32 protein-coding genes, 1 rRNA gene and 2 pseudogenes are annotated in these 40,727 nt (G+C 39.6%); 23 read left to right on the top strand and 12 right to left on the bottom strand.

Annotation, left to right across the window (positions count from 1 at the left end; all coding sequences use genetic code 11):
* Nucleotides 1-376: 376 nt before the first annotated feature.
* Both fadA and fadB read right to left on the bottom strand, forming a co-directional pair.
* Complete coding sequence (gene fadA, locus Q0791_RS13390) at nucleotides 377-1,540, bottom strand: acetyl-CoA C-acyltransferase FadA (RefSeq protein WP_299007139.1); 1,164 nt, start codon at nucleotides 1,538-1,540, stop codon at nucleotides 377-379.
* 21 nt (nucleotides 1,541-1,561) lie between these two features.
* Nucleotides 1,562-3,712 carry a fatty acid oxidation complex subunit alpha FadB gene (gene fadB / locus Q0791_RS13385; protein ID WP_299007136.1) on the bottom strand — a complete coding sequence of 717 codons (2,151 nt, stop codon included), beginning with the start codon at nucleotides 3,710-3,712 and terminating at the stop codon, nucleotides 1,562-1,564.
* Between the two features lie 346 nt (nucleotides 3,713-4,058).
* On the opposite strand from fadB, the gene pepQ reads away from it, so the two are divergent.
* The 12 genes from pepQ (at nucleotide 4,059) to Q0791_RS13325 (ending at nucleotide 20,001) form a co-directional block, all read left to right on the top strand.
* A complete protein-coding gene (gene pepQ, locus Q0791_RS13380) occupies nucleotides 4,059-5,378 on the top strand; it encodes a Xaa-Pro dipeptidase (protein ID WP_299007133.1) in 1,320 nt (439 codons plus the stop codon).
* 351 nt (nucleotides 5,379-5,729) lie between these two features.
* Nucleotides 5,730-6,356, top strand: a complete 627-nt coding sequence (locus Q0791_RS13375) for a YigZ family protein (RefSeq protein WP_299007130.1) — start codon at nucleotides 5,730-5,732, stop codon at nucleotides 6,354-6,356.
* Nucleotides 6,357-6,361: 5 nt separating this feature from the next.
* On the top strand, nucleotides 6,362-7,819 hold the full coding sequence (locus tag Q0791_RS13370; protein ID WP_299007128.1) for a TrkH family potassium uptake protein: 1,458 nt from the start codon (nucleotides 6,362-6,364) through the stop codon (nucleotides 7,817-7,819).
* A gap of 12 nt (nucleotides 7,820-7,831) precedes the next feature.
* A complete protein-coding gene (gene hemG / locus Q0791_RS13365; RefSeq protein WP_299007125.1) occupies nucleotides 7,832-8,362 on the top strand; it encodes a menaquinone-dependent protoporphyrinogen IX dehydrogenase in 531 nt (176 codons plus the stop codon).
* Between the two features lie 274 nt (nucleotides 8,363-8,636).
* On the top strand, nucleotides 8,637-9,944 hold the full coding sequence (locus tag Q0791_RS13360; RefSeq protein ID WP_299007123.1) for a short-chain fatty acid transporter: 1,308 nt from the start codon (nucleotides 8,637-8,639) through the stop codon (nucleotides 9,942-9,944).
* A gap of 380 nt (nucleotides 9,945-10,324) precedes the next feature.
* Nucleotides 10,325-12,415 carry an urea transporter gene (locus Q0791_RS13355; RefSeq protein WP_299007120.1) on the top strand — a complete coding sequence of 697 codons (2,091 nt, stop codon included), beginning with the start codon at nucleotides 10,325-10,327 and terminating at the stop codon, nucleotides 12,413-12,415.
* A 24-nt stretch (nucleotides 12,416-12,439) separates the two neighbouring features.
* Nucleotides 12,440-13,078: a tetratricopeptide repeat protein gene (locus Q0791_RS13350; protein ID WP_299007116.1), complete on the top strand. Its 639-nt coding sequence runs from the start codon at nucleotides 12,440-12,442 to the stop codon at nucleotides 13,076-13,078.
* A gap of 6 nt (nucleotides 13,079-13,084) precedes the next feature.
* Nucleotides 13,085-15,823: a hypothetical protein gene (locus Q0791_RS13345; protein WP_299007113.1), complete on the top strand. Its 2,739-nt coding sequence runs from the start codon at nucleotides 13,085-13,087 to the stop codon at nucleotides 15,821-15,823.
* 23 nt (nucleotides 15,824-15,846) lie between these two features.
* On the top strand, nucleotides 15,847-17,436 hold the full coding sequence (locus tag Q0791_RS13340; protein ID WP_299007110.1) for a hypothetical protein: 1,590 nt from the start codon (nucleotides 15,847-15,849) through the stop codon (nucleotides 17,434-17,436).
* The gene (locus Q0791_RS13335) at nucleotides 17,433-18,413 is read left to right on the top strand and encodes a C45 family peptidase (RefSeq protein WP_299007107.1); all 981 of its coding nucleotides are present in this window, start codon (nucleotides 17,433-17,435) and stop codon (nucleotides 18,411-18,413) included. Before Q0791_RS13340 ends, Q0791_RS13335 begins: the two co-directional genes overlap by 4 nt.
* The gene (locus Q0791_RS13330) at nucleotides 18,398-19,288 is read left to right on the top strand and encodes a hypothetical protein (protein WP_299007104.1); all 891 of its coding nucleotides are present in this window, start codon (nucleotides 18,398-18,400) and stop codon (nucleotides 19,286-19,288) included. Before Q0791_RS13335 ends, Q0791_RS13330 begins: the two co-directional genes overlap by 16 nt.
* Before the next feature lie 14 nt (nucleotides 19,289-19,302).
* Nucleotides 19,303-20,001 (top strand): tetratricopeptide repeat protein, encoded by a 699-nt coding sequence (locus Q0791_RS13325; RefSeq protein ID WP_299007101.1) that lies wholly within the window; start codon nucleotides 19,303-19,305, stop codon nucleotides 19,999-20,001.
* A gap of 149 nt (nucleotides 20,002-20,150) precedes the next feature.
* On the opposite strand, the gene Q0791_RS13320 is transcribed toward Q0791_RS13325, so the two are convergent.
* From Q0791_RS13320 to Q0791_RS13290, 7 genes are all read right to left on the bottom strand, one after another.
* A complete protein-coding gene (locus Q0791_RS13320) occupies nucleotides 20,151-21,785 on the bottom strand; it encodes an endonuclease (protein WP_299007098.1) in 1,635 nt (544 codons plus the stop codon).
* Nucleotides 21,786-22,459: 674 nt separating this feature from the next.
* Nucleotides 22,460-23,902, bottom strand: a complete 1,443-nt coding sequence (locus Q0791_RS13315) for a TrkH family potassium uptake protein (protein WP_299007095.1) — start codon at nucleotides 23,900-23,902, stop codon at nucleotides 22,460-22,462.
* 13 nt (nucleotides 23,903-23,915) lie between these two features.
* Nucleotides 23,916-25,325, bottom strand: a complete 1,410-nt coding sequence (trkA, locus tag Q0791_RS13310; protein ID WP_299007091.1) for a Trk system potassium transporter TrkA — start codon at nucleotides 25,323-25,325, stop codon at nucleotides 23,916-23,918.
* Nucleotides 25,326-25,330: 5 nt separating this feature from the next.
* On the bottom strand, nucleotides 25,331-26,611 hold the full coding sequence (gene rsmB / locus Q0791_RS13305) for a 16S rRNA (cytosine(967)-C(5))-methyltransferase RsmB (RefSeq protein ID WP_299007088.1): 1,281 nt from the start codon (nucleotides 26,609-26,611) through the stop codon (nucleotides 25,331-25,333).
* Between the two features lie 4 nt (nucleotides 26,612-26,615).
* Nucleotides 26,616-27,593 carry a methionyl-tRNA formyltransferase gene (gene fmt, locus Q0791_RS13300; protein ID WP_299007085.1) on the bottom strand — a complete coding sequence of 326 codons (978 nt, stop codon included), beginning with the start codon at nucleotides 27,591-27,593 and terminating at the stop codon, nucleotides 26,616-26,618.
* Nucleotides 27,594-27,600: 7 nt separating this feature from the next.
* Nucleotides 27,601-28,113 (bottom strand): peptide deformylase, encoded by a 513-nt coding sequence (gene def, locus Q0791_RS13295; RefSeq protein ID WP_299007083.1) that lies wholly within the window; start codon nucleotides 28,111-28,113, stop codon nucleotides 27,601-27,603.
* A gap of 204 nt (nucleotides 28,114-28,317) precedes the next feature.
* A complete protein-coding gene (locus Q0791_RS13290; protein ID WP_299007081.1) occupies nucleotides 28,318-29,160 on the bottom strand; it encodes an alpha/beta fold hydrolase in 843 nt (280 codons plus the stop codon).
* A 159-nt stretch (nucleotides 29,161-29,319) separates the two neighbouring features.
* On the opposite strand from Q0791_RS13290, the gene Q0791_RS13285 reads away from it, so the two are divergent.
* The 6 genes from Q0791_RS13285 (at nucleotide 29,320) to hemF (ending at nucleotide 34,259) form a co-directional block, all read left to right on the top strand.
* Nucleotides 29,320-30,177 (top strand): hypothetical protein, encoded by an 858-nt coding sequence (locus tag Q0791_RS13285; protein ID WP_299007080.1) that lies wholly within the window; start codon nucleotides 29,320-29,322, stop codon nucleotides 30,175-30,177.
* Between the two features lie 363 nt (nucleotides 30,178-30,540).
* Nucleotides 30,541-31,560 carry a DNA-processing protein DprA gene (gene dprA / locus Q0791_RS13280; protein ID WP_299007142.1) on the top strand — a complete coding sequence of 340 codons (1,020 nt, stop codon included), beginning with the start codon at nucleotides 30,541-30,543 and terminating at the stop codon, nucleotides 31,558-31,560.
* A gap of 2 nt (nucleotides 31,561-31,562) precedes the next feature.
* Nucleotides 31,563-32,036, top strand: coding sequence for a DUF494 family protein (locus Q0791_RS13275; RefSeq protein WP_299007077.1), 474 nt, complete (start codon nucleotides 31,563-31,565; stop codon nucleotides 32,034-32,036).
* A 136-nt stretch (nucleotides 32,037-32,172) separates the two neighbouring features.
* The gene (locus Q0791_RS13270; protein ID WP_299007076.1) at nucleotides 32,173-32,727 is read left to right on the top strand and encodes a topoisomerase DNA-binding C4 zinc finger domain-containing protein; all 555 of its coding nucleotides are present in this window, start codon (nucleotides 32,173-32,175) and stop codon (nucleotides 32,725-32,727) included.
* A gap of 38 nt (nucleotides 32,728-32,765) precedes the next feature.
* On the top strand, nucleotides 32,766-33,329 hold the full coding sequence (locus tag Q0791_RS13265) for an L-threonylcarbamoyladenylate synthase (RefSeq protein WP_299007074.1): 564 nt from the start codon (nucleotides 32,766-32,768) through the stop codon (nucleotides 33,327-33,329).
* A 9-nt stretch (nucleotides 33,330-33,338) separates the two neighbouring features.
* Nucleotides 33,339-34,259 carry an oxygen-dependent coproporphyrinogen oxidase gene (gene hemF, locus Q0791_RS13260; protein WP_299007073.1) on the top strand — a complete coding sequence of 307 codons (921 nt, stop codon included), beginning with the start codon at nucleotides 33,339-33,341 and terminating at the stop codon, nucleotides 34,257-34,259.
* A gap of 148 nt (nucleotides 34,260-34,407) precedes the next feature.
* Here hemF and Q0791_RS13255 read toward each other — a convergent pair.
* Together Q0791_RS13255 and Q0791_RS13250 are read right to left on the bottom strand one after the other, a co-directional pair.
* Nucleotides 34,408-34,614 (bottom strand): annotated as a pseudogene (locus Q0791_RS13255) (globin); the annotation flags it as partial.
* A 264-nt stretch (nucleotides 34,615-34,878) separates the two neighbouring features.
* A pseudogene (locus tag Q0791_RS13250) lies at nucleotides 34,879-35,121 on the bottom strand (globin); the annotation flags it as partial.
* A 466-nt stretch (nucleotides 35,122-35,587) separates the two neighbouring features.
* Between Q0791_RS13250 and Q0791_RS13245 the strand changes: the two are divergent.
* The 4 genes from Q0791_RS13245 (at nucleotide 35,588) to Q0791_RS13230 (ending at nucleotide 39,483) form a co-directional block, all read left to right on the top strand.
* Nucleotides 35,588-36,985: an amidohydrolase gene (locus Q0791_RS13245; RefSeq protein WP_299007069.1), complete on the top strand. Its 1,398-nt coding sequence runs from the start codon at nucleotides 35,588-35,590 to the stop codon at nucleotides 36,983-36,985.
* A gap of 11 nt (nucleotides 36,986-36,996) precedes the next feature.
* A complete protein-coding gene (locus tag Q0791_RS13240) occupies nucleotides 36,997-38,250 on the top strand; it encodes an amidohydrolase family protein (protein ID WP_299007067.1) in 1,254 nt (417 codons plus the stop codon).
* A gap of 134 nt (nucleotides 38,251-38,384) precedes the next feature.
* Complete coding sequence (aroE, locus tag Q0791_RS13235) at nucleotides 38,385-39,197, top strand: shikimate dehydrogenase (RefSeq protein ID WP_299007065.1); 813 nt, start codon at nucleotides 38,385-38,387, stop codon at nucleotides 39,195-39,197.
* A 10-nt stretch (nucleotides 39,198-39,207) separates the two neighbouring features.
* Nucleotides 39,208-39,483 carry a DUF1488 domain-containing protein gene (locus Q0791_RS13230; RefSeq protein ID WP_299007063.1) on the top strand — a complete coding sequence of 92 codons (276 nt, stop codon included), beginning with the start codon at nucleotides 39,208-39,210 and terminating at the stop codon, nucleotides 39,481-39,483.
* Nucleotides 39,484-39,498: 15 nt separating this feature from the next.
* Here the strand turns inward: Q0791_RS13230 and Q0791_RS13225 are convergent, their stop codons facing one another.
* Complete coding sequence (locus Q0791_RS13225) at nucleotides 39,499-40,050, bottom strand: gamma carbonic anhydrase family protein (protein WP_299007061.1); 552 nt, start codon at nucleotides 40,048-40,050, stop codon at nucleotides 39,499-39,501.
* Between the two features lie 610 nt (nucleotides 40,051-40,660).
* On the opposite strand from Q0791_RS13225, the gene Q0791_RS13220 reads away from it, so the two are divergent.
* Nucleotides 40,661-40,727 (top strand): 16S ribosomal RNA (locus Q0791_RS13220); the annotation flags it as partial.

Genomic DNA, 40,727 nt, shown 5'->3' with positions numbered 1-40,727 from the left:
AACTTGGCTCACTTCACAATCAGTATTCATTGTTTATGAGCCAGAAAAGTGGGGATCCCTCAGTACCCGTGATACTTCAAAATGCATGTTTTCAGAGTGCGTAAAAGTGCCTAATTCAAGGCGTATTATTGCTGAAATGCTTATTGCCTTTTAAGATAATACAACGTAGAAGTCGGTGCTTTTACACACTCCCAAAGGGCAGGTTTAAAAGCCTTTTATACTGTGTTATTAAACACCGACTTAGAATAACTAGGCTCGATGTTCAATGCCTTGTCTAAAAGGCTTTTAATTCCAGCTGAATCCTGCAGCTTGAAGCATCACGGGTATAAAAGCTGATCTTATCGATCAGCTTTGATTTTTTCTAAATTTGGTAGGATCAGACTCTTTCAAATACAGTGGCAATACCTTGACCTAAACCAATACACATAGTGGCAAGGCCTAGTGTGGCATCTTTGTTTTCCATGAGATTAATCAAGGTGGTTGAGATCCTCGCGCCAGAGCAGCCTAATGGATGACCTAGAGCGATTGCGCCGCCGTTAAGGTTTATTTTATCATCGACTATATCCATTAGACCGAGATCTTTGACGCAAGGTAATGACTGTGCGGCAAAGGCTTCGTTGAGCTCAATGACATCCAAATCATCAATAGCGATACCTGCGCGAGCTAAGGCTTTTTGTGTGGCAGGAACAGGACCATAACCCATAATAGCAGCATCACATCCTGCTACCGCCATAGAGCGGATCCGTGCTCTTATGGGTAACCCAAGTGCAAGAGCTTTTGACTCTTCCATGACTAACATAGCTGAGGCGCCATCAGATAAGGCCGAAGAACTACCTGCGGTAACAGTCCCGTTAACGGGATCAAAGGCTGGGCGTAAACCTGATAATGATTCCAATGATGTTTCGGGGCGGATCACCTCATCATGCTGCACTTTTATGAGTGCACCTGTTGCATCATGGCCTTCGATGGCATGGATTTCATTTGCAAAGCGACCTTCAACGGTTGCCGCATGAGCACGTTGGTGTGAACGTACGGCGAATTCGTCTTGCATTTGGCGGCTAATACCGTGCATTTTACCTAGCATTTCAGCGGTTAAGCCCATCATGCCTGAGGCTTTTGCCACGTTATTGGCAAGACCTGGATGGAAATCAACGCCATGAGTCATAGGTACATGACCCATATGCTCAACACCACCAATAATAAAGGTGTCACCCATGCCTGTCATAATCGCGCGTGCGGCTTGATGCATGGCTTCCATGGACGAACCACAAAGACGGTTAACGGTGACCGCTCCCGCTTGCTTTGGGATCCCAGCTAATAACGAGGCGTTGCGAGCAATGTTAAAACCTTGCTCTAATGTTTGCTGCACACAACCCCAGATCACATCTTCAATGGTATTGGGATCCAGCTGTGGATTACGGATCAGTAGAGCTTTCATTAATTCTGCAGATAAGGTTTCTGCGCGTACATTTCTAAATACTCCCGCCTTTGAGCGGCCCATAGGAGTACGAATGCAATCTACGATAACGGCTTGTTTCATTATTTTGTTCCTTCCCACTGATTAGGCTTGGTAATAGCTACCGTTATTGGCTGCCAATTCACGCATAGCGTCTGTTACCTGATAAAGGCCACCTAAGTGAGCATATTTGTCTGCGAGTGCGACAAAATTAGCGACACCCATAGTATCAAGGTAACGGAATACTCCTCCTCTAAATGGAGGGAAGCCAATACCATAAACGAGGCCCATATCTGCTTCAGCGGGTGAAGCTATGATACCTTCTTCTAAACAACGTACGGTTTCAATGATCATTGGGATCATAGTGCGGGCAATAATTTCATCGCTTTCAAAGGCTTTTGTATCGCCAAAAGCAGTGTTGAGTAATTCATAACTGCTTGGGTCGATATCTTTCTTGGGTTTTCCGCGACGATCCAGTGAATAGGCATAAAAACCTTTAGTGTTTTTCTGGCCTAATCGATCGTTATTGAATAAGACATCAACGGCATCTTTACTGGGTTTGGCCATGCGATCAGGGAAACCTTCAGCCATCACGGCTTGAGCATGATGTGCCGTGTCTAAGCCGACCACATCCAGTAGATATGCAGGGCCCATTGGCCAACCAAATTGTTTTTCCATGACTTTGTCGATAGCGCTAAAGTCGGCGCCGTCAACTAACAGACCATTAAATCCAGCAAAGTAAGGGAAAAGCACACGATTAACGAAAAAGCCTGGGCAATCATTGACCACGATTGGGGTTTTACCTATTTTACTGGCATAGGCAACAACTGAAGCCACGGTTTCTTCGGATGTCTTTTCACCTCGAATGACTTCAACCAAAGGCATTTTATGCACTGGGTTGAAAAAATGCATGCCACAGAAGCGTTCAGGTTTTTTAAGGCTTTTAGCCAGTAAATTGATTGAAATGGTTGATGTATTAGAAGTGAGGATAGTTTCATCACCGACTTCTTGTTCCACCTCGCTCAGTACTGTGGCTTTGACTTTTGGATGCTCAACAACGGCTTCAACAATCACATCCACATTTTTTATGGCGGCATAATCTAAAGTTGGAGTAATATTATTGAGTACCTTAGCCATTTTTTCAGGTGTACTGCGGCCGCGTTTAATTTGACTTGTGAGCAATTTAGAAGCTTCATTTAAGCCTAAATCTAATGCGGGCTGCGCAATATCTTTCATGATGATAGGCGTGCCTTTACTGGCACTTTGATAAGCAATGCCGCCTCCCATGATGCCTGCACCTAATACGGCGGCTTGGTTAATTGTCGATGCTTGTTTACTGGCTTTTTTGGCTTTGCCTTTGACAACTTGGTCATTTAAGAAAATACCAATAAGTGCTTTGGCAACATCACTTTTCGCCAGTGATAAGAAGGCCTTGTGTTCCACTTTTAAGGCGTCTGCTCGAGTGCTTTGTGCGGCTTGCTCTACCACATTCACTGCTGCCATCGGGGCTGGATAATGTTTACCTGCCACTTTAAATACCATGCCTTTGGCTGTGGTAAATGACATGATGGCTTCTAATTTTGGCAGATTGAGTGGCGCTTGTTTTTTCGCACGACGGTTTTGCCAGTCAAGCTTTTCGGCTAAGGCATCTTGCAGCATTTGTAATGCTGCTGCTTTTAATTGTTCTGGCTCGACGACGGCATCAACCACTCCTACTTTTAACGCTGCGTCTGGGCGATGTTCTTTACCTGTTGTGATCCATTCTAACGCATTATCTGCGCCAATGACGCGAGGAAGTCGCACTGTGCCGCCAAATCCTGGAATGAGTCCGAGTTTGGTTTCCGGTAAACCAATTTTGGCATTGGTATCAGCGATACGAAAATCAGTGGCTAAAATGGTTTCACATCCTCCGCCTAATGCAAAGCCATTAATCGCAGAAATTGTTGGAAAGGGGAGATCTTCCAATTTATTAAAAATCGCATTGGTCTTTTCGAGCCAAGCCATAATTTGGGCATCATCTTGGGCGAATAAGCCGAGAAACTCTGTGATATCCGCACCGACGATAAAAGTTTGTTTACCAGAACTTAAATACAATGCTTGAATGTTTGAATTTGACATGATGCTATCGAGTGCAGCATCAAATGATTCGAGGGTTTCTTTGTCGAACTTGTTTACCGAGCCTGGTGCATCAAAGCACAGGTGTGCGATATTACCCTCAAGTAACTCAACTTGAATTGTAGGACTTTGGTAGATCATTGCTTGCTTCCTTTTTGCTTTAGAGCCACTCCCGCATATTAGATTCATTTAAAACTGGGAATGATCTTCTATCTCACAGCAGCTTCGGCCATCATTTGACCACTTCCTTCCAGTGTGCTTAAAAAAAGAAAAAAATACAACACCCAATTTAAACGTATGTTTGATTTTTAGCAGTGTAAAGTGCATTTTTCTAGGGATCTCATTAGGCCATTATTTTTGAGTTTGTAAGTAATTGTCGAGTGACGTGTTAAACTGATGAAAAAATATTTATTCATTAGTCACGGGTCTAACTAAATACCTCACTGGATCGAATGAAGTGTGTATTAATAAAAATAGGATAACAATTATGAATGTATTCGCTCAGCATTACCCTGAACATATAAAAATATTGAATCAAAGAGTCGCAGAGATTGTTTCAAGAGAGGGACTGGCTGGGTTGATTATTCATTCTGGTCGCCCGCAGCGTCAATTTTTAGATGATATGGATTATCCCTTTAAGGTGAATCCACACTTTAAGGCCTGGTTGCCTATTATTGATAACCCTCATTGTTGGCTGTTGGTGAATGGTACTGATAAGCCGACATTATTATTTTATCGTCCGGTAGATTTTTGGCACAAAGTGGCTGAGTTACCCGATGCATTTTGGTGTGAACATTTTGATATTCATGTGCTGACAAGTACAGATGCGGTTAAGGCGTTTTTGCCGAAAGAGCTTGGTACTTGGAGCTATATTGGCGAACATCATGAATATGCATTAGAGGTGGGGTTGACATCATGTAACCCCAGCGCTGTTATGAATTATTTGCATTTTCATCGTACCATAAAAACCGAATATGAACTTGAATGCATGCGTGAAGCTAATCGTATTGCTGTGACAGGGCATTTAGCGGCAAAAAATGCGTTTTATCACGGTGCTTGTGAATTTGATATTCAGCAAGCTTATTTATCAGCCGTAGGGCAGACTGAAAATGAAATGCCTTATGGTAATATTATTGCGTTAAATGAAAATGCGGCGATTTTGCATTATACAGGGCTTGCTCGCCAAAATCCGCAGCACCGACACTCTTTTCTTATTGATGCAGGCGCTCAATTTCACGGTTATGCATCAGATATTACTCGAACTTATTCCTTTGAAAAGAATCAATTTGATGAACTTGTGATGCAGATGGATATTCTACAACGCGCTATTATTGATATGATGGCGCCTAATGTCAGTTATGTGGATTTGCATTTAGCGTGTCATGAGCAGATTGCACAATTGTTATTGGACTTTAAATTGGTTTCTGGTGATAAACAAGGCCTGATTGAGCAGGGGATCACGGGAGCCTTTTTCCCTCATGGTCTCGGTCATATGTTAGGGCTTCAAGTGCATGATATGGGTGGTTTTTTAAGTGATGAGAATGGCAGGTATCTTGCGTCACCTGAAGCACATCCTTTTTTGCGTTGTACGCGGACGTTAGCGGCTAATCAAGTACTGACTATTGAACCGGGTTTGTATATCATTGACTCTTTGTTATCTGAGTTGAGAAATGATCATCGTCAGCAGCAAATTAACTGGGATGCTGTGGCGCTATTGCGCAATTTTGGTGGTATACGTATAGAAGATAATATCATTGTTCATGATGAACATAATGAAAATATGACCCGACAGGCGGGGCTGAATTAACATGATTGTTAAACGGTAAATACAAGGGGCTGTTGATCTTTGGTGATGATTTCTGCAGCAGTTTGTGGGGGTTTTATACAAGGCAGAGCTTATGGGGTGTAGTTATTCTACATGAATAAGCGATAACGCTGTAGAAAGGCGCCACAAACGCTGTCCGTAGGATCCAGCTAAACGTGTTTTACTCTTTGTTGTAGCCCTCCTTATTAAAGAAAGGGACTTAGAAGACTAGGCAGCACTCACTACGCAGTGATTAAAACACGTTTATCTCGGACATAATTTAACCACGAAAGAACAACAGCCCCTAACCATTTTAGCTGAAAAGTGAAAATGGCTTTTTAGTAAGGTATTAATGTGAGTGAGTGTTATTTAATTCCTGCGAGTGAATGTGTCGTAGAAGAAGAAATCAAGCATAGTCGATTTATCTCTATTTTGTTTCATTGTTCAGATCCACAAGTGATGAAAATACAATTAGAAAGGGTTAAACATCGCTACCCTAATGCAAGCCACTATTGCTATGCTTTTGTGTGTGGCCAACCAACATCAAGTTTATCCATAGGTTTTAGTGATGATGGGGAACCTTCTGGTAGCGCAGGAAGGCCTATGCTTGCTCATTTACAAGGTTGTGACATTGGCGAAATTGGCGTGATTGTTGTGCGTTATTTTGGTGGAACCAAATTAGGTGTAGGGGGACTTGTTAGAGCTTATAGTTCAGGTATTAAACAAGGGTTAAAAATACTTGAAACTAAGCTTAAGCAGTTACGTTATCCTGGTTTTTTAGAGTGTGAATATGCGCAACTAACGGATGTTGAGTATTATTTAGTTCAATATGATGCGGTTATTGAAGATAGGGTATTTACTGATAAAGTAAAAGTGTCTTTTTCCATTGGAAAAGGACAGGAAGAAGCGTTAAATCGTGATCTGGCTTTGATGAGTCAAGGTCATTTGATTGCCACATTTACCTCTAATACAAAAAAGTAAAATGAATGCAATATAGAACAATTATAAGAATTACGGGCTTGCTTATTGGACTTTTTTCTCTGTCTTTACTGCCTTCAGCTTGTATCGCTCTGATATATAAAGATGGTGGAGGCATGGCCTTTATTAAAGCCTTTATGTTAAGTCTTATTTGTGGCTTTGTGCTCTGGTATCCCAATCGTCATTTTAAAAAAGAATTAAAGACCCGCGAGGGGTTTTTATTGGTTGTTTTGTTTTGGGTAGTACTGGGCTCTATAGGGGCTGTGCCTTTTATTTTTACCAGTCAGCCTAATTTAAGTTTTACTGATAGTTTTTTTGAATCCTTTTCAGCATTAACGACCACAGGAGCAACTGTGATTGTTGGGCTCGATGTGCTCCCTAAAGCCATTTTATTTTATCGGCACTTATTACAATGGTTAGGGGGGATGGGAATTATTGTATTGGCTGTGGCCATTTTACCTGTATTAGGGGTGGGGGGAATGCAGCTGTATCGAGCCGAGATGCCAGGTCCAGTGAAGGACACCAAAATGACTCCAAGGATTGCTGAAACAGCTAAAGCACTTTGGTATATTTATGTGTCTTTAACTATTGCCTGCGCCTTATGCTATCGTTTGGCTGGTATGGATATGTTTGATGCTATTTGCCATTCATTTTCAACCATTGCTATTGGCGGATTTTCTACTCATGATGCCAGTATCGGCTATTTCAATAGTACAGCGGTAAACATGACCTGCGTAGTGTTTTTATTGATTGCGGCCTTAAATTTCAGCTTACACTTTGCCGCTTTTTCACGTCGAGGCATGGATCTAAGGGTTTATTTTAAAGATGCGGAATTTAAAGCGCTGATTTTAATCCAATGCTTTCTTGTGGCGATTAGTTTTATCACCTTATTAAAAAGTGGTCTTTATGATTCTAAGGAGCAGACACTGGATTATGCAATATTTCAGGCTGTGTCTATTTCAACCACTGCAGGTTTTAGTATAGAAAGTTTTCATGTTTGGCCGCTTTTTTTACCCATATTGCTTATTTTTTCAAGCTTTATTGGTGGCAGTGGCGGATCCACTGCGGGGGGCATAAAAGTGATCCGTATTGTTTTACTTTTGCTGCAAGGATCGCGAGAGCTAAAACGTTTAGTGCACCCAAGAGGACTGTTTTCCATTAAATTGAGTGGTAAAGCATTACCAGATAGAGTGATTGATGCCATTTGGGGGTTCTTTTCAGCTTATGCGTTGGTATTTGTGGTTTGTATGCTTATTTTGATGGGCTTTGGTTTGGACAATGTGACCGCTTTTAGTGCGACTGCAGCATGTTTAAATAATTTAGGGCCTGGACTGGGCGAGGTGGCCAGTAATTATGCCAGTATTAATGATGGTTCAAAATGGGTTTTAATTCTTGCCATGTTATTTGGGCGTCTAGAAATTTTTACTTTATTAGTATTATTTACGCCAACATTTTGGCGAAATTAAACAGGTTGATTTATGAGTCAAACGCTTATTATTTACTCTAGTGTCGATGGGCAAACTCAGGCTATTTGCCAGAGAATAAAAGAGATTAATATGCATATGGGGGATGAGGTGATTCTACTCTCTCTTGCTGAAGCCACAACAGCATCATTGGATGATTATGATAAAATTTTGATTGGTGCCAGTATTCGTTATGGAAAACACAGAGCAGAACTTTATCAATTTATTCATGATAATAATGCACTGTTATCGAGCAAAATCAACGGTTTTTTTAGTGTGAATGTTGTGGCGAGAAAACCAGAGAAAAATAGCCCAACAACGAATCCCTATATGTTGAAGTTTTTGACCTTGTCTTCTTGGAAGCCTCAAGTATTAGGAGTGTTTGCGGGAAAGATAGATTATCCTAAATATGGTTTTTTTGATCGTTTTATGATTCGGCTTATTATGAAAATGACAAAAGGACCGACTGACATTAAAGGTACTTTTGAGTTTACTGATTGGGATCAAGTAACAAAGTTTGCTGAGCATTTTGCGAAACAAAAATAAGTTTTATACCTAAGTGGCTAGTCATTGACTCATAGGGCGCCATCGAGCGCCTTTTTTAAATTCTCGGTTTCATTTTGTCTATTAAGCGGATTCTTTTGACTTGTGTATAAGTCTTTTTAGTTAATTATTACTAATACTTCATTGAGTGGAAGTATATATTTCATAATTCAGTATTTCATTGTTTTTTACTGTTTTTAATACCAGTATTGAGTAAAAATGATATTGTCTTTATTGTAAATCAGTCAATATTGCTTATTTTTTACTGGGGATAACTATGTTAACTAAAGCGGCTAAGCCACTGGTCAAACTCGTGGATCGATATTTGCCAGATCCTTATATTTTTGTTCTTGTCCTTAGCTTGATTGTGATGGTTTCAGCAGTTTTTTTTGAGCAAAAGTCGCCTTTTGAGGTGATTGAATATTGGGGACAAGGTTTTTGGGGATTACTGACGTTTTCGATGCAGATGTTGTTTGTGCTCATTGTAGGCTTTATTTTGGCAAGCAGTCCACAGATTAAAAAAGGACTCAATTATATTGCGGCTTTGGCCAATAGTCCCTCTAACGCCATTTTGTTAGTGACTTTTGTTTCATTACTGGCGAGTTGGATTAATTGGGGGTTTGGGCTTGTTGTTGGAGCTTTATTGGCTAAAGCCATAGCTCGAAAGGTGGAAGTTGATTATCGATTATTGATCGCCAGTGTGTATTCGGGCTTTTTGGTTTGGCATGGTGGATTATCCGGATCGATCCCCTTAACGATTGCCACTCCTGGCAATTTCTCTGAATCTTCTATTGGCTTGATAAGCACTAGTGAGACCATTTTTTCGACTTTCAATTTGGCCTTAGTTGGGGTTTTATTTATTGTTATTCCCCTTGTCAATCGTTGGATGCTTCCTAAAGCTGAGGACTGCTTTTATATTGATGAGAGTAAACTCTTAGAAGATGAAAATGAAACATTTGATGCCACTGGGCCTGCTGAGCGTTTAGAAAACAGCCGAGTACTGGCTCATTTAATGGGTTTTTGCGGATTAATGTATTTGGGGTATTATTTTTTTAATGGGGGAAGTATTAACTTAAATATTATCAATTTCTTGTTTCTTATTTTTGCCATTATTTTACATAAAACACCAAGAAGCTTTCTTAATAGTCTAAATGAAGCCGTTAAAAGTGGTGGTGGGATCATTATACAGTTTCCTTTTTATGCGGGGATTATGGCAATAATGACTCAATCAGGATTAGCTGTGAGTATTTCGCAGGGATTTGTGGCGATTGCTAATGCGGAAACTTTGCCTTTTTGGAGTTTTTTAAGCGCGGGAGTTGTCAACATGTTCGTTCCTTCAGGTGGGGGTCAGTGGGCTGTACAGGCACCTGTTGTATTACCTGCTGCTGAATTGTTAAATGCAGATGTTGCGCGAGTGGCCATGGGGGTTGCTTGGGGGGATGCTTGGACCAATATGATCCAACCTTTTTGGGCGTTACCTATTTTGGCGATAGCGGGATTGAAGGCTAAAGATATTATGGGTTTTTGTTTGATGCAGTTGATCATCTCAGGCGTGATAATCAGCATTGCACTGACTTGGTTTTAATACTCTCTTTTTTGGCTGATAATTAACCAGTTATGTAAATAAGTTAAATGACGAACAATAGCTCGACTCTTTAGACTTTAGTCTATTATTTTCATATAGATAGTAAGAAAAGAGCCGTTATTGAATTGAGTGTTGATTGTGTTAATTATTAAGCCAAAAAGTATGAGAATTAATATAAAATCAAACTAAACAACCTAGTTGTTATTCAATAAAAACAATAATTTAAAATATAGCTTAAGCTCTGACACTTCTTGACAATAGTTTGAATCTGTTTACTTTGTTGATATTGAGAATTATTATCATTGGTAATACTCTGTTCATAGAAAATTAATCTTAATTTTAGAGATTAAGACAAGACTTCTTAGAATGATGAACACATTATGACAATGATTGATGTTAGAAAATGGCGTTTACCGACTCATATAAATTCTATCTTAAGTAGTTATTCTGATGTGTTTTTTATACAGGGAAAAATATCAGGTGCGCTGCTTTTTATTGTTGGTTTGATAAACTATAACACGGCATTATCCGGTTTATTTTCGATTATCATAGCTTATGCATTTGCTCACTTTATCGGTTTCAGTAAAGAATATTTGAAGTCAGGTTTTTATACTTATAATCCTTTATTGTCTGGATTAGCTATAGGTTATCTTTACGAAATTAATATACTGACCTTAAGCATTATCGCGTTAGCAAGTGTGTTATCATTTCTATTGACTGTTTTTCTTTCGAATATTTTTCATCATTTTTTAGGGCTACAAGTTCTCAGTATTCCTTTTGTTATTATTAGTAGTCTGGTTTACTTAGCCAGTGGACGTTTAAGTAATTTATATGTAAATAGCTTGTATACAAATACACTTTATAATGATTTTAGTTTCTTTCCTCATTTTATTAATGCTTTTTTCAAGTCTATGGGCTCAATTGTATTCATGCCTAATGTTATATCAGGAGCTTTGATTTCAGGGTTGATATTTTTTAAATCCAGACTTATTTTAGTTATTGCTATTTCTGGATTTATATTAGGATGTGGTATTAACTCTCTATTTAATGGCTCTTGGGAGCAATCATTAAATAATATGAATAACTTTAACTATATTCTTATCGCTATTTCCATTGGATGTGTGTTTAATATTCCATCACCTAAGAGTCTTATTTTAGCGGGAATTGGTGTTGCATTATCCACATTATTAATAAATGCTGTTAATGTCTTTTGGGCTCAATATGGCATCCCCGTATTTACTTTACCTTTTACTTTGATCACTTTGTCTTTTGTGTATGTACTTGGTGTGGTGGGATACCCGCTAAGGCCAACAGTATTTCGCTCGAGTCCTGAAGAAACATTAGATCATTATTTGACGGCAAAAGATCGTTTTGCAAATACCTTTATCACTTTGGCTTTACCTTTTTCTGGTTCATGGACGGTTTGGCAAGGGTTTAATGGTCAATGGACTCATCAAGGTTTTTGGCGTTATGCCTATGATTTTGTGATAACGGATGATTCAAATAATACTTATAAAAATGAAGGTACTCGATTAGAAGACTATTATGCTTTTGGCCAAGCGGTTTTATCGCCTGTTCGTGGCAGAGTCATTAAAGTGGTTTCTTATTTAATGGATAACCCTATTGGCACAGTTGACACTATTAATAATTGGGGAAATTTAGTGATCATTTATGATGAACGAGGTTATTTTGTCGAGATATCACATTTTGCAAAAGAGAGTATTGTTGTCTATGAAGGGCAATGGGTTGAACCCGGAGCGCATTTGGGATTATGTGGCAATTCAGGTTATTCCCCACAGCCTCATATACATCTGCAAGTACAAGCAACAGCTTTTATGGGCTCAGAAACACTGCCTTTCACTTTTGTCCATTATTGTGAAAACAATAAATATTTTTCTCATGGTTTGCCCAATGAAATGGTGAGAGTCAATTCATTACTGCCTACTGCTTTTCATGAACAATTAACGACATTTATTCTTGATGAAACATTGAACTATTATGTTTATAAAGATGGCAAGAAAATAGACGAAATTACTTTTGTTGTTAGAATGGCGCCCGACAGTACTTTCTATTTTTCAAGAGGTGATGCAAAACTCTTTTTTGGAAAATATGCGGGAACTTTTTTTATTTATCATTTAGAAGGCAGCGACCCTTATTTGAAGTGTTTATATTTAGCGCTTCCATCTGTACCATTGGCTTATAAAAAGGGACTTCATTGGAAAGATACTATCTCAAACATGACTTATTTAGGTTATTTTAATGGCGGGGTGAGTGCGTTTTTAAATGCTTTTATTTCATCAAAAATATCAACTATAGCTGAGTATAAATTTATTTCTGAAAGACAAATTTCAGGTTGTATTAATAATAGTTTTTTTAAGTCAAAAATGGATACCAACATTGAATTGGATTCTTATTTAAAGTTTAAAAACGTAAGAGTTAATAATATAGAGTTAAAACGTCAATCTAATTAATAAATCGATCCTTGGAATGTATAAATGAAAAATATACGCTGTATCTTTATTGCTATAAATTTAGTCATCTTTAGCTTTAATGTTTTTGCTTCAAATGAGATTACTAAGGAAGCCTCCTTTCATAAATCTTACGGATATGAAAGAGTAGGTGATTATCAAAATGCCATAAATAGCTTAGTTAGTCTTTATAAAAAAGATCATGACGACTATATTTTAAATCTGAGACTAGGTTACCTTTATTATTTACAAGGAAGTTTTGCCAATGCTAAATTTCATTATTTAGCGGCAAAAAAAATATCACCTAATGCGTTATCACCTCAATTAGGGATGATGAGAATATCTAATATTAAAGAGAACTTTGATGATACTGAAGTATTAGGCTATGAGGTGATTAAAAAAGACTTGTATAACTATTATGCCAATTTATATTTGAGTTATGCATTAAGAAAAAATCAAAAGTATGATAATGCAGCAGAGATAGATAAGAAAATGCTTGATGCTTACCCAGATGATACTACGTTTTTATTGGAATATGGATTGTTGAAATTTGAACAAAAAGATTATTCAAAAACAAAAGAAATTTTATCTTTATTGTTAGTTCTTGAGCCTGAAAATGTTTCAGCTAAAGAAGTTCTATCAGAAATTAGTCAAATGAAAGGGTGATATTATATGCATCATCCAATACAAACAAACTCATTAACTGAGTTCGATCTCGAAGCAAAGAGACTGGCTAGCTGGCAGCTTTTAGAGCGCTTGTCGAGATCGAATCAATTATCTCATGCCGTTACTGATTTAGATGAAGTGGAAAGGTTGTTAGCTTATCTTTATGAAATAGAAAGATTTTGGGCATATCCTGGATATGGTGTCATGCTGCAGCTAAGGCATTATTTCCATGGAGGCCAATATGAGTTGTTTTATCAACTTTGCCTTAATACTTATACGCAGCTGCAATCTTTAGAATATCGACGTCAAAGTTTTGTGCCTTTTAAAACAAATTTATCCGCTCTTGACAGGCCCATTGTTATCGACAAAACGGAATTACAAGGTAAGAGTAGCCGCCGTTCAAGTTGTAAAACCTATTTTGAAGTGCTTGTTATTCATCCTAACCCAGCTGATTACGAACTCATCTATCGCAATAGTTTGGCAATGTTTAAATCAGAAGGCGATGAATTCATTTATGACGTTTTGTTTGTGAGTAATGCTGAAGATGCCATGGTGGCGATATTAGCGAACCCAAGTATTCAAGCTTGTGTGTATGTTTATGGATACCCAATAAAAAGTACTTCGAATACTTATCATCAAGAATATGCTGATTTTATTAATTTCTACATTGATGTTAATAAAATGACAGACAATCCGCTGACAGGGTTGCAAAGTGCTTTGCATACTTTACGGCCTGAAATAACACATTATTTAATTAGCGAGCTTGCGCTTGTGGGGATTGATGTCAAAATCAGGGAGCAATTTGACAGAGTGCTTTACCATGTCGAGCCTTTTCAAGAGCTCCACCATACAATTTTAAGTGGTATTCGAGATCGTTATTCCACACCTTTTTTCGATGCATTAAGAACCTATAGTAAAAAACCTAAAGGCGTTTTTCATGCCTTGCCTTTATCCAGAGGGCAATCCCTTAAAGATTCTCACTGGATAACAGACATGCTGAATTTTTATGGTGCGAATACGTTTCTCGCTGAGACCTCTTCGACGCAAGGGGGCATGGACTCGTTATTAGATCCCAAAGGGGCGATCAAGCAAGCGCATTTTAAAGCCTCTAAAGCATTTCGTTCAAAAGAAACTTACTTTGTAACGAACGGCACTTCTACGTCAAATAAAATTGTGATGCAGGCAAATTTAGAGCCGGGTGATATTGTGTTGACGGCGGCAGATTGTCATAAATCGATTCCATATGCCATTATGTTATCTGGCGCTTATCCTCTTTTTTTAGAAACTTATCCCCTTGATGAACTCGATTTATATGGCGCCGTTCCTTTAAAGCGTATTAAAAGAGTATTGTTGGATTTACGTAAACAAGGACAATTGCATCGAGTTAAGCAAATTACTCTCACCAATTCGACCTTTGATGGCGTTATTTATAACACTAAACGTTATATGTTGGATATTTTGGCGATCAAGCCTGATATTATTTTTCATTGGGATGAAGCTTGGTTTGCCTTTGCTTATTTTAATCCTTTGTATGAGCACAGAACCGCCATGAGTGTGGCTAATTTCTTGCAAGCATCGCTACAGCAGCCTGACTATCAACAAGCGTATCAAGCTTGGTTTGAGGAATATGGAGATATTCTAGCCAGTGATGAGCGTGATGATCATGATTTATTGATTGATTTACCTCTGATGCCCAATCCTGATTTAGTCAAGCTACGTGTTTATTCGACTCAATCTACCCACAAGACCCTCACTTCTTTTAGGCAAGGGTCTATGCTGCATATTTTTGATGAAGAATATAACAAAGAGTTGTTTCTTGAATCTTACCGTATGCATACATCCACGTCGCCAAATTATCAGATTATTGCTTCACTTGATGCGGGAAGGCGACAAGTCAGCTTAGAAGGCTATGAACGTGTCAAGCGTGCCATTAGATTGGCGACACAGCTACGTCAAAGGATCACAGAAAATACTGTATTACAGCGTTACTTTTGCGTATTAGGTGATGATGCCCTTGTTCCTAACGAGTATCGAGATATCAATTCTGCATCAAGACGGAGTCATGCATCAAAGCAGGCGTCTTTACCTTGTTATCGTTATGACGATATGCCTCAATTTTGGGGGCAATCAGATTTTGTGGTGGATCCTACGAAAGTCACGGTTGATATCAGTCGAACGGGTATGGATGGCACCGTTTTTCGTGAGCTATTGATTAATAAATATGACATTCAAGTCAATAAAACATCTCGAAAAACTGTGTTATTTATTGTCAATATTGGCGCAAATGAGTCGACAATTGATTATTTAATTAATGTGTTAAGTGAAATTGCTAATCGATTATCCGATCCTGAATTAAGTGGGCAAGTCAATGATATTGTGCAACCTGAGCAAGTGATTAGTTTGCCTTTACATCGTGATTATCATGAAGCTTTTGTTCCCTATGCTGGTGATCACTTTTCCACTGTGGATATGCGCCGAGCTTATTATGCTGCTTTTGATGAGCGACAAATAGAATTTGTCGCGCTTGATACCGAAATGATCAAGCAAGTGATGAATGAGCGTCGACTAGTGTCAGCTTCTTTTGTGACACCTTATCCACCAGGATTTCCTGTTCTCGTGCCAGGTCAATTAATTACTTACGATATTTTATTGTATTTACAAAAAATCCGCATAAAAGAAATTCACGGTTATAACCCCGCAGTGGGACTTAAAGTCTTTACCCAAGATTATCTCGAGTCCTTATAATTTTATAGACGTAAAGGTTAAGTATGAAGGCTAATACTCAGTTAAGTTCGATTCATGATGTAAAACAATATTTTGCTACATTAGATACGCCTCATTATTTTATTAGTTCTACTAATTTTAATTTAATGAATTTAGAACAGTGGGTAAAGCACTGGACCAATATCAATTTTATAGACTGTTACGACAAGTCTAATGCTAGCGTCATGTTACCCAGTAAAGTGGGAACACCTGTGTTTGATAGTATTGAATCTGTTAATGACTTTCTGTTGGGGCATAAAGATGTTGTCAGCCAAATTGAAAAAGATATTGCCCATTGGAAAACCGAAGACAGACAAGATCCACAAGCCAAAGCGCTGTTTTTGTTTTTTGATAAAACATTAGAAGAAACATGTCGGTCAATGGATCTGCAAGTGTGTCTACCACCTAATCATCTGGTTAAGAAAATTGACAATAAGATCACGACCACTGAAATAGGCAATGAAGCTGGGGTGGCGAGTGTACCTAATGCATTAGAGAAGGTGACTAGCTATGAAAGTTTAAGAGCGATTGCAGAGCAATATCAATTAGGTGAGTGTTTAGTCGTGCAAAGTGCTTATGGTGATTCGGGTAAAACGACTTACTTTATTTCGTCGAAAGCAGAATATGACAAGGTTGCAGACAAGATAGAGTCTGAAGAACAAGTTAAAATCATGAAGCAGATCCGTTGCGCGGGAACGGCAATCGAGGCTTGTGCGACACGATCAGGTACCTTTGTTGGACCACTGATGACAGAGTTAGTGGGGTTGTCAGAATTAACACCTTATCAAGGTGGATGGTGTGGTAATGAGCTCTATCAAGATGCATTTTCAGACAACATTCGTGTTCAAGCACAACAAATGACAGAAAATTTGGGGAATGTTCTGTATGACAGGGGCTATAAAGGCTATTTCGAAGTTGACTATTTAATTGATCTGGATACTGGAGACTTATATTTAGGTGAGTTAAACCCAAGGATCACAGGGATCAGTGCAATGACGAATATGTCTGAGTTTTGTTATGAGACCGTTCCATTATTCCTGTTTCATTTATTGGAATATTCTGATGTGGAATTTAACCTGAATCCCAATGAGTATAATCAACTGGCGCTAACGCAGGGAGCAGCGACAACCAGTGGGCAAATGATTTTAAAATATACCGATCCTGGATTAAAAATTATTACTGCGGCACCTGAATCTGGCGTTTATAAACTGCTTGATGATGAATTAACGCTAATTTCAAAGCATCATGATAGACGCCAAGCTCTGGGTGAAGATGAAGTGTTTATTATGCGCATTATGGATACGGCTGAATATGCCTATAAAGGGGCTGATTTGGCGATTGTATTTACTCATTTTAAATTACAATCTGCTGAAAGAGCACTCACTTCAACAGCAAGCAAATTGCTTAATGCATTGAAAGAGCGATTTAATTATCGAGAATTAACCGAAGAAGAGAAAATCTTGGTTGAGCGTTATAACTCCAGTAGCTCTTTAAAAGGAGCCTCTTATGTAGAGAGCGAGATAACGATTAACGAAGATGATAGCTTTGAAGATAATAGTTTAGAAAGTGATTCTGCTTTTGAGGATGCATCATGAACCTCAATAGTGCGAAACGATTTCAATTTGTTGAAGAAGCGAAACCCAGTAGTAAGTGGCTCGCTTTTTATCATGAAACCAAAGAAAGTTATAAACAATGGTTTTTAAAGGAAGGTGAGCTGAATCGTCCTTCTTTTATGAGTTGTAAAAATGCACTGCAAGAGCATATGCCCGAACTGATCCCTTATTGGGAGCATTTATTAGAGCTGACTAAAGCGGATGATATTGATGCTCGTTTGTTGAGTTTTTATTGCCCTACACCTTATGTGAGTGGAGGAAGTCAGGCAGTATGGATAAGGTATAATCCTGTTTTAATTAAAAACTATGATAATGCTCCTGCACTTTTTGAGGCTCGCATTTTAAAAAGCTGTTGGGATCAAACACAGGTTATTGCATCAACTGATGGATTATGGGGCGTGCTTGATGGAATGAATGAGCATGGTTTGTCTGTTTCTTGGTCTTTTGGTGGCCGAAGCCGCACGGGAAAAGGCTTTAGCATGTCAATTATTTTACGGTATATTTTAGAGTGCTGTAAAACAACAGAAGAAGCTGTCGCTGTGCTTCGGCGAGTACCAGTTAATCTTACTTATAATGTCACGCTTTTAGATGCTAATTTTAATATTAAAACTGTTGAGTTATCGCCTTTTATTGCCCCTGTTGTGTCGCATATTCCTTTAGCGGTAAACCATCAAGGTGGCTTTGAATTATCAAATTATGCGATGTTTTCAAACTCTCATGAGCGTAAGCAAGAATTGGTAGAAAAGCTTTATGATCCCTTGGTCAATATCGATTCTTTTATTAGTGCATTTGAATATGCTCCTTTGTTTTCAACCGATTATGACCGTGGTTTAGGGACCTTATACACAGGTATTTATAATCCGCAATTGAAAGCAATGGAGTTTAGGTGGCCATATTATATAAAGCAGTGCCAGTCATTTACTCATTTTGAAGAGAAAGAACTATGGATCACCTATTAAGATCCTTATTGGGTGGTGTTATTGTTTCTGTCTTCTTGATGCCTTTTGCTAAAGCGGATGAATCTCCTTGGTCTACTCAACTCGCTTTAAATTATTTATCGGGTATTTATTCTGGCGATACCACAAAAGATGATTTGAATGCTTTTGGTATTAAAGGGCAATTTAATTATCTCGATACCTATAATGTGAACTTGGGTTATAGCCGATTAGGCATTGCATTTGATAGTGAAACCGTTAGTGACACACTTTATCAAGAAGCGTTTCAATTTGAACTGGAGAGGCATTACTTTGTTGATGGACTTAATGGTGCTTTAACGCCCAGTATTCAGTTTTCTCACATCGATGGTAATTTATCAGACAGTGCTTTAGGGGGGTTATTTTATATGGGAGGCGCGTTGAATTATATGAACTATCAGCGCGATTTATCCTTTGATTTGCACTATTCACAAACAACTTATGATTTACACAGTAATGTGTATCAATATGACGCTGCTGTCGGTGCTAGCCTTTTTGGTGCCGAAAATTGGGGGCAAGTCAGATTGTATGATATTGAGAGTGCATCTTTTGAACGCCATTATATATCGGCAGACGTGCTTATTAAACATTGGCTTTCTTCTTACTCCCTGTTGTCTCCTGATAGTGTGTATTTGGCCTTTACTCTAGGTGATAGGCTGTTGGCTGTGGATCCCGACACCTTAGTTATTGCTAATTTGAATCAAATACAAAAGCAGTATATTCGAGTGGGAACCGAGTGGGCGCTGCCTCATCGTAGCCAACTAATGCTTACTTTAGCGTACAGTGAATATGAATTATCAACCTTTGATAGTGACTATTCCGGTACATTTTTATTTTTGCAATATTCGACTAAATGGTGAACTTGTATACCGTTATGAGTAAACAAATATCTGCTTTAATTTTACTTGTTTTATCGTTTCATTGTGACGCGATAGAGCAAGATTGGAATGCTTCTTATTTATTTGAAGCACAGGGATTATATGAAAAAGCCATTGAAGTGATCCACGTACCGGAATCTGCCTTGAGTGTATCGAGTTTGGTGATGAACATTGATATGCAGAAGTTTTTAAATGGTGATAGAGCTGAGGCCGTTGAGTGGGCGCCAAAAATGGAATCTATTGTGTCGACATATGAATTTACTTTGATGCGTATTGCTTGGCTACATTTTCAAAATAAGGATTATAGCCAGTCAATTGAAAGCTATCGAAAAGCCATGGCGCTCAATCCTGAGTCTATCGATGCTCAAATTGGACTGCTATCACCATTGGCGGCATTAAATCGCTGGAAAGAAGTGGCAATAGTATCGAGTAACATACTTAAAACGCAGAGCTTATCTTATCAAGCTCACTTATTTCTCATGCAAGCTCGAGAATATCATCAAGCTTGGCTAGCGTTAGAAGATGAAGCGCGAATATTGATTGCAAAGTTTCCAACTGAGGTGGATGCTTGGGTTTATTTAGGACGCGCTTTGCGGCATCAACATAAAACTACAGAGGCTATTAATGCCTATCAACAGGTATTAGTTCGATATCCGAATAATATGGAAGCGTTGCGTTATTTGCAGAGTGAATGATAGCCTCATATCGTTTTACCGCATGATGTTAATGATGAAGGATTGCTGTCTGAAGGTGAGTTGCGTTCGCCTTCACCTTCATCTTCACATAAAGGCCAACGTTTATAGTTCACTCTCTGATAAGGTAATCAGAGAGTGAGTGCATTTATTTAATTACATTGATCGGCATAAATATCATTGGCCCAATCAGCATAGTCGATAAAGGGATTTCGATTACCTTGTATAGAATACACCTTGTTATTTCTTATTTCTTCTGTTGTGTCCACAGGATCGGCATTATGCCAAGCGAGTAAAGTGCATAATTTGCCTATATAACCATTTCCAGATGAAGATGTTGCTGTGCCAGTGAAATGACTGATCTGCAAATCGCCGACACCTGTACTACTCGTATCAATGCCTTGATAGCGCACATCCATATAGAAGATCATACGAGCGACATCGCCTTTTAAGCTGTCCATAGGTTCAAAGCTATCAGTATCATAGTAAGTGCCTGGTGCTTCACTGATGCTATTAGTGCTCGTATTATCAAAGTCTAAATTACCACGAGTGCTATTAACGGATTCATCTGATGGGCGTAAATGGTGGATGTCGGTATAGGCATCATCACTGGAAGAGGGAAAGCCATGGCTTTTTGGCCAAATATGTTCACGGTTCCAATCATTTTGATCATTGTTAGCGCCTGAGCCACCGACTCGGCTTGCTTTATCTTGAGAACGTTGAGTGTAAAATAAGAGGATATTATTGCTATTGTCGGGATCTTCATCTGTGATTTCTAATGCATTCCAAACTTGAGAATAAGATAAAGAAGTATGACCATCTATGATGGTATTTAATGCCGCTTTTAAGTTTTCTCCTGTGAGGTTAATGGCATCGGCATAGTAAGTATCAAAATCTTCAAAGTTTGTATTTTCGTCGCCAGTATCATTTGAATCTTCAGTATAACTGCTTGAAAGTGATACGCCGCTAAAGCTTTCATAGGCCATAATAGTAATATAATAAGTGCCTGCTGAAACACTAGAAAAAGAACAAGATTCATTATTGCCACTTAAATAAGGGGCACAGTCGTAGCTATTGGTGGTGGGAGCACTTCCGAGTCTCACGTACAAGTCTGCATCGCCAGAGCCACCATTGATGGCGATAGTTAAGTTGGAGCCAATTGTAGTGGTGAGGGTATAATTAAGGTTATTACCGCTACTTGTTGGGCTTAAGTTGATTGAACCGCCATTGGTTAGTTCAGTGTTATTGGTTGTGATTGACTGATCATCAGTGTTTGAACATGATGAGTTAAACACGCCTGATTTGGGTGAACCTATTGAATTTGCATTCTCCCAGTCACTGACAGAATCAGTGTCTTCTGAGCTACTTCTAACAAGACTGGTATTGGTGGCTGAGATATTCCAGCCGCTGATTTTATTTTCCCAAGCCAACATGTCAATTTCAGAGTCATTATTTTTTAAATATAAATAGTCTCCAGAATTACCAAGTGATAAGCTAAAATTGCTAAAGTCGGCGCTGGTTCCATAAAGATTATAAAATGCTGTTGCATCTTTTGCGATTGTCACATATTCCCCTGCAGCTATTTCACCACTGAGAGTGTAGCTTCCGCCATTATCGCTTAATGTATAAGTGGATAAATCTATGGTATTGCAACTTGCATTATAAAGTTCTACCCATTCTTCGGTGAGATCATCATTTGGAGTGTCGTAGAGGACTTCACTTATTAACACATTTGCCGTTGCTGAAAAGTGAAACGTAGAGAGAGCTAAGCATATTATTTTTTTCATTTTACTTATCCAATCAAACCTTATTATTATTGAGTGGAATGTAGACTATAGTTGTGAATAAATAAATACAAAAATATTAAAATAGTTAAAAATATTGTTTCAATGCATTTGCTGTTTTGTTTTATATTGTTTTGTGGTGTTTTTTGTTATTTATATGTCTGTTTACTTTATTTTATTCCTAATGAATTCGACATAGCGGTTTTTTTGCGTTTTTTATCATTATCCATCCTCGAAAGATTTAAGAGTTGTAATTTTAAAAGCTTTATTTATCAGGTAATTATAAATGAACTTTAAAAAATTTCTTTTTGTAAAGATATGTTTAAATCACTGCTTTAGATATAAATGTTACTTTTAAATTAAATTTTTGTTAATTTTGGGGCTGGTTACTTATTTTTACCTAAAGCGATAAATTATATTGTTATCAAAAATAGAGTGAATGACGTAATCATTTTTAAAGGTATAAGTGTTTATTGACTTGATGAGAGTATTAAAAAAATACAAGTATATAATCTGATGTTTTAAGTGAATGAAGCATGCTACTGAGCATGTATGGGGTTAGATTACTGGTACTGGGTATAAATTATAAATAGAGTTGATGTACTTTTTTGACGCATTTCCTGCGTTGATTGTAATTGAATATGTCTATGTTATTTATTATTGATTTAGCGATAACGTTAAAAGCGCCAAAATTTGTGATGAAATAATACGGCAACAGTGAGGATCTCTAAGCGTCCCATTAGCATTCCTATGGCGAGTGCCCATTTTGCGACATCTGGTACAGAAGCGAAATTACTTGAGGGGCCAATTTCATTGCCTATACCGGGGCCGACATTACTGATAGCTGTGATAGAGCCGGAAATACTGGTCATTAAATCGAGTCCTGTTGCGACTAGAATAACGGTAATGATGACAAATGTCATAATAAACAGGAGCATGAAAGTGACGAGTGAGTCCACAATTTCTGGGTTGATAATTCTGTCGTTATAGCGACTCTTAAATACACTTTTTGGATGAAATTGCTGTTTAAGCTGTTGCACCATAACGGCAAATGCAATTTGAAAACGGAAGATTTTGATGCCTCCTGATGTGGAGCCTGAGCAGCCGCCAACAAATAATAAAAAGAAAAAAGTAATGCTGGCTAGTGTGCCCCATGAGTCATAGTCTGTGAGTCCAAAGCCAGTGGTGGAGACGACAGAAACCACGTTAAATGTTGATAAGCGTAAGGCATCTAAATAAGGCATATCCCTAGCAATGGCAAGCCAAATGCTTAAAGCTACTGAGACAATTAGCAGAAAGAGTAAAAAGCCTTTTACTTGGGAATCATTCCATACTTTGAGACTACTTTGTTGCAAGCTATAAACAAATAATAATAAGGGTAATGAACCTGATATCATGAAGAGAACGGCAAACCATTGTGCCTCATGGGAAAACGCCGCCATGGATTTATCTGAAGTTGAAAAGCCACCGGTTGATAACGTACTCATGGCATGATTGATTGCATCAAACCAGCTCATACCGCTGTAATGATAGGCAACATAACAGAGTAAGGTGAGTGAGCAATAGACAAAGAGTAGATTTTTTGCCATCAATTGTGTTCTAGGGACAGTTTTGTCGCTCCAGTCAGATGATTCTGTTCTAAACAGTCGCATTCCCCCAACGTTTAAAAAGGGTAAAATGGCAACGGCCATGACAATAAAGCCAATGCCACCAAACCAATGCAATAAAGAGCGCCAAATGAGAATGCTGCGATCCATATCATCGAGTCCAGAGAGTACCGTTGAGCCTGTTGTGGTGATCCCTGACATGGTTTCAAAGAAGGCATCGGTGTAATTGATATCGATGTAAATGGTAAAAGGGAGGGCGGCAAATAAGCTCACGATCATCCAAGTAAAACTGGTGAGAATAAACATATCTCTAATATTGAGCTGTAAGCGCTTTTTCTGGCCGTTATGTAAGCACATGGCTGCGGCAATACCACAATAGATACAAGAGCGAGCAAAAGCACCAATTGTGCTTTCTCCCAAATATATGGCTAAGCACAAAGGAATAAGCATAAAGCCGGTTAAGGCTGCTAAGAAGGTGCCTAAAATAAACAGTAGCGCTCTAAAATTCAGCATGCTTTTTCCATTTTTAGAAGAAGAAGGCGCTTGGCTGGAACAGTTTTTCGACTTCACCAATAAATTTCTTATCCACTAGGAAAAGAATGACGTGATCGTCCTGCTCAATAATGGTGTTGTCGTGTGCCATAAGCACTTCTTCATCCCTTACTATTGCGCCAATTGTGGTGCCTGGGGGCAGTTTTATTTCGCTAATTTTTTTCCCTACGACTTTAGAGGTGCTTTTATCACCATGGGCGATTGCTTCAATGGCTTCTGCTGCGCCGCGTCTTAATGAGTATACGTTACAGATATCCCCTTGACGGATATGAGTGAGCATGGCAGATATGGTCGCTTGCTGCGGAGAAATCGCGATATCGATATTCGCCTCTTGGACGATATCCACATAGGCTTCTCTTTGAATAAGCACCATGACATTTTTAGCCCCCATTCGTTTAGCCAGTAAAGATGACATAATATTGGCTTCATCATCATTAGTGACAGCAATAAACACATCAGTTTGTTCTATATGTTCCTCGACAAGTAACTCTTGATCAGATGCATCACCACAAAAAACGGTGGCATTTTCGAGTCTTTCAGATAATTCTTCAGCTCGGTCGTGATCTCTTTCAATGAGTTTAACACTATGATTTCGTTGCAGCTGCTTTGCTAACCCAAAACCGATATTACCACCACCGGCAATCATGATGTTTCGATAGGAATTATCGAGCTTTTGCATTTCTCCCATTACCGCACGAATATGACGTGTGTCAGCGAGGAAGAAGACTTCATCATCCGCTTCCATAATGGTGGTGCCTCGAGGCATGATGGGGCGGCCTTGACGGAAAATTGCGGCGACACGAGTATCAATATTTGGCATGTGTTCACGTAAGGCCGCAAGTGCATTACCGACTAATGGGCCACCGTAATACACTCTTACTGCGACTAAACTTAAGCGACCTTCAGCGAACTCTAAAACTTGTAATGCACCAGGATGTTCCACCAATCGCCTAATATAGGAAGTGACAAGTTGCTCTGGTGCAATTAGCTCATCAATAACAAAGCCGCCACGGGTTCGATTATCATTTTGTTTAGTTTCACTGTCGATAAATAGCTTATCGCGAATACGAATATATTGTTCTGAGCGAATTCGGGCTATTTTTGTTGGCGTGCCAAATAGAGAGAAAGCAATCTGACACGCAGACATGTTGCATTCATCGCTACTGGTTACTGCAATCAGCATATCTGCATCTTCGGCGCCAGCTTCTTTTAGCACATCTGGATGCGCACCATGACCAATGACGACACGTAAATCAAATTTATCTTGTAGGTTTTGTAGGCGACTCTTATTATGATCAACGATAGTGATGTCATTATTTTCGCCGACTAAATTCTCTGCCAATGTGCCGCCCACTTGCCCAGCACCTAAAATGATAATCTTCATGCCTGCTAGTCCTTGATGAGACGTGCGTAATAAAAACCATCCATATTTTCTTGCCCTGGTGTAATTTGCCAGCCAATGGCTTGTCTGTCTCCTTGTTGCGCTATGGGGACTAATCTTGCATCGGGAGTACGGGCTAAAAATGCGCTAATTTGTTCGCTATTTTCTTGGGGTAAAATAGAGCAAGTCGCATATAAAAGTGTTCCTCCTGATTTTAACCAGTGCCAACAGTGATCAATTATAGCCGACTGAATACGTACAAGCTCTTCAATATCATTGTTTTTTCTTAACCACTTGATATCAGGGTGACGTCTAATGACGCCCGTTGCCGAACACGGTGCATCTAACAAAATGCGATCAAATTTATTGCCATTCCACCAACTAGAAATGTTAGCAGCATCACCATGGATTAATTTTGCGTTTAACGACAACCTGTCGAGGTTTTGCTGCACTCGTTCTAACCTTTTCTCATCATTATCAACGGCAACTAATGTTATATTAGATTCGATTTCGAGAATATGACAGGTTTTTCCCCCTGGTGCTGCGCAGGCATCAAGGATTAACTCTCCAGGTTGTGGAGCGAGTAAGCTTGCGGCCCATTGAGCGGCTCCGTCTTGCACTGATACAGCACCATGACTAAATTGTGGTAATTGCATCACATCTGTAGGGCTTTCAAGTAAAATCGCATCATGGCTTTGGCCAACACTCGCGTTGATTTTTTCAGCTTGTAAGCGAGTGAGGTAATCACTTCTTGATTGTATTTTTTGGTTGTTTCGCAACCACATTGGAGGTCTTTGGTGGCTTTGTTCTATGATGTGCTGCCAATTGTTCGAATAAGCGGCTTTTAGGCGTTTAATGATCCAAGCGGGTGTGTTGTATTGCAAGGTTTCATTGTCACAAGATAAAGGTTTTTCTTGTCGTTGAATGTTTCTTAAAACGCCATTAACGACTTTGACCAATCCCTCAAACTTTAACTGTCTGCAGGCTTCTGCTGTTTCAGAAATGGCGGCATGGCTGGGAATACGAGTGAAATATAATTGATAACAACCGACCAATAATAATTGATGAACAATGCGCTGTTTCCCTTTAAGGGGCTTACTCATGCAATCACTGACTTGTTTATCCAGTTGTGGCAAAACACGCATGACACCGTAGCTAAGTTCAGCTAAGAGTGCTTTGTCTTTTCCGCTATTAAGGTGGCGTTGCTGATCAGGCAGGGCGACTGAAAGAGACAGGCCTTTTTCTAATACTTGAAAAATGACTTTTGCAGCCAATGCTCTTAAATTCATTTAATTACTCGGCCTCTGTAGCGTGATTTGTAACGGGTGAACTTAGCACTGTATTTGGCGTGAACCAATCGGCTTTTGAGTTCAAAATATCGGCAGTTGAAAGGGGTTTTTTGCCTGGAAGCTGCATGTGGGTAAGGGTGAGTACTCCCTCTCCGGTTGCAATATGCAACCCTATTTTATCGGCTTTGATTATGGTGCCTGGCAGGGAGTCTGTTTGTAAATCACTGAGCTGACTTTGCCATACTTTGATACTTGAGCCTTCATGTTCAAAATGGCTCATTGGCCATGGATTAAAAGCGCGAATTTCACGAGATAAGGTCAATGCACTTTTATTCCAATCCAGCCTTGCTTCTTCTTTAGTGAGTTTAGCGGCGTAATTGGCTTGACTGTCGTCTTGTTTAACTGGGGATAAAGTGTTATTTGCCAGACCACTGAGTGCTTCAATTAGCGCTTCAGGTCCTTGTACAGCAAGTTTTTCATAAAGTGTCCCAGAAGTGTCATCATCTTCAATGGGAAGTGATGTTTTGAGTAGCATATCGCCAGTATCTAAGCCGATGTCCATTTGCATTATGGTCACACCGGTTTCGGTATCTCCTGCCCATAAAGCACGCTGAATAGGCGCAGCTCCTCGCCAACGAGGTAGTATTGAACCATGGACATTAATACAACCCAGTTTTGGGGTATCCAAAACGACTTGGGGAAGTAATAATCCATACGCGACTACGACCATAATATCGGCATTGAATTGAGAAAGCACCTGTTGTGCATTTTCATCTTTCAAGGATTTAGGCTGGATCACGTCAATATTGTGAGCAAGGGCTAAGGCTTTTACGGGGCTGGCTTGTAGTTTTTTTCCTCGTCCAGCGGGTCTATCGGGTTGAGTATAGACTGCGATGACATTATGTGGAGAATCAAGTAACGCTTGCAGGTGTCGAGCAGCGAAGTCGGGCGTACCTGCAAAAATAATATTGAGTGGTTTCAAACGTATTTTATCCTTGTTTCGCTTCTAATCGAGCTGCTTTTTCAAGCTTTTGTTTTATGCGTTGACGCTTTAGCGGTGATAAATAATCAACAAAGAGCTTGCCCATTAAATGATCTAATTCATGTTGTAAGCAAATGGCAAATAACTCAGTCGCTTCCAACGTAAAAGGTTGGCCATGCCTATCGAGTGCTTTAATAGTTATAAACTCTGCACGCTCAACTTCAGCATAAATTCCCGGTACTGATAAGCAGCCTTCTTCATTGATGAAATGGCCCTCTTTTTTAACGATTTCTAAATTAATAAAAACCTTGGGACGTTCAACTTCATCTTGTAAGTCCATGACGATAAGTTGTTGATGAAAATTGACTTGTGTTGCAGCAAGTCCAATACCTTTCTCTTCGTACATGGTCTCAAACATGTCATCAATTTGTGTCTGTAATTCAGGGCCAAAATCGGTGACAGGCTTAGCGACTGTTCTTAATCTTTCGTCAGGAAAACGCAGTACTTTTAATAAACTCATACATCCACTCTTTACTTACTCAATTCTATCTAACATGCGTCAGAATGCTATGACGCAACGGAATGGAACAATTTTAGTCTTTCGTGTCGCTCAATAACAGCAAAAGCTCGATATATGTGCAAATTTCCTGTGATTTTTTGAGTAAATGCCTCTTGATTGCTTGTATTTACCCTTCCAACATAAAGAGATGTTCTGGTTTTCCACCTATGACGTGATGTTTGTGTCTATGTGTGGAGTCAGGAAATTCAGAGTAGATTGAATGACATTTTTATTCCAGATGAGCTTCCTATGGCCTAATTCTGAGGTTGTTATCAGTGTTGAATTATTCCAAAGGGCTTTAATTTTATGGGCATGAAACAGAGGGACTTCTTTATCTTGAGTGTCATAAAGCATTAATAATGGTGCTGCTTCCTGAGTATAGATTTTTCCTTGTATGAGTTCATTCCACGTAAAGCCTATTTGGGAAGCGATTTTATTTTGGCAAATGGCGATTGCTTTTTTGTTCACTTTTAACGTGTTTTGCATAATGTCGATAATCGGTAGTGGAGCGCTGGGGGCTGCAATCAGAACATATCGGTCAGCTTTTATGCCCAATTGTCTTGCTCGCATTGCCATCATACCACCCATTGAATGGCCAATAATGGCGTAAATATCAGAAAAATTTTGACACAGGGAGTGAATGTCTCTTGTCATAATATCGAAATTAGATCTTTTTCCGCCCGAGTGACCATGAGCTGTGCAATCGATAGCAATGGCTTGAAAACCTTGTTTAGCGATGGCCATGGCAAGCGTTGCCATTTTAGCCCCTTTCGCTTCCCATCCATGGCATAAGATTACGATGGGTCCTTCTCCCCAAGACCATGCAATGTTATTCGTACCAGAAGCACTTTTGTAAGTCAGTTTTTTTGCTTGATTGAGTAGTGATTTCTCTCTATTTGAATCAGTGTGTTTTTTGGGAATAGAGCATAAGTAGAGGGCTAGTTTGGCAGATAATTGAGGGGAGAGTTTGCCTGTAATTTTTATTATTGCTTGTATTATTTTGAGCATATTTGTTGGCTTCTTTTAGGTGAGTGAAATGATATTTAACAATATTTTTTCAAAGAATAGAATGTATTATTTTTATTCAATAAGGCTAATCAAAGATCTGTTCGTTATAATGAATGGGGGAGTGACAAAAATGAATAAGGAATAAGAAGGAGTTTGGATATGAAGGGAGGTGTTTTTTTAATTTTATTCATGTTTTCAAGTATCTTAGTCTATGCTAAGCCACTCATTAAGCTAGAGCCTAAGGTTAGGATTCATTCAAAACAAGTGCACAGTCCCATGTTAGAATTAGCCTTAATTCGGCCTTATTTATCTCAAAATATTATTGTTACACCACATTGGCTTGAGGCGCAGCCCAAGGTGATTGGAAGCGATGAGCCTTCAGTACTCTACCGAGAAAACAATACGCTTTATATTGATGGCGTTTTGCCCAAAGGGGCTTTGTTAGGTATTTTCCAACAAGGAAGAGAGTTTGAACTCAGTCATTCAGCTCATATTGAACAAGAAATGATATTAGCTGCAAGTGCTGTGGTTATTCACTCCAGTGCTATTTCTGCTGTCAAAGTGCTGAGTAGTTTCAGAGAAGTACGCTTAGGTGATGTGGCATCGATACAATCACTTCCTATCATTATGCCTTCCTATTTTATGTCTGATAAATCCCAGTTAAATTCTTCAGCATCGATAATTGCGTCAGAAGCACAAAGGACAGCTATGGGGGTGATGGACGTTGTTTATCTCAATCAAGGGCGATCTCAAGGAGTCGAAACAGGGCAGTTATTGTCTGTTTTCACCGAAGGAGAATCGGTGGCTTTAATAGAGCAGGAGGGAGTGGTGCCGCTTAGTCAAGGAACGGCCTATGATAAAATGGTGGCGAATTATCATTGGGATCCATGGTTTGTTTTGCCTTCCGTTGAGGTGGGAAAACTTATGGTGTTTAGGGTTTTTGATAATATGAGTTTTGGGATCATAATGGAAAATACTAGGCCCATAAGAGTGGGAGACAGTGTTGGTAATCATTAGGGCCTGTAGATCTTTGGTGATGATTTCTGCAGCAGTTTGTGGTTTCTTTATACAAGGCAGAGCTTGTGTGGTGTAGTTATTCTACATAAACAAGCGATAACGCCGTAGAAAGAAGCCACAAGCGCTGTCCGTAGGATCCGGCTAAACGTGTTTTACTCTTTGTTGGGAGGCATTTGCTTAGACCACTAGGCGTCATCCCTCCCGTCGCGATTAAAACACGTTTATCTCGGACATAATTTAACCACCAAAGATCAACAGGCCCTAGTTAAAGGAGTGTTTATTAAAAATGAGTTGGTTGACTGGTTAATTGTAAGCAGTGTGTCTGGGCTAGGACCTGCTCGGATAAAGCAATTATTAAACACAATGACAATGGCTGAACTTAAGGGAAAACTTGAGCATGAGCCAATGGCACTCTCTTTAATGGGGGCTTTTTCTAATAAGGTTGGCCCTGCTAATTTGGCTTTAGTGGAGCAGGCATTAAATTGGGAAGATAGTGATCCACTTCATCATATTATTTATCCAAAGCATGCGATGTATCCTCCTTTATTAAATGAACTATCGGATCCCCCTTCTCTTTTATTTATTAAAGGCGATATCGAAAATTTACTCATTCCTTCCATTGCTATAGTCGGCAGTCGCAGTGCAACTCAATCGGGATTGACTATTGCACATCAATTAGCTTCAGAATTATCCACTATGGGGTTAAATGTGATTAGTGGAATGGCAATAGGTATTGATGGTGCTGCACACCAAGGCGCGCTTGATGTTAATGGGCGTTCATTTGCCGTATTAGGCACAGGAGTTGATATTATTTACCCTAAACGGCATGAGCGCTTATATCATGCTATCTATCAGCAAGGCTGTATTATCAGTGAATTTTGGCCGCAAGTGCAACCTTATTCTGGCAATTTCCCCAAGCGTAATCGTATCATTAGTGGTTTGTCGTTGGGAACATTAGTGGTTGAGGCTGCAAGGAAAAGTGGGTCTTTAATTACTGCAAGATTAGCCATGGAGCAGGGACGAGAAGTCTTTGCTGTTCCTGGGAATATTTTAACGGGTCAAAGCCAAGGTTGTCATGACTTATTGCGTAATGGTGCTAAATTAGTCGATAATGCGCAGGATATAGTCGAAGAATTAGCACCTTTATGTCATTTTCACCTTGAACAAGTGAAAAGTCGTCACCATATAGGGTTGGATAATGCCTTCGATTTGCCATTTGCCTCCCTGTTAGCTAGTGTTGGTTATGAGACCACACCAATTGATGTTGTGGTTGAGCATAGTGGAAAAACCATAGAGCTAGTATTAGAGCAGTTGCTTGAATTGGAATTGCAAGGGTGGGTTACTGCTGTACCCGGTGGTTATGTAAAATTAAAGAGGAGCTAACCATGTTTGATATCCTCATGTATTTATTTGAAAACTATGTTCATGGTGAAGTAGAGTTACTTGTCGATGAGGACGAGTTGACCAAAGAACTGACGCGAGCAGGATTTCATCAAGCCGATATTATTAAGGCTTTAACTTGGCTAGAATGTTTAGCAGACTTACAGGAGAGCGATAAACCTTACTTATGTGATCACACACAACATTCTTTTCGGATTTATACCCAGAATGAAATGGACAAAATCGATGTAGAAAGCCGCGGCTTTTTGCTTTTTTTAGAGCAAATTAAAGTGTTAAATGTCGAGACTCGTGAAATGGTTGTTGATCGAGTGATGGAGATTGATGAAACGACATTGGTTTTAGACGATTTGAAATGGGTCGTGTTAATGGTGCTATTTAATGCGCCTGGGCACGAATCCGCGTATGAACAAATGGAAGATTTGATTTTTGAGCAGCCAGATGGACGGCTTCATTCTTAAGTGCTGATAATAAGGGGCAAGGTTCCAGTTAAAGTGTGAGTGGTTGAGTAATAAAAGGAAGCGAAAGCTTCCTTTTTTGATTGAATGAGACTTGCTAGAATGGGGCTCATGGGCAGATAGGATAAATAAGAATATCATGGTAAAGATAGATCAAGATTTATTTCAACCTCCTGCTAAAGAGCAAGAGGCTTGTCCTTTGTGTCACGGTGCTCTTGTGATTAAAAACAGTAAACGTGGTGGGTTTTTAGGGTGTGAGCATTATCCGAGTTGTGATTATACTCGACCTTTAGTGCAAACCAGTCAAATAGAAGCGCAAGTGATTAAGGGGTCACAGTGTCCTGATTGTGGCCATGAACTGGCTGTGAAATCGGGGCGGTTTGGATTGTTTATCGGTTGTACGCAATATCCTAAATGTCATTATATTGAAAAACATTCTCAAGACGAAGGTAATGAACTTGTGCATTGTCCTATTTGTGAGCAGGGGCAATTAGAGCATAAGACCAGCCGATTTGGAAAAAGCTTTTATGCTTGTAGCGATTACCCTCAATGTAAGTTTATCGTCAATTATAGGCCGGTTGCCCAGTCGTGTCCTGAATGTGGTTTTGCGATTCTTGTTGAACGTAAGGGGGCGGCGGGCTTACGTGTAGAATGCCCGAAGAAATCCTGTAAGTACAAACGACCGGTACAATAGACTATTTTTATAGATTCAATGAAGTTATCGAGGGAATAATGTTAGAAATTTTGTTATCTGACGTGGCTGAAGTACTGAATAATGGTGGTGTTATCGCTTACCCAACCGAAGCCGTTTATGGTCTAGGTTGCGATCCTGATAATTTAGCGGCAATAGAAGCATTGCTGTCGATTAAACAGAGAGCTTGGCAAAAAGGCTTAATTCTCGTTGCCGAAAAATATGAGCAATTGCTACCTTACATTGATGAATCAAAACTGAATTCATCACAATTATCTTTTGTACAAAGTAAATGGCCAGGACCTTATACTTTTATTATGCCTTGTAAGGAGAATTTGTCCCCTTTGATTCGAGGCGCATTTGATACTATTGCTGTGCGCGTGTCTGCCCATGAAGGGGTTCGCAGTATATGCAGTGCTGCCAATAAACCGATTATTTCTACCAGTGCCAATTTATCTGGCGCTGAACCTGCTATGTCGATGACAGAAATTAAACAGCAATTTGAAGGCAAAATAGCTGGGGTTGTCATTGGAAAGCTTGGCACACAAAAATCGCCGTCCACGATAATAGACAGTATGAGTGGGCAAATATTAAGACAAGGATAAATAAGCGTAATGAGTATACCTAATGCCAATGTAGTAAAAGCATTTTTACTTGAATTACAAGATAAAATTTGTGCAGGTTTGACAACATTAGATGGACAGGCTGATTTTAAAGAAGATCAATGGACTCGCTCTGAAGGGGGAGGTGGACAAAGCCGTGTTCTAACTCAAGGTAAAGTGTTTGAGCAAGCTGGCGTGAATTTCTCTCATGTGATGGGTGAGGCAATGCCTGCATCTGCTACGGCACATCGTCCCGAGTTAGCAGGACGTAGCTTTGAGGCCATGGGCGTGTCTTTGGTTATTCACCCCAATAATCCGCATATTCCGACGACTCATGCAAATGTGCGATTTTTTATTGCTTATAAAGAAGGCGCCGATCCTGTGTGGTGGTTTGGTGGTGGCTTTGACTTAACGCCTTTTTATCCGTATATCGACGATGTTATTCATTGGCATGAAACGGCCAAAGCTTTGTGTGAACCCTTTGGCGAGGCTGTTTATCCAAAGTACAAGAAATGGTGTGATGAATACTTTTGGTTACCACACCGTAATGAGACTCGTGGTGTTGGAGGTTTGTTCTTTGATGATCTTAATCAAGATGGTTTCGATAATAGCTTTGCGTTTATGCGGGCGGTGGGAGAAGGCTTTCTAACGGCTTATGCTCCTATTGTTGAACGCCGCAAAGATACTGAATTTAGTGAGCATCAACGTCAATTTCAGCTTTATCGTCGTGGTCGTTATGTTGAGTTTAATTTGGTGTATGACAGAGGCACGCTTTTTGGTTTACAAACCGGGGGGCGTACTGAATCCATACTCATGTCAATGCCGCCTCTAGTGCGCTGGGAATATGGTTATACGCCAGAAGCAGGCTCTCAAGAGGCAGGACTATATGAGCGCTATCTTAAACCTCAAGATTGGTTAAGGCTCGAAAGCTAGATATTGCCTATTATCGACAAGTTGGCAAGGGTCGAAACTCGTGCGCTGGGAATATGGTTATACGCCAGAAGCAGGCTCTCAAACTCGCTCGCTGGGAGTATGGTTATATTCCAGAAGCAGGCTCTCAAGAGGCAGAACTATACGAGCGCTATCTATTACGCATGTTATTGGCAAGAGTCGAAATAGCCTGAAAAATCACTCCTTGATGTTCAGGCTTTTTTATTACTTTAATAATGGCTTGCTCCATACAAATGAGCCACTGATCAACCATTGATTGATTAATTGCAAATGGCATATGCCTCGCTCGTAACGCTGGATGACCATATTTTTGTTGATATAGTTGTGGGCCACCTAATACCAATTCTATTATATAGATGATCAATTCAGAGCTTCTCAGGCTTTTCAATTCAAGGCGCATTTATGCTGTAATGGTGATTCCCTTTCAAATGAATGCAACGCAGAAGTGGAATGTCTGAGAAGCTCACTGTGTGCGGGTTTCAACATACTTTATGCTACGTTAGCTGCTTTCGATATAGAATAACTATTAGCTTCAATCATCTGCCTTGCCTACAGCATGTTGAATTCCCGCTGAAAGATCACTTATATAATAGAATTGGTATAAGCAGCCACTTAAAAATTCAAACAATTTTTGTTCAGAATCTTCAATAGGTGAGCGATGAATGGCGAGTAAAGGCACAGTGTCTTTACGTTGCCGCATTTGTTTATAAAATTCTTTTGCTAACTGACGTATAGCTTTTTCACCACCAATCAGTTCATAGGCATTTGACTGAGTTTTATCACGGTCATCACTTTTTGTCTTATCAGGTTTTTTGATAGAAAATAACTTTTTTAACCACTTCATTGATTACTGCACTTAATAGAAACTTGCTGAGATTATAACGGTATTTTTGATAAGGGGTAATTTTGATAGGGAGTAATGGGAAGGCAGTGTATTGTATTATACCAATTCTATTATATAGATGATCAATTCAGAGCTTCTCAGGCTTTTCAATTCAAGGCGCATTTATGCAGTAATGGTGATTCCCTTTCAAATGAATGCAACGCTGAAGTGGAATGTCTGAGAAGCTCACTGTGTGCGGGTTTCAACATACTTTATGCTACGTTAGCTGCTTTCGATATAGAATCACTATTAGCTTCAATCATCTGCCTTGCCTACAGCATGTTGAATTCCCGCTGAAAGATCACTTATATAATAGAATTGGTATTATTTTGCGTGTTAATATTTTGCTACAAATTGATTGAATTCTTAACTGGTTTTTTGTTAGTAACTTGGTTTAATTTAAGGAAAAATAATAATAGGAAGTAATATGATTAGATTTGCACCGTTATTAAGCATAATTACGGTATCTGTAATACTCTCGGGATGCGAACAGACTCAAGAACAAGCACCTTATGTGAGTATTGATCAAAATCCTTATCCAAGCACTTATCAAGCCTTACCTCAAAGTATGACGTTAGTGACTAATGCCACAGTACTCACTGCTGCTGGAAATAAGCTTGAGAATACAGACTTACTATTTACCCAAGGTAAAATTACCGCAATTGGTAAGCAATTGGCTAAAACGAATACTATTTCCAATGATGTGATTGTTATTGATGCAACGGGTAAGTGGATCACACCGGGTATTATTGATGTTCACTCTCACTTAGGTGTTTACCCGAGTCCAAGTACATCGTCACATCAAGATGGTAATGAGATGACGTCCCCTGTAACTGCCGAAGTGTGGGCAGAGCACAGCGTATGGCCTCAAGATCCCGCCTTTAATCGTGCTCGAGAAGGTGGTGTGACGACGCTACAGATTTTGCCCGGTTCGGGTAACCTTATCGGTGGGCGTGGAGTGACATTGAAAAATATTCCTGCCGTGACTATGCAAGGAATGAAATTTCCAGATGCACCTTACGGATTAAAAATGGCCTGTGGTGAAAACCCAAAACGGGTTTATGGTAAGCGTGAGCAAGTACCTATGACGCGAATGGGAAATATGGCGGGATACCGTCAAGCATTTGCAGAAGCAACCGAATATAAACGTGCATGGGATAAATATGATGCCGATTATACTGCGGGATTAAATCCTACTCCGCCGAAAAGAAACTTGACCAATGACACGCTAAAAGGGGTCTTAGAAGGCGATATTTTGATCCATAATCACTGCTATAAATCTGAAGAAATGGCAATGATGATAGATTTAGGTAAAGAGTTTAATTATCACTCAGGTACGTTTCATCATGCCATCGAAGCATACAAGATTGCCGATCTACTGGCTCAAAATGGAAATTGTGTTGCAATGTGGCCTGATTGGTGGGGATTTAAAATGGAGGCCAATGATATGATTTTAGAAAATGTCGCGATGGTCGATGCCGTGGCGAATTCTTGTGCTGTGGTTCATTCCGATTCGAGTATGACGATTCAACGTTTAAATCAAGAGGCGGCCAAAATCATGTATAGCGCCAATCGACATGGATTTGCGTTAACCGAGGCGGATGCCATTCGTTGGATCACTCTCAATGCTGCACAGTCTCTGGGGATTGCAGATAAAACGGGTTCACTTGAAGTGGGGAAAAATGCGGATATTGTGATTTGGGGGAGCAACCCTTTTAGTGTTTATGCACAAGCAGAGCAAGTCTTTATTGATGGCGCTAAGGTATTTGACCGTCAAGATGATGCTTATCGCGCAACAAGTGATTTCATGTTAGGTCAAGGTTAAGGGATAAGGCATTGAGAAAATTTAATGGTTCATTATTAGTGTTGTCAATGTTGGCGGCGATAGTTCCTTGCACTGCTCGAGCACAAACGCTTGCGATTACTAATGCTAAAATTTACACCGCGACAGAGCAAGGTGTATTGGCCAATGCATCAATTGTCATGGAAGCGGGTAAAATTATAGCCATCAACCCTGAGAATATTGAAGCCGATACTGTTATTGATGCAAAGGGGGGAGTACTGACACCGGGTCTTATTGGTGTGATGAACGCTTTAGGTTTAGTTGAAATAGAGTTGGAAGCAATCACTCAAGACAATAAAGATAAAAAGGCTGATATGACATTTGATCCTAGCCTTGCATTTAATCCTAAAAGTACGGCCATCCCTTTTGCCAGAAAAGGTGGGATCACCCGTAATGTGGTTGCAGCCAGTGCCGAAAAAGACAGTATTTTTGCAGGGCAAACTATTACCGTTGAATTGACGGGAGGATGGAATAGCATTATTGCGACAGAGCAAGCCTTGTTTCTAAAATTAGGTGCGGTTAAAGAAGGTTCTCGTATTTTAGGGATGCAAATGCTCAAGAATAAACTCGAAGAACGTCAACAAGCTGTCGATGACACAACTAAAAAAGCGACGGCCAATGCTTTAAAAGCAGGAACAGCGAGAGAGGATGCTGTTATTGATGCTGTGCTTGCAGGGAAAAAAACATTAATTGTGAGTGTCGATCGTGGCAGTGATATCATACAACTTATCAAACTTAAACAGCGTTTTGGCTTGAATTTAGTGCTACTTGGTGCGGCTGATGCCATATCTGTAGCGCCGCTTCTGGCGAAAGAAAATATACCTGTAGTGATGAATGCGATGCACAATCTGCCTGAAAGTTTTGATTCCTTGAATAACGCTTCAAATAATGCCGCTAAATTAACTCAAGCTGGCGTTAAGGTGATATTAACAACGGGTGGTGATGCCCATGGTATATATGCTTTACGTTATAGCGCAGGTCTCGCAGTTGCAAATGGTATGGACTACAGTGCAGCGATGAGAGCTGTTACTGCCAATGCCGGCGATGTTTTTCAACTTAATGCGGGACGAATTGCTGTAGGCAAGTTTGCAGATGTGGTGTTATGGAATGGTGATCCGTTTGAATATAGTAGCCATGTACAACGAATGTGGATTGCAGGAGAGGAGCAAAGTCTTGAAAGTCGTCAAGACTTGCTGCGAGATCGTTACATGACAAAATCAAGTATGCCAGCAGCCTATTTCAAGTAGATTTAGCTATGTAGATTTAGTTAAGTAGATTTAATATAGATAGTGAAAAGAATAGGGTTAGTCCAGAAGGGCTAACCTTATTCTTTTTTGCCGTTTGAGGTATCATGGTGATATGAGACATGAGGATAACATTGATGATTGAGAAGTATGCGGTTTTTGGCAACCCTATTGCGCAGAGTAAATCACCTTTTATTCACGCTGAGTTTGCTATGCAAACTCAGCAAAAAATCAGCTATCAAGCCATTCTCGCGCCAGTTGATGATTTTCCTCAAGCATTAGCAACATTTTTTAAAGCTGGTGGAAAAGGGGCTAACGTCACTGCGCCTTTTAAAGAACAAGCTTTTGAGGCTTGTGATGAACTCAGCGAATTGGCCCAACTGGCAGGTGCAGTGAATACCTTAATACGTTTAAATGATGGGCGTATTCGAGGGGATAATACTGATGGAGTGGGTTTGGTCAGTGATTTGAAGCAGCATTTGGATGATCTGAAAGGTAATAAAGTCCTCTTAGTGGGAGCGGGCGGTGCTGCTAGGGGGTGTATTAAGCCATTATTAGAGACGGGAGTTCAACTCACTATTTGTAATCGAACTCATAGTAAAGCTGAGCAGTTATCGCAAATATTTAAAGAGTTTGGGTCTGTGGAAGCGATACCGCTTGAAGCATTAGTGAATGAGTATGATGTGATTATTAATTCAACGTCAGCCGGATTAGCAGGTAAGCTAATCACTTTGCCTGAGAGTATAGTGGGCCACAGAACGGTATGTTATGACATGTCTTATGGTGCTGAAGTCACATTATTTAATCAGTGGGCTACAGCTCAAGGGGCTGATAAGGTGATTGATGGTTTGGGAATGCTTGTGGGTCAAGCGGCGCAAAGTTTTTATCTTTGGCGTGATGTCAAACCCAATATTGTACCTGTGCTCAATAAACTTCGTCAGCAATTATAATCGGTACACTATGAATCAAAGTGTTTTATTTCCTGATCTTCAAGAGTGGAATAGTCAAGACATTTGCGTTGACTTTCCTGCACAAGTACAAGGCGTGAATGTTCAATGTCGTATCGGATTGGCATCATTAATGCGCATATCAAATAGTGTGTTACATATTAATGATCATAATATATCGGTTAAGGCATTAGCACTATTTAATGACTATCGTTTTGATATCGAAGAAGAGGTAGAAATGCTCATCGAACAAGAAGCGTTTGATGAACATGGCTGTATTACGCTATAGACAAAGTTTTAGTGATTAAGGTGTCTGTGATTGCTCACTGATGTATTCATTTTTCAGTTTTACGTAATTATCTGCAGATTGAGGCAAGAACGCGAGTTCGTCTTGTGTTAGTGGGCGTATTTGTTTCGCTGGGCTACCGACATAAAGGTGACCCGCTTTTAATGTTTTCCCCGGAGGGACTAAAGCGCCTGCGCCAAGAATGATGTCGTCTTCTAATACTGCACCATCTAAAATGATCGCCCCCATGCCGATTAAAATTCGATTACCGACTTGGCAGCCATGTAGCATGGCTTTATGGCCAATAGTGACATCATCACCAATAATAAGTGGATGGCCTTCAGGATTGGAAGTCGATTTGCGAGTGACATGCAAAACGCTGCCATCTTGAATATTGGTCCGCTTACCAATACATATATGATTCACATCACCTCGTGCTGCCACCATGGGCCAAACACTGGCATCTTCATCTAAGGTAATGTCACCCACAAGAACTGACGCCTCATCTATATACACATTTTTATTTAGTGTTGGCGTTATTCCTTTATAGCTACGCAGTGATTTAAACATTATCGGTACTCTTAATAAGGTGAATAAGGTGAATAAGTGAATTATACTGGGTTAATAGACGATAAAAAGCCTAAAAGTGAGTGTTTGTGTGTGTTAATTATTCGTTTAGCTGGCTTTGTGTTCACTTAAAAGATTTCTTTCAATTAAATGCAAAAAAGCCCTTGCGCTAATTCCAAATCCCCCTATAATGCGCACCCACTGACACGGCAAAACAGCTTCCTACAGAGATAGGAAACAGCAGCGGTGACAAGCGTTTCAAGTAGTTAGTAAGAGTAAAAGTGATTTAAAGTTAGCCTTTGAAAAACTTCTTAAAAAAACACTTGACGCACAGGAGGAAATGCGTAGAATACGCCTCCTCAGCCAATATGGCAAAGCGTTCTTTAGCACTTGCTTGGAACGTCGTTCTTTAAAAAATTGACAAGCAAATCTGTGTGGGCACTCACAGAGATTAAGTTATTCGAAACTGCCTTACTTCTTTCTTGTAAAGAGTAAAGTAGTAAAAAATAAACTTAATGAGTGTTCATGCGCTGAGATTTTCACTTTCTTAAAAGAAAGTGAAATCAAAGAAAGCAGAATTCATTGAGCAGGTCTTCGGACCAAAACAAAACTTTAATTGAAGAGTTTGATCATGGCTCAGATTGAACGCTGGCGGCAGGCCTAACACATGCAAGTCGAGC

This window comes from uncultured Shewanella sp. (assembly GCF_947495455.1).
Lineage (GTDB): Bacteria > Pseudomonadota > Gammaproteobacteria > Enterobacterales > Shewanellaceae > Shewanella.
The sequence above is the reverse complement of the archived record's forward strand: the minus strand, read 5'-3'. Positions and strand labels throughout refer to the sequence as shown.

Excerpts from the sequence above, each read along its gene's own strand:
- Q0791_RS13355 (WP_299007120.1), top strand. The coding sequence starts at position 10,325 with ATGACAATGATTGATGTTAGAAAATGGCGTTTACCGACTCATATAAAT.
- Q0791_RS13285 (WP_299007080.1), top strand. The coding sequence starts at position 29,320 with ATGAAGGGAGGTGTTTTTTTAATTTTATTCATGTTTTCAAGTATCTTA.
- hemG (WP_299007125.1), top strand. The coding sequence starts at position 7,832 with ATGAGTCAAACGCTTATTATTTACTCTAGTGTCGATGGGCAAACTCAG.
- Q0791_RS13360 (WP_299007123.1), top strand. The coding sequence starts at position 8,637 with ATGTTAACTAAAGCGGCTAAGCCACTGGTCAAACTCGTGGATCGATAT.
- Q0791_RS13320 (WP_299007098.1), bottom strand. The coding sequence starts at position 21,785 with ATGAAAAAAATAATATGCTTAGCTCTCTCTACGTTTCACTTTTCAGCA.
- Q0791_RS13270 (WP_299007076.1), top strand. The coding sequence starts at position 32,173 with ATGGTAAAGATAGATCAAGATTTATTTCAACCTCCTGCTAAAGAGCAA.
- Q0791_RS13315 (WP_299007095.1), bottom strand. The coding sequence starts at position 23,902 with ATGCTGAATTTTAGAGCGCTACTGTTTATTTTAGGCACCTTCTTAGCA.
- fadB (WP_299007136.1), bottom strand. The coding sequence starts at position 3,712 with ATGATCTACCAAAGTCCTACAATTCAAGTTGAGTTACTTGAGGGTAAT.
- hemF (WP_299007073.1), top strand. The coding sequence starts at position 33,339 with ATGAGTATACCTAATGCCAATGTAGTAAAAGCATTTTTACTTGAATTA.
- Q0791_RS13290 (WP_299007081.1), bottom strand. The coding sequence starts at position 29,160 with ATGCTCAAAATAATACAAGCAATAATAAAAATTACAGGCAAACTCTCC.
- rsmB (WP_299007088.1), bottom strand. The coding sequence starts at position 26,611 with ATGAATTTAAGAGCATTGGCTGCAAAAGTCATTTTTCAAGTATTAGAA.
- dprA (WP_299007142.1), top strand. The coding sequence starts at position 30,541 with ATGACAATGGCTGAACTTAAGGGAAAACTTGAGCATGAGCCAATGGCA.
- Q0791_RS13275 (WP_299007077.1), top strand. The coding sequence starts at position 31,563 with ATGTTTGATATCCTCATGTATTTATTTGAAAACTATGTTCATGGTGAA.
- def (WP_299007083.1), bottom strand. The coding sequence starts at position 28,113 with ATGAGTTTATTAAAAGTACTGCGTTTTCCTGACGAAAGATTAAGAACA.
- trkA (WP_299007091.1), bottom strand. The coding sequence starts at position 25,325 with ATGAAGATTATCATTTTAGGTGCTGGGCAAGTGGGCGGCACATTGGCA.
- Q0791_RS13350 (WP_299007116.1), top strand. The coding sequence starts at position 12,440 with ATGAAAAATATACGCTGTATCTTTATTGCTATAAATTTAGTCATCTTT.
- Q0791_RS13345 (WP_299007113.1), top strand. The coding sequence starts at position 13,085 with ATGCATCATCCAATACAAACAAACTCATTAACTGAGTTCGATCTCGAA.
- Q0791_RS13340 (WP_299007110.1), top strand. The coding sequence starts at position 15,847 with ATGAAGGCTAATACTCAGTTAAGTTCGATTCATGATGTAAAACAATAT.
- Q0791_RS13330 (WP_299007104.1), top strand. The coding sequence starts at position 18,398 with ATGGATCACCTATTAAGATCCTTATTGGGTGGTGTTATTGTTTCTGTC.
- fadA (WP_299007139.1), bottom strand. The coding sequence starts at position 1,540 with ATGAAACAAGCCGTTATCGTAGATTGCATTCGTACTCCTATGGGCCGC.
- Q0791_RS13230 (WP_299007063.1), top strand. The coding sequence starts at position 39,208 with ATGAATCAAAGTGTTTTATTTCCTGATCTTCAAGAGTGGAATAGTCAA.
- Q0791_RS13265 (WP_299007074.1), top strand. The coding sequence starts at position 32,766 with ATGTTAGAAATTTTGTTATCTGACGTGGCTGAAGTACTGAATAATGGT.
- Q0791_RS13245 (WP_299007069.1), top strand. The coding sequence starts at position 35,588 with ATGATTAGATTTGCACCGTTATTAAGCATAATTACGGTATCTGTAATA.
- pepQ (WP_299007133.1), top strand. The coding sequence starts at position 4,059 with ATGAATGTATTCGCTCAGCATTACCCTGAACATATAAAAATATTGAAT.
- Q0791_RS13325 (WP_299007101.1), top strand. The coding sequence starts at position 19,303 with ATGAGTAAACAAATATCTGCTTTAATTTTACTTGTTTTATCGTTTCAT.
- Q0791_RS13335 (WP_299007107.1), top strand. The coding sequence starts at position 17,433 with ATGAACCTCAATAGTGCGAAACGATTTCAATTTGTTGAAGAAGCGAAA.
- Q0791_RS13370 (WP_299007128.1), top strand. The coding sequence starts at position 6,362 with ATGCAATATAGAACAATTATAAGAATTACGGGCTTGCTTATTGGACTT.
- aroE (WP_299007065.1), top strand. The coding sequence starts at position 38,385 with ATGATTGAGAAGTATGCGGTTTTTGGCAACCCTATTGCGCAGAGTAAA.
- Q0791_RS13225 (WP_299007061.1), bottom strand. The coding sequence starts at position 40,050 with ATGTTTAAATCACTGCGTAGCTATAAAGGAATAACGCCAACACTAAAT.